General features: G+C 72.8%; 37 protein-coding genes and 1 pseudogene (1 of these 38 running past the window's edge). 11 read left to right on the top strand and 27 right to left on the bottom strand.

The window, feature by feature from the left end; genetic code table 11:
* A protein-coding gene (dacB, locus tag ACFVS6_RS33580; RefSeq protein ID WP_389709939.1) for a D-alanyl-D-alanine carboxypeptidase/D-alanyl-D-alanine-endopeptidase crosses the window boundary here: on the bottom strand, nucleotides 1-1,083 show its 5' portion. Its footprint begins 357 nt before the window's first position; the window shows 1,083 of its 1,440 coding nt (coding positions 1-1,083); its start codon is at nucleotides 1,081-1,083; the stop codon falls past the left edge of the window.
* A 164-nt stretch (nucleotides 1,084-1,247) separates the two neighbouring features.
* Here dacB and ACFVS6_RS33575 point away from each other — a divergent pair, with 164 nt between their 5' ends.
* Nucleotides 1,248-1,742 carry an inorganic diphosphatase gene (locus ACFVS6_RS33575; protein WP_008742522.1) on the top strand — a complete coding sequence of 165 codons (495 nt, stop codon included), beginning with the start codon at nucleotides 1,248-1,250 and terminating at the stop codon, nucleotides 1,740-1,742.
* 411 nt (nucleotides 1,743-2,153) lie between these two features.
* Nucleotides 2,154-3,800 carry a threonine/serine exporter ThrE family protein gene (locus tag ACFVS6_RS33570; protein ID WP_389709937.1) on the top strand — a complete coding sequence of 549 codons (1,647 nt, stop codon included), beginning with the start codon at nucleotides 2,154-2,156 and terminating at the stop codon, nucleotides 3,798-3,800.
* Between the two features lie 142 nt (nucleotides 3,801-3,942).
* On the opposite strand, the pseudogene ACFVS6_RS33565 reads toward ACFVS6_RS33570, so the two are convergent.
* The 9 genes and pseudogenes from ACFVS6_RS33565 to ACFVS6_RS33525 all read right to left on the bottom strand — a co-directional run.
* A pseudogene (locus tag ACFVS6_RS33565) lies at nucleotides 3,943-4,611 on the bottom strand (DedA family protein); the annotation flags it as partial.
* Nucleotides 4,612-4,774: 163 nt separating this feature from the next.
* Nucleotides 4,775-5,533, bottom strand: coding sequence for a MerR family transcriptional regulator (locus tag ACFVS6_RS33560; protein WP_389709935.1), 759 nt, complete (start codon nucleotides 5,531-5,533; stop codon nucleotides 4,775-4,777).
* Between the two features lie 84 nt (nucleotides 5,534-5,617).
* Nucleotides 5,618-6,406 (bottom strand): ABC transporter permease, encoded by a 789-nt coding sequence (locus ACFVS6_RS33555; RefSeq protein WP_389709934.1) that lies wholly within the window; start codon nucleotides 6,404-6,406, stop codon nucleotides 5,618-5,620.
* On the bottom strand, nucleotides 6,403-7,401 hold the full coding sequence (locus tag ACFVS6_RS33550) for an ATP-binding cassette domain-containing protein (protein WP_389709932.1): 999 nt from the start codon (nucleotides 7,399-7,401) through the stop codon (nucleotides 6,403-6,405). The genes ACFVS6_RS33555 and ACFVS6_RS33550 overlap by 4 nt, the downstream gene beginning before the upstream one ends.
* 70 nt (nucleotides 7,402-7,471) lie before the next feature.
* Nucleotides 7,472-8,113 carry a PadR family transcriptional regulator gene (locus tag ACFVS6_RS33545; RefSeq protein WP_389709930.1) on the bottom strand — a complete coding sequence of 214 codons (642 nt, stop codon included), beginning with the start codon at nucleotides 8,111-8,113 and terminating at the stop codon, nucleotides 7,472-7,474.
* A gap of 36 nt (nucleotides 8,114-8,149) precedes the next feature.
* The gene (locus ACFVS6_RS33540; RefSeq protein WP_389709928.1) at nucleotides 8,150-8,662 is read right to left on the bottom strand and encodes a DinB family protein; all 513 of its coding nucleotides are present in this window, start codon (nucleotides 8,660-8,662) and stop codon (nucleotides 8,150-8,152) included.
* 120 nt (nucleotides 8,663-8,782) lie between these two features.
* On the bottom strand, nucleotides 8,783-10,864 hold the full coding sequence (mrdA, locus tag ACFVS6_RS33535) for a penicillin-binding protein 2 (RefSeq protein WP_389709926.1): 2,082 nt from the start codon (nucleotides 10,862-10,864) through the stop codon (nucleotides 8,783-8,785).
* 63 nt (nucleotides 10,865-10,927) lie between these two features.
* On the bottom strand, nucleotides 10,928-12,385 hold the full coding sequence (locus ACFVS6_RS33530; protein ID WP_281210232.1) for an aldehyde dehydrogenase family protein: 1,458 nt from the start codon (nucleotides 12,383-12,385) through the stop codon (nucleotides 10,928-10,930).
* Nucleotides 12,386-12,474: 89 nt separating this feature from the next.
* Nucleotides 12,475-13,353 (bottom strand): helix-turn-helix domain-containing protein, encoded by an 879-nt coding sequence (locus tag ACFVS6_RS33525; RefSeq protein ID WP_389709924.1) that lies wholly within the window; start codon nucleotides 13,351-13,353, stop codon nucleotides 12,475-12,477.
* Nucleotides 13,354-13,714: 361 nt separating this feature from the next.
* Here ACFVS6_RS33525 and ACFVS6_RS33520 point away from each other — a divergent pair, with 361 nt between their 5' ends.
* Nucleotides 13,715-14,200, top strand: a complete 486-nt coding sequence (locus ACFVS6_RS33520; protein ID WP_385581923.1) for an ATP-binding protein — start codon at nucleotides 13,715-13,717, stop codon at nucleotides 14,198-14,200.
* Between the two features lie 133 nt (nucleotides 14,201-14,333).
* Here ACFVS6_RS33520 and ACFVS6_RS33515 read toward each other — a convergent pair whose 3' ends face one another.
* Both ACFVS6_RS33515 and ACFVS6_RS33510 read right to left on the bottom strand, forming a co-directional pair.
* Nucleotides 14,334-14,579, bottom strand: a complete 246-nt coding sequence (locus ACFVS6_RS33515) for a DUF397 domain-containing protein (protein WP_281210229.1) — start codon at nucleotides 14,577-14,579, stop codon at nucleotides 14,334-14,336.
* Between the two features lie 107 nt (nucleotides 14,580-14,686).
* Nucleotides 14,687-16,732 carry an FUSC family protein gene (locus ACFVS6_RS33510; RefSeq protein ID WP_389709922.1) on the bottom strand — a complete coding sequence of 682 codons (2,046 nt, stop codon included), beginning with the start codon at nucleotides 16,730-16,732 and terminating at the stop codon, nucleotides 14,687-14,689.
* 165 nt (nucleotides 16,733-16,897) lie between these two features.
* Here ACFVS6_RS33510 and tatA point away from each other — a divergent pair, with 165 nt between their 5' ends.
* Nucleotides 16,898-17,080 carry a Sec-independent protein translocase subunit TatA gene (gene tatA, locus ACFVS6_RS33505; protein ID WP_389709920.1) on the top strand — a complete coding sequence of 61 codons (183 nt, stop codon included), beginning with the start codon at nucleotides 16,898-16,900 and terminating at the stop codon, nucleotides 17,078-17,080.
* Between the two features lie 10 nt (nucleotides 17,081-17,090).
* Here tatA and ACFVS6_RS33500 read toward each other — a convergent pair whose 3' ends face one another.
* Together ACFVS6_RS33500 and ACFVS6_RS33495 are read right to left on the bottom strand one after the other, a co-directional pair.
* Nucleotides 17,091-18,332, bottom strand: coding sequence for a DUF2786 domain-containing protein (locus ACFVS6_RS33500; protein WP_389709918.1), 1,242 nt, complete (start codon nucleotides 18,330-18,332; stop codon nucleotides 17,091-17,093).
* A gap of 4 nt (nucleotides 18,333-18,336) precedes the next feature.
* The gene (locus ACFVS6_RS33495) at nucleotides 18,337-18,747 is read right to left on the bottom strand and encodes a winged helix-turn-helix transcriptional regulator (protein ID WP_389709916.1); all 411 of its coding nucleotides are present in this window, start codon (nucleotides 18,745-18,747) and stop codon (nucleotides 18,337-18,339) included.
* Nucleotides 18,748-18,829: 82 nt separating this feature from the next.
* Here ACFVS6_RS33495 and ACFVS6_RS33490 point away from each other — a divergent pair, with 82 nt between their 5' ends.
* Both ACFVS6_RS33490 and ACFVS6_RS33485 read left to right on the top strand, forming a co-directional pair.
* Nucleotides 18,830-19,639 carry an NAD(P)H-binding protein gene (locus tag ACFVS6_RS33490; protein ID WP_389709914.1) on the top strand — a complete coding sequence of 270 codons (810 nt, stop codon included), beginning with the start codon at nucleotides 18,830-18,832 and terminating at the stop codon, nucleotides 19,637-19,639.
* Between the two features lie 266 nt (nucleotides 19,640-19,905).
* Nucleotides 19,906-21,513: a bifunctional 3'-5' exonuclease/DNA polymerase gene (locus ACFVS6_RS33485; protein ID WP_389709960.1), complete on the top strand. Its 1,608-nt coding sequence runs from the start codon at nucleotides 19,906-19,908 to the stop codon at nucleotides 21,511-21,513.
* A 33-nt stretch (nucleotides 21,514-21,546) separates the two neighbouring features.
* On the opposite strand, the gene ACFVS6_RS33480 is transcribed toward ACFVS6_RS33485, so the two are convergent.
* The 5 genes from ACFVS6_RS33480 to ACFVS6_RS33460 all read right to left on the bottom strand — a co-directional run bounded on the left by ACFVS6_RS33480 (nucleotide 21,547) and on the right by ACFVS6_RS33460 (nucleotide 26,411).
* Nucleotides 21,547-22,791 carry a hypothetical protein gene (locus ACFVS6_RS33480; RefSeq protein ID WP_389709913.1) on the bottom strand — a complete coding sequence of 415 codons (1,245 nt, stop codon included), beginning with the start codon at nucleotides 22,789-22,791 and terminating at the stop codon, nucleotides 21,547-21,549.
* A gap of 75 nt (nucleotides 22,792-22,866) precedes the next feature.
* Complete coding sequence (locus ACFVS6_RS33475) at nucleotides 22,867-23,385, bottom strand: SigE family RNA polymerase sigma factor (RefSeq protein WP_389709911.1); 519 nt, start codon at nucleotides 23,383-23,385, stop codon at nucleotides 22,867-22,869.
* 63 nt (nucleotides 23,386-23,448) lie between these two features.
* Nucleotides 23,449-23,952: a GNAT family N-acetyltransferase gene (locus tag ACFVS6_RS33470; protein WP_389709909.1), complete on the bottom strand. Its 504-nt coding sequence runs from the start codon at nucleotides 23,950-23,952 to the stop codon at nucleotides 23,449-23,451.
* A 79-nt stretch (nucleotides 23,953-24,031) separates the two neighbouring features.
* On the bottom strand, nucleotides 24,032-25,255 hold the full coding sequence (locus tag ACFVS6_RS33465; protein WP_389709907.1) for a serine hydrolase domain-containing protein: 1,224 nt from the start codon (nucleotides 25,253-25,255) through the stop codon (nucleotides 24,032-24,034).
* 115 nt (nucleotides 25,256-25,370) lie between these two features.
* Nucleotides 25,371-26,411 carry a class I SAM-dependent methyltransferase gene (locus ACFVS6_RS33460; protein ID WP_389709905.1) on the bottom strand — a complete coding sequence of 347 codons (1,041 nt, stop codon included), beginning with the start codon at nucleotides 26,409-26,411 and terminating at the stop codon, nucleotides 25,371-25,373.
* A gap of 411 nt (nucleotides 26,412-26,822) precedes the next feature.
* On the opposite strand from ACFVS6_RS33460, the gene ACFVS6_RS33455 reads away from it, so the two are divergent.
* Nucleotides 26,823-29,273 carry an HAD-IC family P-type ATPase gene (locus tag ACFVS6_RS33455; RefSeq protein WP_389709903.1) on the top strand — a complete coding sequence of 817 codons (2,451 nt, stop codon included), beginning with the start codon at nucleotides 26,823-26,825 and terminating at the stop codon, nucleotides 29,271-29,273.
* Between the two features lie 332 nt (nucleotides 29,274-29,605).
* Nucleotides 29,606-31,501, top strand: a complete 1,896-nt coding sequence (locus ACFVS6_RS33450; protein ID WP_389709901.1) for a BTAD domain-containing putative transcriptional regulator — start codon at nucleotides 29,606-29,608, stop codon at nucleotides 31,499-31,501.
* A gap of 108 nt (nucleotides 31,502-31,609) precedes the next feature.
* On the opposite strand, the gene ACFVS6_RS33445 is transcribed toward ACFVS6_RS33450, so the two are convergent.
* The 5 genes from ACFVS6_RS33445 to ACFVS6_RS33425 form a co-directional block, all read right to left on the bottom strand.
* Nucleotides 31,610-31,825 carry an MbtH family protein gene (locus ACFVS6_RS33445; RefSeq protein WP_281208670.1) on the bottom strand — a complete coding sequence of 72 codons (216 nt, stop codon included), beginning with the start codon at nucleotides 31,823-31,825 and terminating at the stop codon, nucleotides 31,610-31,612.
* Nucleotides 31,826-31,959: 134 nt separating this feature from the next.
* Nucleotides 31,960-33,201 (bottom strand): alpha/beta hydrolase family protein, encoded by a 1,242-nt coding sequence (locus ACFVS6_RS33440; protein WP_389709899.1) that lies wholly within the window; start codon nucleotides 33,199-33,201, stop codon nucleotides 31,960-31,962.
* A gap of 216 nt (nucleotides 33,202-33,417) precedes the next feature.
* The gene (locus ACFVS6_RS33435; RefSeq protein ID WP_389709897.1) at nucleotides 33,418-34,326 is read right to left on the bottom strand and encodes a prephenate dehydrogenase; all 909 of its coding nucleotides are present in this window, start codon (nucleotides 34,324-34,326) and stop codon (nucleotides 33,418-33,420) included.
* Nucleotides 34,327-34,530: 204 nt separating this feature from the next.
* Nucleotides 34,531-35,331: an ABC transporter gene (locus ACFVS6_RS33430; RefSeq protein WP_389709895.1), complete on the bottom strand. Its 801-nt coding sequence runs from the start codon at nucleotides 35,329-35,331 to the stop codon at nucleotides 34,531-34,533.
* Between the two features lie 5 nt (nucleotides 35,332-35,336).
* The gene (locus ACFVS6_RS33425; protein ID WP_389709893.1) at nucleotides 35,337-36,281 is read right to left on the bottom strand and encodes an ABC transporter ATP-binding protein; all 945 of its coding nucleotides are present in this window, start codon (nucleotides 36,279-36,281) and stop codon (nucleotides 35,337-35,339) included.
* A 134-nt stretch (nucleotides 36,282-36,415) separates the two neighbouring features.
* Between ACFVS6_RS33425 and ACFVS6_RS33420 the strand changes: the two genes are divergently transcribed.
* Together ACFVS6_RS33420 and ACFVS6_RS33415 are read left to right on the top strand one after the other, a co-directional pair.
* Complete coding sequence (locus ACFVS6_RS33420; RefSeq protein ID WP_389709891.1) at nucleotides 36,416-38,101, top strand: sensor histidine kinase; 1,686 nt, start codon at nucleotides 36,416-36,418, stop codon at nucleotides 38,099-38,101.
* Between the two features lie 23 nt (nucleotides 38,102-38,124).
* Nucleotides 38,125-38,790 (top strand): response regulator, encoded by a 666-nt coding sequence (locus tag ACFVS6_RS33415; protein ID WP_389709889.1) that lies wholly within the window; start codon nucleotides 38,125-38,127, stop codon nucleotides 38,788-38,790.
* A 22-nt stretch (nucleotides 38,791-38,812) separates the two neighbouring features.
* Here the strand turns inward: ACFVS6_RS33415 and ACFVS6_RS33410 are convergent, their stop codons facing one another.
* Genes ACFVS6_RS33410 through hppD form a run of 3 tightly spaced genes read right to left on the bottom strand, consistent with a single transcriptional unit; the run spans nucleotide 38,813 to nucleotide 42,431 of the window.
* Complete coding sequence (locus ACFVS6_RS33410; protein ID WP_389709887.1) at nucleotides 38,813-40,168, bottom strand: PLP-dependent aminotransferase family protein; 1,356 nt, start codon at nucleotides 40,166-40,168, stop codon at nucleotides 38,813-38,815.
* Nucleotides 40,165-41,349, bottom strand: coding sequence for an alpha-hydroxy acid oxidase (locus tag ACFVS6_RS33405; RefSeq protein ID WP_389709885.1), 1,185 nt, complete (start codon nucleotides 41,347-41,349; stop codon nucleotides 40,165-40,167). The genes ACFVS6_RS33410 and ACFVS6_RS33405 overlap by 4 nt, the downstream gene beginning before the upstream one ends.
* Nucleotides 41,346-42,431, bottom strand: a complete 1,086-nt coding sequence (hppD, locus tag ACFVS6_RS33400; RefSeq protein WP_389709883.1) for a 4-hydroxyphenylpyruvate dioxygenase — start codon at nucleotides 42,429-42,431, stop codon at nucleotides 41,346-41,348. Before hppD ends, ACFVS6_RS33405 begins: the two co-directional genes overlap by 4 nt.
* A 302-nt stretch (nucleotides 42,432-42,733) precedes the next feature.
* On the opposite strand from hppD, the gene ACFVS6_RS33395 reads away from it, so the two are divergent.
* Nucleotides 42,734-57,671: amino acid adenylation domain-containing protein (locus ACFVS6_RS33395; RefSeq protein WP_389709881.1), on the top strand; the 14,938-nt coding region annotated here is incomplete at its 3' end.

Below are 57,671 nucleotides of genomic sequence, written 5' to 3'. Positions count from 1 at the left end.
GCGGTAGCCGTTCACGTCGAGGCCGAGGGAGGCCAGCTTGTCGGTGACGGCCTTCTCGGCGCCCTCGAAGCTCGCGGGCGCGCCGGCGGCGACGGCGGTCTGGCGGGCGAGGGCTTCGGCGATGTCGTTGTCGCTGTGGGTCAGCATCCGCTCGACGAGGCCGGCGACCGGGGTGGAGTGGGTGGCGGCCAACGGTTGGGCGCCGGCGGGGGCGTTGGCCCGGGCAGGTTCGCCGGTGACCTTGATGCCGCGTTCGCGCAGCAGGCCGGCGAAGGCGCGGGCGGTGTCCCCGGAGGGGTCGTCGGCGCGTTCGACGGGGCCGGAGACCGAGTCGTCGGGGCGGCCCTCGTCGGCGGTGAGGGCGGTGACGGGGGCGATGTTGTCGTTGCGGCCGATCGGGTGGCGGACGGCGCCGGGGTAGAGGAAGTCGTCGTAGCCGAGGGTGACGGTGTCGGTGCCGGCGGCCTTGAGGGCCTGCGCGGTGTCCGCGGCGAGGGCGACGAGGCTGCCGCCGGATCCGGCGGGGCTCTTCTTCTTCGCGGTGAGCGAGGGGTCCCCGCCGCCGACGAGGACGATCTGCCCGGGTCCGGCTCCGGGGGTCACCGCGGTCCGGATCCGGTGCTCGGGGCCGAGGGCGGCCAGCGCGGCCACCGCGGTGGCGATCTTGACGGTGGAGGCCGGGGTCATGGCCTCGCCCGGCGCGGATTCGTAGAGGACCCGGCCCGTCGCGGTGTCGATCACCGAGGCGCTGCGCACGGTGCCGAGCGCGCGATCGGCGAGCAGCGGTCCGAGCACCCCGGCGAGCGCCTCGGAGCCGCCGGGGGCGGCTGCCGGCCGGTCGCCGGCCGGGGCGGACGGGCCGATGCCGGGGAGCACGCCGGGGGCGCTGGCCGCGGGCTCGGGCAGGGCCGCCCCCGTGACGTGATCTGCGCCACCCGCGCGGCTCCAGGAGGCGGCCCTGTCCCGCTCGGCCTTACGCTGACCGGAGTCCCACGGCCCGGCGCTTGCCACCGTCACCGCCGAGAGGGCGAGGCCGGCCACGGCCGACCCCGCGATGAGCTGCCACGTCTTGACCAATGGCACCTCGGACCAGCCCCTTTCGCGATCACACATATGCGTGAGGGACACTTAACCACTGCGTCTTGCCGCGAGCATGGCACCCCACCCCGTAGGGCTGGGCGGGACGCGCGCGCGGTTGAATCAAATGCAGTCCCGTAGCAATGAAGCTGATCATGGAGGAGCAGGACGTGGAGTTCGACGTCACCATCGAGATCCCCAAGGGTTCGCGGAACAAGTACGAGGTGGACCACGAGACCGGCCGGATCCGTCTGGACCGTCGCCTCTTCACCTCGACCAGCTACCCGGCCGACTACGGCTTCGTCGAGAACACCCTCGGCGAGGACGGCGACCCGCTGGACGCCCTGGTCATCCTGGACGAGCCGACCTTCCCGGGCTGCCTGATCAAGTGCCGCGCGATCGGCATGTTCCGCATGACGGACGAGGCGGGCGGCGACGACAAGCTGCTGTGCGTGCCGGCCTCGGACCCGCGTGTCGAGCACCTGCGCGACATCCACCACGTCTCCGAGTTCGACCGCCTGGAGATCCAGCACTTCTTCGAGGTCTACAAGGACCTGGAGCCCGGCAAGTCCGTCGAGGGCGCGAACTGGGTCGGCCGCACCGAGGCCGAGGCCGAGATCGAGGCCTCGTACAAGCGCCTGGAGGCGCAGGGCGGCCACCACTGAGCTCCGCTCGGTGATCCGTGTCGGCGCCTTGCGCCGACCGGCTGACTCGACCGCGGGCGGTACCCCTCGTGGGGGTGCCGCCCGTTCGTCGTGTCCGGGGCGGGGGCCACGTCCCCGTTCGGCGGATCGGGGCGGGGGGCGTGCCCGCGCCGGGCCGTCGCGGCGCCACCGGACGACCGCCGGAGCCGTACCGGGGACACGGCGGAGGATCGCGAAGAGGCGGCCGGAGGGGCGACGGAGGGGCGACGGGCGGGCGACGGAGGATGAGCCGGGAACGGGCGGGTACGGGCGGGGGATCGGGCGGCGGCCGAAGGCCGCTCCCGGCGAGCGATCGGCGGATGGCCGTCCGCTTTCGCCGGGGAGGAAACGATTCCGCATACTTGTGTCCGAGCCGACAGGACGGGAGGACGCGTGGCGGAGGCCGAAGGATCCGGGGTCGAGGACCGGAAGCCGAAGTCGGACGAGGCGCGCAGCGCCTTCACCCCGCCGCGCGGCATCGCGGCGGAGTCCCCGGAGGACGACCAACCGACGTCGGAGTTCACCGTCCCCGACGGTCTGGCCGCGCTGCCCGTGGAGCCCGAGGGTTCCGCCTTCGCCGCCCCGGCCACCTACAGCGCCCAGCACTCCCCGCCCGCGTACACGCCCGGCATGGCCGCCGGTTTCCCCGGCTCGCGGATGAAGGAATCGCCCTGGCAGGACCGCATGCGCGTCATGCTGCGCATGCCGGTGGACGTCCGGCCGGTGGCCGAACCGGTGCAGAAGAGCGACAGCGGGCCCGCGGTGGGCCGCGTGCTCGACCTCACGCTGCGCATCGGCGAACTGCTCCTGGCGGGCGGTGAGGGCGCCGAGGACGTCGAGGCGGCCATGTTCGCCGTCGCCCGCTCCTACGGCCTCGACCGCTGCGAGCCCACGGTCACCTTCACCCTGCTGTCCATCACCCACCAGCCGTCCCTGGTCGACGACCCCGTCTCGGCGAACCGCACGGTGCGCCGGCGCGGCACGGACTACACGCGGCTCGCGGCGGTCTTCCGGCTGGTGGACGACATCAGCGCGCACGAGGTGGAGGTCTCCCTTGAGGAGGCCTACCGCCGGCTCGCCGAGATCCGCCGCAACCGCCACCCGTACCCGGGCTGGGTGCTCACGGCAGCTGCCGGACTGCTCGCCGGGGCCGCCTCGACGCTGGTCGGCGGTGGGGTCACGGTGTTCTTCTGCGCCGTGCTCGGCGCCGTCCTCGGTGACCGGCTGGCCTGGTTCTGCGCCGGGCGCGGGCTGCCGGAGTTCTACCAGTTCGTGGTCGCGGCCATGCCCCCGGCCGCGATCGGGGTGGCGCTGAAGATCGCCGAGATCGACGTCCGCGCGTCCGCGGTGATCACCGGTGGGCTGTTCGCGCTGCTGCCGGGGCGGGCCCTGGTGGCGGCGGTGCAGGACGGCCTGACCGGCTTCTACATCACCGCCTCGGCCCGGCTGCTGGAGGTCATGTACCTCTTCATCGGGATCATCGTGGGCGTGCTCGTCGTCCTCTACGTCGGCCTGCAGTTCGGCGCCGAGCCGAACCCGGACGAGGTGCTCCAGATCCCCTCCCGGCCGATCGTCCAGATCCTGGCCTCGATGGTCCTGGTGTTCACCTTCGCCATCCTGCTCCAGCAGGAACGCTCCACCGTGCTGATCGTGACGCTGAACGGCGGGGTCGCCTGGGTGACCTACGGGGCGCTGCAGGCGGCCGAGCTGCCCCCGGTGCCGTCCACGGCCATCGCGGCCGGCCTGGTCGGCCTCTTCGGGCAGCTCTTCTCCCGCTACCGGTTCGCCTCGGCCCTGCCGTACGTCACCGCCGCCATCGGGCCGCTGCTGCCGGGCTCCGCGACGTACTTCGGACTGCTGTCGATCGCCGAGAACCGGCTCGACGCGGGACTGGCCTCGCTCACCAACGCCGCCGCCATCGCCCTCGCCATCGCGGTCGGGGTCAACCTGGGGTCGGAGACCTCCCGCCTGTTCATGCGGATCCCGGGGGCGGAGAGCGCCGCGAAGCGCCGGGCGGCCAAGCGCACGCGCGGCTTCTGACGGCCGGCCCGCCGCCCCGGGACGCCGGGAGGAGGCTGGGCGGGCCCCTGCGGGCACGCGAACGCCCCGGGGACTCCTGGTCCCCGGGGCGTCGTACGGGCGTCCGTACGGGCGGTCAGCGCTTGGCGTGCCGGCCGCGCGGCTGCGGGTCCTCGGGGGCGCCGAGGCCCTGGGCGGGGCCGGCCGCGGCCGACTTCGCCTTGTTCTTCCGGGCCTTCAGCACCTCGAAGATCACCGGGATGATCGAGACGAGCACGATGCCGATGAAGATCGGCTCGATGTTCGTCTTGATGACCTCGAACTGGCCGAGCTTGTAGCCGAGGCAGGTGACGCCCGCGCCCCACAGCACGCCGCCGATGATGTTGTAGGTCAGGAAGGTGCGGTACTTCATGGCACCGGCGCCCGCGACCATCGGCGCGAAGGTGCGGATGATCGGCACGAAGCGGGCGAGCACGATGGCCTTGGGGCCGTGCTTCTCCATGAAGTCGTGCGCGGCGTCGAGGTTCTCGCGCTTGAAGAGCCTGGAGTTCGGCCGGTTGAAGAGCTTCGGCCCGAAGTGCTTGCCGATCAGGTAGCCCACCTGGTCACCGATGACGGCGGCGAGCACGATCAGGGTGCAGACCATCCACAGCGGCTGGCTGATGTTGCCGCTCGCCACGAACAGGCCCGCCGTGAAGAGCAGGGAGTCGCCGGGCAGGAACGCGAACAGTCCCGATTCGGCGAAGACGATGATCAGGATTCCGATCAGGCCGAACTCCCCGATCAGATAGTCCGGGGACAGCCACTCAGGGCCGAGCGCAAGCGTGTACACGAGTTCCGGGCTCTCCTGGATCGAGGGGAATCAGCGGGGATGCGGGGCATGACGGGTGGTTCCAATTATGAACGCACACCGCCCCCGCCAGGTTCCAGGTACCTGCGGGGGCCGTGCGCGCACTGTGCGGGAGCCTTCCGGTGAACTCCCGGCGCGCTCCCGGCTACGCCTTCCGGATCGCGTTCGCGAGGATCGCGTCCCGGACGAAAACGGCCAGACCCGGACGGACGGCTTCGTAGTACGCGGTGAACCTCTCGTCCGCGACGTACATCTCACCGAGGCAGGTGTGGATCTCGTACGTGCAGAAGTAGTAGGCGCCGTTGATCCAGCTCCGGTGGTCCTCGGCGAGGTCCATGGCCGGCTCGGACCCGGCGTCCGCGCCGGAGTCGAGCAGGGCGGCGAACCGGTCGTTGATGTCGGCGGCCGCCGCCTGGATCCGCTGCCAGTCCTCCTTCGTGTAGGACGCGGTGCGGCGGGTCGACTCCCGGTAGGCGTCGGTGCCGCCCCAACGGCGCTCCGCCTCCTCGGCGTGCTCGTCGGGGTCGAAGTCCCCGAAGACCTCGAACTTCTCCTCGGGCGTGAGGTTGATGCCCATCTTCTTCGCCTCCATGGCGTGCTCAACGGCCTTGGCCATCTGCTGGAGCCGGGCGATCCGGTCGGACAGCAGGGAGTGCTGCCGGCGCAGGTGCTCCTCCGGGTCCGAATCCGGGTCGTCCAGCAGGACCGCGACCTCGTCGAGCGGGAAACCGAGCTCCCGGTAGAACAGGATCCGCTGCAGCCGGTCGAGGTCGGCGTCGTCGTACCGCCGGTGCCCCGCCCCGCTGCGGCTGCTCGGGGAGAGCAGCCCGACCTCGTCGTAGTGGTGCAGCGTGCGCACCGTCACTCCGGCGAACCCGGCGACCTGACCCACTGACCAGCCCATCGCTTCCCGCTCCTTCCGATCGGTTGGGTACGCCCTTCACTGTGGGACCTCACGCCGCGTGAGGTGCAAGTCCGCCGCGCGGGCCTACTTGCTGAGCCCCCGGAAGCGCGCCACCGCCAGGGGGAAGAACACCGCGAGCAGCAGCAGCGGCCAGCAGACGGCGAGCAGCGCGGCGTGCTCGGCGGCCCACGACGCGGAGGACGCCGCGCCCGCCGGGTTCCCGAACAGGTCGCGCACCGCGGTGGCCGTCGCCGACATCGGGTTCCATTCCACCACCGCGCCCAACCAGCCGGGCATCGACGCCGGGGTGGCGAACGCGTTGGACAGGAAGCCCACCGGCCACACCAGGATCTGCACGGCCTGCACCAGCTCCGGCCGGCCCGCCACCATGCCCAGGAAGATCCCGATCCACAGCATCGCGAAGCGCAGCAGCAGGAGCAGCGCGAAGGCGGTCAGCGCGGCCGCCGCCGAGCCGTGCCAACGCCAACCGAGCAGCAGGCCGACGCCCGCCAGGACGGCCAGCCCCAGCGCCGACTGGAGCATGTCGGCGGCGCTGCGGCCCACGAGCACCGCCGACGAGGACATCGGCATCGCGCGGAACCGGTCGATGACCCCCTTGCCGAGGTCCTGGGTGACGGCCGTCATCGTCGCCTCCAGGCCGAAGGCCATGGTGAGGGCGAACATGCCGGGCACCAGGAACTCGACGTACTCGCCGTCGATGCCGCGCCCGCCGCCGACGAGGAAGCCGAACATCAGCAGCATCATCACCGGGAAGGCCAGCCCGACGATCACCTGCACCGGCTGTCGCGCCCAGTGGGCGAGTTCGCGGCGGGTCATCGTCCAGGAGTCCGTGACCACCCATGGCGTGCTCATACGGTCGCCTCCGCCTTCTCGTCGGTTCCGGCGGCGTCGTCGGCGCCGGCCCGTGCGCCCCCCGTGACGCCCGCGGCGCCCGTCAGTCGGAGGAAGACCTCGTCCAGGGTGGGGCGGCGCACCGAGAGGTCCGCCGCCTCGATGCCCGCCTCCTCCAGGGCGCGCAGGGTCCGGGTGAGTCCGGCCATCCGGTCCCGCACGGGGAAGCTCAGGGTCAGGGCGTCCCGGTCCACGGACGGATCCGGGTGCGGTACGCGCTGCGCCGCGCGGGCCAGGTCGGCCGCATCCCGCAGGACGACGACGATCCGGTCCGCCCCGACGCGGGCCTTCAGCTCGTCGGCGGTGCCCTCGGCGGCCACCCGCCCCGCGTCGACGAGCGAGATGCGGTCGGCCAGCCGGTCGGCCTCCTCCAGGTACTGGGTGGTCAGCAGGACGGTCGTACCGCCGCCGACCAGGGAGCGGACCGCCTCCCACACCTCGGCGCGGCCGCGCGGGTCGAGTCCGGTGGTCGGCTCGTCCAGGAACAGCACCTGCGGGTCGGTGATCAGGGACGCGGCGAGGTCCAGGCGGCGGCGCATGCCGCCGCTGTACTGCGCGACCGGCTTGCGGCCGGTGTCGGCGAGGTCGAAGCGGGCGAGCAGTTCGTCGGCCCGCACGCCGGCCCGTCGGGAGCCCAGGTGGTGGAGCCGGCCGAACATCTCCAGGTTCTGCCGGCCGTCCAACTGCTCGTCGAGCGCGGCGTGCTGGCCGAGCAGCCCGATGCGGGCGCGGACGGCCGCCGCGTCCTCGCGGACGTCGTGTCCCGCCACCCGCACGACGCCCTCGTCGTGGCGCAGCAGGGTGCTCATGACCCGGACCGCCGTGGTCTTGCCGGCGCCGTTGGGGCCGAGGACGGCGTGGACCGTCCCGGCCGGCACCTCCAGGTCGAGCCCGTCGAGGGCCCGCTTCTCCCCGTACCGCTTGTGCGCTCCTTCGACGGAGATCGCCAAGACCACTCCTCATTAGTCAAATTTGATTAGCTGGATCGGCAAAGCTATGCCCGTCACGCGGATTAGTCAAACTTGATTAGCCCTGTTGTTCCGGAGTCTTCTGCTCCGCATAGGGGTTCTCCTGGCCGTCCGCCAGGACGCCCACGAACGGGTCGCCGCCCTCGCCCGCGAAGGAGTACGCCCCCTCCTCGATCCGGGCGATCAGCCCCCGGGTCCACTCCGCCTCGGCGTCGGACGAGTGGACCCACATGTGCATGATCTCGCCGATGTGCCCGAGTTGGCCTGGCCCGCCCTCCGGCGTGTAGTAGTCGGTCACCGCCGACCGCCAGCCCGCCAGCTTCGCCAGCCGCTCGCGCAACAGCGCCAGCACCTCGTCCCGCGGCAGGTCGACCATGAAGCCGATCGCCGCCGACAGCACGTCCGTCTTCTGGTCGTGGGCCGCCAGGGCCTCGCGCAGCAGCCGGAAGTACTCCTCGCGGCCCGCGTCCGTCACCTCGTACTCGGTCCGCGGCGGCCCACCGGCCGCGCTCGGCGCCACCTCGTGCGCGAGCAGGACGCCCTGCTTCGCCATCTGCTTGAGCGCGTGGTAGATCGAGCCGGGCTTGGTGTTGGACCACTCGTGGGCGCCCCAGTACTCCAGGTCGTTGCGCACCTGGTAGCCGTGCGCCCGGCCGTGCTGGCGGACCGCACCGAGGACGAGGAGCCGAATCGCTGACATCGGGCCAGGCTACTCATCCCCCGGGCGCGCGCCGCCTCAGCCCATGGCCTTGGTCCCGTCCAGGGACTCGCGGATGATGTCCGCGTGGCCGGCGTGCCGGGCGAACTCCTCGACCAGGTGCAGCAGCATCCACCGCATCGAGACCTTGCCGTTCTCCGGGAACCACGGGGCCGGCGGCAGCGGGAACGTGTCGTCCAGGCTCGGCACGGTCGCGATGAAGGCCTCCGTCTCCTGCCGGACGCCGTCCCAGAAGGCCAGCACCTGCGGCATCGATTCGCCCTCGACCAGACGGAAGCCGTCGCTCCAGGACTGCTCGTCGGACGCCTCCTCGGCCTGGCGCCGCTGCGCCATCCTCAGCCAGCCGAGCTCGCACACGGCGACGTGCTTGAGCAACCCGGACAGCGAGAGCTCACTGACGGTCGGGCGGCTCGCCGCCTGCTCCTCGGTCAGGCCCCGCGCCGTCTCGCGGAGCCCCTCGCGCTGGGCCTCGACGAACGCGAGGAGCGTCCCGCGCTCGTCACCGGGGACCTCTGTGGACACCTGAGCCATGGCCGACCGCCTACTTCCGTGGGTTCTTCTCCTGCTGACGAGAACCACGCTACGGAGCCTTGCGGTCAGCTTCTGTCCTCAACTCGCGGCCGGTGACTCGCGGCCGGTCGCGTTCGCGCGTCACTGCCCCTGCTCGTCCTGCCGGATCACGGGCAGGGCGGTGGCGGGCTGCGGGAGCAGGGCCTTGGAGAGGTCCTGCTTGCCCGTCGGGTCGAGCCCGTACATGGCCTCGTAGATCTTGCGGACCGCCGGGCCCGAGGCGCCGGAGCCGGTGCCGCCCTGGGAGATCGTCATGACGATCGAGTAGTCCGCCGTGTACGAGGCGAACCACGAGGTGGTCTGCTTGCCCTGGACCTCCGCGGTACCCGTCTTGGCGTGCATCGGGATCTGCTTCTGCGGCCAGCCGCCGAAGCGCCAGGCGGCGCTGCCGTTGGTGGCCACCCCGGCGAGGGCCTCGTCGATGTCGTTGCGGGTCCGGGCGTCCATCGGGAGCTTGCCCTGCTCCTTCGGCGCGATCTCCCGCACCGACCGGCCGTCGGCACTGATGACCGCCTTGCCGACGCTCGGCTGGTGGATCGTGCCGCCGTTGGCGATGGCCGCGTAGACCGAGGCCATCTGGACCGGGGTGACGAGCGTGTCGCCCTGCCCGATCGAGTAGTTGATGGCGTCGCCCTCGCGCAGTTGGTTGCCCTGGCGGCAGTTCTCGTAGGCGATCTTCTCGGCGAAGGTGCCGTTCTTCTTGCCGTCCCGGCACCAGGCGTCCTTGTTCGCCTCGAAGAAGTCCTGCTTCCACTTGCGGTCGGGGATCCGGCCGGGCACCTCGTTGGGCAGGTCGATGCCGGTGCGCTTGCCCAGGCCGAACTCGTGGGCGGTCTTGAGGAACCAGTCGTTCGGGTCCTTCTTCGGCCTGATGCCGCCGTCCTTCTTCCACTCCTGGTCGGCGATGGCGTAGTAGACGGTGTCGCAGGAGACTTCCAGGGCCCGCCCGATGGTGATGTCGCCGTGGCCCTGCGACTCGAAGTTCGTGAAGGTCTGGTTGCCGACCGTGTACGCGCTGGGGCAGGGGTAGCGCCGGTTGAAGGGGTACCCCGCGTTGACCGCGGCGGCCGAGGTGACCACCTTGAAGATGGAGCCGGGCGCCGCCTGCGCCTGGATGGCCCGGTTCAGCAGCGGGTAGTTGGACTCCTTCGCGGTGAGCCCCGCGTAGTCCTTCGCGGAGATTCCGCCCACCCAGGCGTTGGGGTCGTACGTCGGGTTCGAGGCCATCGCCACGACCCGTCCGGTCCTGGTCTCCATCACCACGACGGCACCCGAGTCGGCCTCGTAGTTGCGGTGGGTGTTCCTGTCGTACCCCTTGCGCGCCTCGATCATCGCGGCGTTCAGCTCCCGCTCGGCGACCGCCTGCACGCGGGAGTCGATGGAGGTCACGATGTTCGAGCCGGGCTGCGCGGGGTCGGTCTCGCCCTGTCCGAGGATCCGGCCCAGGTTGTCCACCTCGTAGCGGGTTACGCCGGCCTTGCCGCGCAGCTCCTTGTCGTAGGTGCGCTCCAGGCCGGAGCGCCCCACCTGGTCGGAGCGCAGGTACGGCGAGTCCGACTTCTTCGCCTTGACGATCTCCTCGTCGGTCACCGGCGACAGGTAGCCCAGCACCTGAGAGGTGTTGGCCTGGTCGGGAGCCGCGTAGCGGCGCAGGGCCGTGGCCTCGGCGGTGATGCCCGGGAAGTCCTCGGGGTGCTCGCGGATCTGGAGGGCCTGCTCGGTGGTGGCCTCGTCACTGATCGGGATCGGCTGGTACGGGGACCCGTTCCAGCAGGGCTGCTTCGTCTTGGAGTCGCAGAGCCGGACCTTGTCGAGGACCTCCTGCGGGTCCATGCCCAGGATCCCCGCGAGACGGGTCAGGACGCCCTTGCCCTTGTCCTTCATGGCCAGCAGCTCGGTGCGACCGGCCGAGACCACGAGGTGCGTGGCGTTGTCGGCGAGCGGAACACCGCGCGAGTCCAGGATCGACCCGCGCACGGCGGGCTGGATGACCTGCTGGACGTGGTTGTTCTTGGCCTCGTCCGTGTACTCCTGGCCGTTGCGCACCTGTAGGTACCAGAGCCGTCCACCGAGCGTGAGGAGCAGCGAGAAGACGACCACCTGGATGACGACGAGCCGGTTCTGGACCCGAGGGGTCCGGCCGGTCTCCGGAATGTTGCTCAACCCTGATCTCCCCCGGACGCGAGCCGTACGCCCGGCCGAGTCTAGGGGGCCGCGACCGGCGACCTAGAACGGGAACCGGGTACGACCGTGCTGGACCGAGATCCACTTCTGGGTCGTGAAGGCCTCCACGGTGGCCTCCCCGCCCAGTCGGCCCAAGCCCGAGTCCTTCTCCCCGCCGAACGCGGTGAGGGGCTCGTCGCCGATCGTCGAGTCGTTGACGTGGATCATCCCGGTCTCGATGCGGCCGGCGAACCGGACCCCGCGCTCCACGTTCCGGGTGTGCACGGCCCCGCTGAGCCCGTACGGCGTGGCGTTGGCCAGGCGGACCGCCTCGTCCTCGCCGTCGAAGACGACCAGCAGCGCGACGGGGCCGAAGATCTCCTGGGTGAGCAGCGGGGAATCCTCCGGGAGCCCGGCCAGTACGGTCGGCTCGACCAGGTTGCCGCGCGTAGACCCCCGTACGAGTGCCCGCGCACCGGATTCCACGGCCCGGTCCACGAGCGCGGTCAGGGCGTCGGCCTGGAAGGAGTTGATGAGCGGACCGATGTGGGTGTCGGCCTCGCGCGGGTCGCCGGTCTTCAGGGCGCGCACCCGGGCGGTGAACTTCTCGGTGAACTCCTCGGCCACGGAGGCGTCGACGAGGATCCGGTTGGCGGCCATGCAGACCTGGCCCTGGAAGACGAAGCGACTGAAGACGGCCGCGTCCACCGCGTAGTCGAGGTCGGCGTCGTCGAGGACGACCAGGGCGCTGTTGCCGCTGAGTTCGAGGACCGTCCGCTTGAAGTGCCGGGCGGCGACGGCTCCGACGTGCCGGCCGGTGCGGTCGGACCCGGCGAAGGAGATCACCTTGGGGACGGGGTGGGTGAGGATCGCGTCGCCTATTTCGGCGATGTCCGTGACCAGGACGTTCAGCAGGCCGGCGGGCAGGCCCGCCTCCTCGAAGATCTTGGCGATGATCCCGCCGCCGGACACCGGGGCGTTCTGGTTGGGCTTGATGACCACCGCGTTGCCCAGGGCCAGCGCCGGGGCGACCGACTTGAGGGTCACCAGGAGCGGGAAGTTGAACGGGCTGATCACGGCGACGACCCCGACGGGCAGGCGCTGGACCCGGTTCTCCTTGCCCTGCACCAGCGAGGGCAGCACGCGGGCCTCGGGGCGGACGGCGAGTTGGACCGCCTCGCGCAGGAACTCCATCGCGAGGTGGACCTCGTACTCGGCCTTGGGACGGGTCCCGCCGAGCTCGTCGATCATCGCCTCGACGAATTCCTTCTGGCGCTCCTCCGTGATGCGCAGCGCGCGTTCCAGGACCGCGCGTCTCGCGTACGGGCTGGTGGCCGCCCATTCCTTCTGCGCCCGCTCGGCCGCGCGGTAGGCCCGGTCGACCTGCTCGACCGTGGCCACCGTGATGGCGGCGAGCTTCTCCCCGTTGTACGGGTTGACGTCGATGATGTCCCACGAACCGGTGCCGGCCAGCCATTCGCCGTCTATGTACTGGTGAGCAAGGTCGGTGAATATGGACATGCCATCCCTTACTGCGAGCGCGCACCCTTGCGCTGCACCGGAGACCGGTCGGTCGTCATACACTGATCAGACGTCATAGTACGTGCGGATCAAGACAGTTGGAGCAGTCCTCGCAGGAGATCGCGGGTCCTGTCGGGATCGGGGCAGTCGGCCTGGAGCCGCCGCATCGCCCTCGCGTACTGTGCCACTTCCTCTTCTTTGTCCAGGTAGAGGGCACTGGTGAGCTGTTCCAGATAGACGATGTCCTGGAGGTCCGACTCGGGGAAGCGCAGCAGGGTGAAGGCCCCGCTCTCGCCCGCGTGGCCGCCGAAGGAGAACGGCATCACCTGGAGCTGCACGTTCGGCCGCTGACTGATTTCGATCAGGTGTTCCAATTGGCCGCGCATCACGTCGCGGTCGCCGTACGGGCGGCGCAGCGCGGCCTCGTCGAGCACGGCGTGGAAGATCGGGGCGTTCTCGGAGACCAGGACCTTCTGCCGCTCCAGGCGCAGCGCGACGCGGCGGTCGATCTCGGCGGCGCTCGCGCCGGGCATGCCCCGACTGACGACGGCATGGGCGTACGCCTCGGTCTGCAAGAGACCGTGGACGAACTGGACTTCGTAGATGCGGATGAGCGAGGCGGCGCCCTCCAGGCCGATGTACGTCTGGAACCACCCGGGGAGCACGTCGCCGTAGCTGTGCCACCAGCCGGTGGCGTTGGCCTCGCGGACCAACCCCAGCAGGGACTCGCGCTCGGCGTCGTCCGTCACTCCGTAGAGCGTGAGGAGGTCTTCGACGTCCCTGGCCTTGAAGCTCACCCTTCCCAACTCCAAGCGGCTGATCTTCGATTCGGATGCGCGGATCGAGTAGCCGGCCGCCTCACGGGTGATGCCGCGGGATTCTCGGAGTCGCCTGAGCTGAGAGCCCAGGAGGATGCGTCGCACCACAGAACCGCTGGCTTCTGCGGTCACTGGTCCTGCCCTCCCCATCGCGATGGTGTGCGCCTGGCGTGCGCGTGCTCGGCGGGGCCCCCGTACCCCGGTGCCGCAGTCTGCCACCAAAACGCATCGGCCCGTACTCGTTCTGTAACGGAATCCGGCGTCCCGGAAAAGAAGTCCGTAAGTATGCGTAGGAAGAAATGAGCAAGAACCGTCACGGGAAGGGACGGAGCGGGCGCGTGCACGTGCATCTGCCCTTGCATCCGGCTTCGGCATTCGGAACGATGGTGCCGCGCACCTGCGTGCACTTCGCGCCGGCGCGCTGGACCCACCCCGCAGTTCTCCATGGACAGAGCCGCCGCTTCGTCCGCGAATCCCGGGAGTGCCTCGCATGGGGACGAATGGATCGACCATGCTCGAGCCGTTACGGCAGGGGCTGCCCCCGGTCGACCCCACGGCTGTCTCCGGATCCGCGTCATGCGGTCTGCCCGCCCGCTTCGACGCGGTGCGCGGCGCGCGTTCGTTCACCCGGTCCACGCTGTCCCAATGGGGCCTCGACGACCGCTTCGACGACGTCTCCCTCGTCGTCTCCGAACTCGTCACCAACGCACTGCGGCACGCGCTGCCCGACGACGCACGGCCTTCCGGCGAGCCGGAGCCCGCGGTACGGCTGCACCTGATGCGGTGGAGCACCCGCCTGGTGTGCGCGGTGCGCGATCCCAGCGAGGACCGGCCCGGCGGGTCGTTCGTGCCGGAGCGGACCGACGAGAACTGCGACCTGGAGTCGGGGCGGGGGCTTTTCCTGGTGGACGCGTACAGCGACAGCTGGGGCTGGCACCCGCTCGCGGGCCGGCTGACCGGCAAGGTCGTCTGGGCGCTGTTCCTGCTCCAGGACTGACGCGCGCGGTTCGGCGGAACCCGCGCGCACGGGGTGCGGAATCGGGACACTCACGGGGCCACTGGCCGGGGTTGATCGTTTGGATCAGTCCCGGCCAGTGCACGTGCATGGCGTGAATCGATGCGCTGTTCCGTCAGCCGATCAAATGATCGAACTCGCCGTCCTTGACGCCCAGGAGCAGGGCCTCTATCTCGGCAGGCGTGTACACGAGCGCCGGCCCGTCCGGGAAGCGCGAATTGCGCATGGCGACGTCGCCGCCGGGCAGTCTGGCGAACTCCACGCAAGAACCCTGCGAGTTGCTGTGTCGGCTCTTCTGCCAGGTCAGCTCATACATGGAAGCGAGTTCTGCAGCTGCCATCCCGTTGTACGCGTGGTCCACAGGAAGCCCCCGATAGTGCAGATGTCAACTCCACCGGATCATAGCTGTGTTCATAAGCGCATGCATGGGCAGATGCACGTGCACGCGCGGTGCCGAATCGATCACTGTCAGGGGCGAAGAGCCTCCGCGACCTCGTCCAGCGAGTCCAGCAACTGCTCGGCGGCCCCCCGCAGAACACCCGATTCCGGGGCATTCCAGTCGGCCAACAGGATCCGGACGCCGTCCCACTCGGGGACCCGCCGCTCCCGGACCGCCCGCGCCCCGGCCTCGGTCGCCGCGCGCAGCGCCTCGGCGAGCTCGGCGGCGCCGGGAACGGGGGCGTGGGCGCGGTCCGGGAGGTGCGCCTCCAGCAGCATGGCGTTGCGTCCGAGGGCGGCCACCGCGTCCCCCGCCCCGTCGGCGGCCGCCCGGGACAGCCCCCGGTGGCGCACCGGCTCCCCCTCGGCCCGGTCGAGCGCCTCCTGCCAGGCGATCCGGGCGTCGCGGGTTTCCAGCAGGGCCTCCCGGACGTCGGCGCGCCGGGCCCCGGCCGGGTCCGCGTACTGCCCGAGCACGGCGGCCGCGTACCGCCCGACGGCCGCGAGCCAGTCGGCGAGCCGGGTCCGCAGCCGCGGCGTCTCCCAGGCCGGGTAGAGGGCGTACCCGACCATGGCGAGGATCCCGCCCACCAGGGTCAGGGCGATCCGGTCGGGCACGGTCTGGTCCCAGCGGACGCCGCCCATCCCCAGCAGGAAGACGACGTAGGCGGAGACGAAGGTCTGGGCGACGGCGTACCCGGTGCGCATCAGGACGTACATCAGGCCCGCGCTGACCACCGCGAGGAAACCCGACAGGTACATCCCCGGCTGCGCCACCTGCACGATCGCGGTGGCCACGCCGACCCCGACCAGGGTGCCGCCGAACCGGGCCACGGCCCGGGACCAGGTCTGGGAGAAGTCCGGCCGCATCACCATCACCGAGGCCATCGGCGCCCAGTAGCCGTGCCCGAACGGCAGCGCGCCCCCGATGAGGTACCCGGCGCAGGCCACGACCGTCACCCGCACGGCGTGCCGCAGCACGGGCGATCCCGGGCGCAGCTCGGCCCGTACGGCCTTCAGCACGTGGGGCACCATCCGCGGCAGCGTGGGCCGGAGCATCGCCTCGCCGGGGTCGGCGGTGCGCCCGGAACCCGGTTCGGCCGTCTCCAGTACGTCGTCCAGCAGCGCGGCGAGCCTGCGGGCGGCCCGCAGCGGCGCCCCTTCGAGCAGTTCCGGCAGGTCGGGGGCCTTGAGCACGGCCAGTTCGGGCGCGGGCGGCCGTACGGGCTCGCCCTGCCTGATGGCCCGCGCGGCGCGGTCCAGTACGACCGCGGCGGCGGCGAGCAGCTCCCGCACCCGGTCCCGGGCCGGGCCCTCGGCGGGCGCCCCGACGGCCGGATCGGCCAGCGAGGCCAGTACGGGGCGGATCCGCTCGGCGAGCCCGCGCGCCCCGTGCAGCTCGGCGGGGCGCCGGCGGGCCTGGCGGACGGTGACGGTGGCCGCGGCCCGCGCCTTCATCAGGGGCTGCGGGTCGAAGGGGGCCACCGGGTCGTGGCGCAGTCGGCGGGCGTAGTCGGCCTCGGCGGCGAGCGCGTCGGCCAGCGCGTCTCGGTGGGCGCCCCAGCGGCGCACCGGGAAGAGCACGATCAGCAGCGCCTGGACCACCCCGCCCGCTGCGATCATCGCCGCGTGCCCGGCCGCCTGCGGGACCGAGGTGGGCAGGGTGACGGTGACCAGCATGATCGCGACGTTGCCGGAGGCGATGATCCCCGCGGTGGGCCCGGCGGCCCACAGCAGGCCCGCCACGAAGGCCCAGAGCGCGAGCAGCAGGAGGAACAGGCCGGTCTGCGAGGCGCCGACCAGATAGCCGACGAACGTGGAGACGGCCAGGGTCAGCCCCGAGGCGAGGGCCAGGGCCGGGCGGGGGCGCCAGCTCTGCTGGAAGGTGGCGATGGCGGCCATGAAGGCGCCGAACGCGGAACTGGCGGCGGCGCCGGGCCCGAGGAGGGTGAGGCCCGCGCCGATGACGATCGCGAGTCCCACGGCCGCCCGCAGCGCGACGAGGGGCTCCAGCGGGGTCCGGGTGACCGTCATGCCCGAGCGCGCGGTGTCCTTCAGGGCCCGGAGCCAGCTCATGGCACCGACATTAACCTCGATCGAACCCCGATCGACGTTTCGCCGGTTTTCAGGACTTCTTCAGATTTGTCAGGGGCCGGCCGGGCCGGTTCCATGGGGCCGATGTCCGGAAGGACTTCCGGATCATCCGAAAGGCTTCCGGATCATCCGAAAGGTGGAACGCCCATGCTCCGCAACGCCGTCGAGCCCTGGCACCTCATCGTCGTCCTGGTGGTGTGCCTGCTGGTGTTCGGCTCGAAGAAGCTTCCCGACATGGCCCGGTCGCTGGGCCGGTCGGTCCGCATCCTGAAGGCGGAGACGCGCGAGCTGCGGTCGCAGGACACCCCCGGTACCGGCGGGGGCGGGTGACCGGGGTTCGTCAGCGCCTGGGCAGGGGGCGCCGGCGGCCGCCCACGTGCGCGGCGTCGGCCGCCGCCGTGCCGTCCTCCCAGCCCGCGTGGTCGGTGGCGCCGCGCAGCCGGGTCGTCGTGGTCCGGGGGAACATCTCGTCGGCCCGTGAGGTGACGGCGACGTCGCGGGCCACCAGCGCGGGCAGGTACGCCGGGGCCTCCCCGGCCGCGTGTTCACCGGCCGCCTCGGCGGTCGCGTGCTCGGCGCTCTCGGCGAGCCGGCGACCGAGCCGGCTGGCGTAGGCGAGCAGGAACGACTGCCGGAAGGTCTTGGTCCGCTTGCGGCCGCCGGCGCGCTGCGCGGCCTCGGCCCGGGTCATCGCCGCCGTGCCCTGCACCAACAGCGAGGTGTGGAGCAGTTCCACGGCCTCCAGGTCGCTCTCGAAGCCGACCACCGTGGAGAACTCGAAGGCACTGTTCCACACCGCCCGGCAGCGGTTGGCGCCGGCCACCGCGTCGAGCAGCACCGCCTTGGCCTCCTCGTACGGCGGCTCGACCCCGATCCGGCAGGCACCCGGGACCTGCGACGGGGCCCCGCCGCGCACGGCCAGCAGCGCCTCGTCCACCGTGTGGCGGGCCATCAGTTCCTGGGCCTTGGCGCTGAGCGCCTCCGCCTCCTCGGGGTAGGTCGTCGCCTCGGCCTTCGCGAGCAGGGCCCGGATCCGGCCCAGCATGCGCGGCTCGATGTGCGCGTGCGCCGCGAGCGCGTCGACCGGATCGCCCGGCAGCGGGCCCACCGGTTCGATCGAGGGCAGCCGGATCAGCAGCCGGAAGACCTCCAGGAAGGCCGTGGCCAGCGTGAACCGGTCCGCCTTCGCGCGCCGCGCGAGCTGTTCGGCGTACCCGGCGTCGCCGTCGCGGTCGCCCTCCGGGCCGGCGCCGGGCCGCGCCCACCACACCTCGGCGTCGGTCCAGCGCTCCGGGAGCCGCGCGTAGCGGCGTGCCTCGGCGGCGATCAGGTCGGAGGTGATCCCCAGGTGGAGGTCCTCCAGGTCGCGCCGCACCAACCGCAGCACGTCCGCCGGCCGCCAGCCCCGCTCCCAGGCCCGTCGTACGTACGCCTCCCCGCGCGCCAGCAGTTCCCGCCCGGTCCCGCCCCAGCCACCGGGGGCGGCGGCGAGCAGCGAGGCCCCCGTGTCCAGGCCCGCGTCGTCCTGGGCGTGGAGGGCGGCGGCAAAGGCACGGTCGACGGTCTCGGCGAACTCACTCACCCCCTCAGCTTGGCATGTCCGCCGTGGCGTCCCACTCCCGGCGGGCGGCCTCGATGTCCGGACGGTGCGCGAGCGACCAGTCCGCGAGCCCCTTCACCAGGTGGGTGAGGCTGTGCCCGAGGGCGGTCAGCTCGTACTCGACCTGCGGGGGCACCGTCGGATGGACGGTGCGCGTCAGCAGCCCGTCCCGCTCCAGCCGCCGCAGGGTGAGGGTGAGCATCCGCTGGGACACCCCGTCCACCGCGCGCTGGAGCTCCTTGAACCGGTGCGTCCCGGAAGCCAACCGGACCACGACGAGGACCGACCACTTGTCGCCGAGCCGGTCGAGGACGTCCCGGATGCCGCAGTCGTCGTCGCAGCTCACGACGGGTCCGTCGGCGGCCGGGGTGGTTATCGCGGTGTGCCCTGGTGACATGAATGTGCCTCCTTACGCTCCGTGCGGCCTTCCGCACACGATGTCGGTCCAACCAACCACCCCACGGACGAAGGACTTCCCCATGCTCTTGGTCACCGGCGCCTCCGGCGGACTCGGCTCCCTGATCGCGAGCCGCCTCGCGGGCCGGCCGGACGTCCGCCTCGGCACCCGCGTCCCGGCCGGACCGGGCCGGGTCCGCGTGGACTTCGACGACCCGACGACCCTCGACTTCTCCGGGGTCTCGACGCTGCTGCTCGTCTCCGCCGGGTACGGGGAGGACGACCGGGTCATCGCCCGGCACGAAGCGGCGATCGGCGCGGCCGAGCGGGCCGGGGTCCGCCACCTCGTGTACACCAGCCTCACCGGCGCCGGCGACCACCTGCCGTACGCGCTCGCGCACCGCTGGACCGAACGCCGTCTGCGGGAGTCCCCGCTGGCGCCGACCGTCCTGCGCAACGGGCTGTACGCCGAGCTGCTCGCCGCCCTCGCGGCCCCCGACCCGCACGGGCTGGTCACCGCGCCGCTGGGCACGGGCCGGGTCACGGCCGTCGCCCGGGAGGACCTCGCGGACGTCGCGGTCCGGGTGGCGCTCGCCCCCGACGCGCACGCGGGCCGGACGTACGAGCTGGTCGGCGAACGGCCGCTCGGCGGAGCCGATCTGGCGGCGGCGGTGGGGGCGCGGTACGCCCCGGGCACCCTGGAGGAGGCCCGGACCGCCCTCGCGGGGTCCGGCGCGGCCGACTTCCAGGTGCCGATGGTCGTCGGTACGTACTCCGCCGCCGCGGCGGGCTTCCTGGACGCGCCGGACACCGGCACCCTGCGCGCCCTCCTGCCCGGGCCGCCCCGCTCCGCCCTGGCGGTGTACGCGGCGGCCGTCGGCCGGGCGCGCTGACGGGGCCCGGCCGGTCGGCGGCCGTCGCGGTGGCGGTGCGCGAGCGCGTACGACAGGTGATCGCGGCGGCGGTGGGACGGTGGCCGGGGTGGCGGGGGCGGTGGTTCCGGGGGTCGTGGTTCCGGGGGCCGTGGTTCCGGGTCCGTGGTCGTGGCGGGGGCGGGGTGTCGGACCCCGGTGGGAGACTCGCACCCGTGAGCGACCAAGCCGGCCGGTGGGCCCTCGCCGAGTCCGAGCACGGTGACGGCTGGTGGCACGCCGCGCCCGTGCCCCCCGCGGTCGGGGACCGGATCAGCGTCCGCGACCCCGCGGAGGCGATCCGGGCCGCGCCCGCGGGCACCCGCTGGGTGTGGCGTTCCACGGCCGCCGTGTACCCCCGCCTGCTCGCCGCCGGCGTACGCGTCGAGCGGTGCTACGACATCGAGGACGCCGAGCTGCTGCTCCTCGGGCACGAGGGCCGGTCCGGCGAACCCCGTTCGGCGGCCGCCGCCCTGGCCCGCCTCACCGGCGGCCCCGTACCGCCCGATCCGCCGCAGCGGGCCGCGGAGCCGGGCACCCAGGACTCCCTCTTCGAGCCGCGGCCCGCCGTCCCGGTGCCCCTCGACGCCCTGCTCGCGGTCCACGCCGACCAGGAGCGGCGCCTCGCCGCCACCGCCCACCCCGACCGGATGCGGCTGCTCGTCGCGGCCGAGTCCGCCGCCTTCCTCATCGCCGCCGAGATGCACCGCGCGGGCCTGCCCTGGCGGACCGACGTGCACCGCGCCCTGCTGACCGAGTTGCTCGGCGAGCGCTACGCCGGGCGCGGCGAGCCCCGCAGGCTGGCCGAACTCGCCGACGAGGTGTCTTCCGCGTTCGGGCGCCGGGTGCGCCCGGACCTCCCCGCCGACGTGATCAAGGCGTTCGCCGAGGCCGGGATCAAGCTGAAGTCCACCCGCCGCTGGGAGATCCAGGAGCTGGACCACCCGGCCGTGGAGCCCCTGATCGCGTACAAGAAGCTGTACCGGATCTACACCGCGCACGGCTGGTCCTGGCTCGCCGACTGGGTCCACGACGGCCGGTTCCGACCCGAGTTCGTGCCCGGCGGCACCCTCACCGGCCGCTGGGTGACCAACGGCGGCGGGGCGCTGCAGATCCCCAAGGTGATCCGTCGGGCCGTCGTCGCCGACCCCGGCTGGCGGCTCGTCGTCGCCGACGCCGACCAGATGGAGCCGCGGGTCCTCGCCGCGATCTCCCGCGACCCCGCCTTCATGGAGGTGGCCGGGCGCCCCGAGGACCTCTACACGGCCATCTCCCGCCAGGGCTTCTCCGGCGACCGGGACATGGCCAAGCTGGCCGTGCTCGGCGCCGTCTACGGCCAGACCTCCGGCGACGGCCTGAAGAACCTGGCCGCGCTGCGCCGCCGCTTCCCCCGCGCCGTGGCCTACGTCGACGACGCCGCCCGCGCCGGGGAGGAGGGGCGGCTCGTACGGACCTGGCTGGGCCGCACCTGCCCGCCGCCCTTCGCGCCCGCCGAGGACGACGGCGAGGCCGGGGTGCCGCAGGACCGCGAGGACGGCTGGACCCCGAGCTACGCCTCCACCAACACCCGGGCCCGCGGCCGGTTCACCCGTAACTTCGTGGTGCAGGGCAGCGCCGCCGACTGGGCGCTGCTGCTGCTCGCGGCGCTGCGCCAGGCCACCGTCGGGATGCGGGCCGAGCTGGTGTTCTTCCAGCACGACGAGGTGATCGTGCACTGCCCCGCCGAGGAGGCCGGGGCGGTCGCGGAGGCGATCCGCGCCGCCGGTGACCGGGCGGGCCGGATCGCCTTCGGCGACACCCCGGTCCGGTTCCCGTTCACCACGGCCGTCGTGGAGTGCTACGCCGACGCGAAGTAGGGGTGTGCGAGGGGATCCCGGCCGGCGGGCCCGTCAGCGCTTCCAGGCGGCCTTCCACGCGTCGTCCAGGACGATCTCCTTGAGCTGGGCCAGGGTGAGCGCGGGCGTCGGGCGGCTCGGGGTCCCGGTCTGCTTGGGCGCGTTGTACCCGGAGACCGTCAGGCGCTTCCCGTCGGGGCGCAGGGTGTCCACCGTCCAGCGGACCACCCCCGAGCCGTTCTTCTCGGCGGGCTGCTGCGTCACCTTCATCCGGATTCCGCCCGGCTGGGTGACGGCGTCCTCGGGGAAGCTCCCGCTGTCCTTCATCTGCTCGATGACGAGCTCCACCATCGACCTGCCCTTGCCGTCGTCGAGGACCGCGAAGCCGTAGCCGCCCTCGCCGCCCCGGTCGACGACGGGGATCCCGTGCTTGCGCAGGAGCAGGCCCAGGGCGTCCTTGGCGACCACCTCGGCCGGCTTCGAGTCCCCGGGCTTGTGCTCCGGGGGAGCCGCCGGAAGGTCGTTCAGGGCCGGCCGCCACTTCTCGGAGAGCACGAGGGCCTTCATCCGGGCCATCGTCAGCACCGGGTCGGGCCGGGTGACCGCGGAGTCCTTCTCGGTGGGCGCGTTGACCTCGGTCGCGTCGACGAGGAACCCCTCGGGGGTGGCCAGGGTGGCCCGCCAGTCCTTGGCGTCCTTGCGCTCGTCGTCGTAGACGTACGACTGGATGAGCAGCAGCCGGGAGCCGTCGGCGAGTTTCTCCTCCACGCAGGAGTCGACGTACTTGACGGCCTTGCGGTCGGGGCAGGTCGTCATCTCGGTGGCCATCCCGCCGACCGGGTCGATACGGGTCAGGGTCACGCCGATGCCGCCCTTGCCCTTGCCGTCGTCCAGCACGCCCCCGACGTGCGGGCCGGGCTCGTCCCCGGTACCGCGGGCCACGCCGTCCGTCAGGACGGCCGGTGCCGTGAGCTCCCGCAGGACCGCGATCAGTTGGTCGGCGCTGACGGCCCCGGTGCCGATCCGCGACGGTGCGCCGCCGACGGGTGCGGTCGTCGGCAACCGCGGGGCCGCGGCCACCTCGCCGCCGGTGCCGAGGTCGAAGAGGCCGGTGGTCCAGGCGCCTGCCGTCCCGACGAGGGCCAGGGCCAGCGTCGATCCGCCGACGACGGCGGCCCGGCGGCGGGCCACCAGGCGCCGGCCGCGCCGCTCACCGGCGTCCACCAGGGCTCGGGAGTCCGGGGTGAATCCGGCGCCCGCGCTGCGGAGGGCTTCGCCGAGCTCATCTTCGAAGGGCATGGGGAATGAAACCTTCCGCTCTTGGGTGGGGGTGGGCGACGGTACGGACAGGGCGACGGGGACGGGGGACCGCGGTCAGTGACTCGCGAATTCCGCGAGGCTGCCGCCCAGTTGGTCCCGCAGTCGGGCGAGCGCCCGGGACGAGCGGGTCCGCACGGCCGCCGAGCTGACGCTCATCGCGTCGGCGGTCTCCTCGACGCTCCGGTCCTCCCAGTACCGCAGCACCAACACCGCCCGGTCCTTGGGCGCGAGCCGACCGAGCGCCTCCAGCAACGTCAGGCGGAGCACCGGATCACCGGCGCCGCCGGCCTGGTGTCCGCCCGGCTCGGGGAAGTCACCGACGGGACGCTCCCCCGCCGAGCGGCGCCGCTGATGGGTGAGGAAGGCCCGGACCAGCACCGTCTGGGCGTAGGCCGCCGGGTTGTCGATGCGGGAGATCCGCCCCCACAGCAGGTACATCCGCCCCAGGGTCTCCTGCACCAGGTCCTCGGCGAGATGGGTGTCCCCGCTCGCCAGCAGACAGGCCGATCGGTACAGATGCCCCGACCGGCCCGCCGCGAACTCACGGAACCCGTCTCTTCGACCCTGCCGCATGCACTCCCCCTCGCGTCCGTCTCACCCCATTGACGCGACGGCGTCGGAGGAATGTTTCACCGGTCAGCCCAGATCGTGGAAGTAGACGTGGAACTCCTCGCGGACGAACCCCTCGGACTCGTACAGCCCTTGCGCGACGAGGTTGTCGTACGCCGTCTCCAACTGCACCCCGGCCACCCCGGCCTCCCGCGCCCGGCGCACCACGTCGCGCAGCAGCGCCCGACCCGCGCCGGTGCGGCGACCGGCGGGGGCCACGTACAGGTCGTTGAGGATCCACGCGGTGCTCAGGGTGAGCGAGGAGAAGGCCCGGTAGACCTGTGCGAAGCCGACCGTGCCGACCCCGGGGACCTCGGCCAGCAGCACGAGGGACTCGTCCTTCGCGATCCGCTCCGCGAGGAACGCCCGCGGGCCGGCGGGGTCCTCCACCTTCACCTCGTAGAAGTCGAGGTAGCCGCGGAAGAGTTCCGCGGCCACGTCGAGGTCCGCCTCCCCCGCGACGCGCAGCACCACCGCCGCGCCGTCCGCGCCCTGCCCGCCGCCGGGTCCCGCCGCTGCCTGCTCCCGCATGAAAACTCCCTGGTCCGCACGTGCCGAGGCCCCATTGTGCGGGGGCGGGCCCCCGGGGCCGCGCACCGGCCCCGGGCCGTCAGTGCGCGGTGACGGGCTGGGCGGGCAGCCTGAAGAGGTGCTCCGGGGTCACGATCCTCGTGATCGCCTCGCCGAACAGCGAACTGGGCTCGCTGCCCCGGTACGGGATGTCCGTGTTGAGCAGCACCACCAAGGTGGCCTGCGACTGCGGCAGGTACACGGTCAGCGATTCGTAGCCGGGCAGCGAGCCGTTGTGCCCGATCCAGCCGTCGACGTTGAAGATGCCCAGGCCGTAGCCCGTGTCGGGGAGGTTGCCCGCCGGCGTCACCTTCAGCCGCTGGGCCTGGGTGGCTGGGGTGAGCAGGGTGCCGGTGGCCAAGGTCTTCGCCCAACTCCTCAGGTCACCCAGGTCGGAGATCATCGCGCCGGCCGCCCACCCCCACGAGGGGTTCCAGTCGGTGGCGTCGGCCGTCTTCCCCGAGGCCGTCTGGTCGGTGTAGCCGTGGGCGTGCGGCTCCGGGAACTCCGCGCCGACCGGGAAGAGCGTCCGCTTCAGCCCGGCCTCGGCCACGACGCCCTTGTTGACGTACTCCGCGAGCGGGCGCCCGGTCACCTTCTCGATCACCAGCCCGAGCAGGATCAGGTTGGTGTTGCAGTACTGGAACCGCGCGCCGGGCTGGAACACCACCGGATGCCGGAACGAGTACCCGAGCAGCTCCTGCGGGGTGAACTCGCGCCGGGGGTCGCTGGTCAGGGCCTTGAAGAAGGCCTCGTCCTCCGAGTAGTTGAACAGCCCGCTGCGCATCCCGGCGAGCTCGCGCAGGGTGATCCGGTCGCCATTGGGAACCCCGGCGACGTACTTGCCGATCGGGTCGTCGAGCTTCACCAGGCCCTGGTCGACCAGTTGCAGCAGGGCCGTCACCGTGAACGTCTTCGTCTCGCTGCCGATCCGCATGTTCAGGTCGGTGGTCATGGGCGCCCCGGTCGCCTTGTCCGCGATCCCGAAGGACCGTACGTACTCGCCCTTGCCCGGCGCCGACAGCGCCACCATCACCCCGGGCACCGCGGCCTCCGCGAGGACCTTCTTCACCGCCGCGTCCAACCGCGCCGCCAGGGCGGGCGTGAGCTGCGGGAAGTCGTCGACGGCCGGTGCGGCGGCGACGACCGGCGGCGCGGCGCCGTCCGAGGCGTGACCCACGCCGGCTCCGGCGCCCAGGGGCACCACCATCAGAGCCGCCGCGGACGCTCCCACCGCGGTCCTGCGCCACCGTCGTGTCCTCATGGCCGGCCTCCTGCCCGCACAACGCCAGGCCCCCCGGTCCCTCCACGCTAGCCCCGGCCCCCGGCACGGTGCGACCGGAGGCGGGCGGGCGTAGCGGCCGGGGCGGCTCCCGGGCTCAGCCCGCGGCGGGGGCGGCGCGTCCGACGCCGACGACCGCGCGGCGCGGAATGGTCAGGCGCCACAGGCCGGTGGCCTCCTCCCGGACCAGCTCGCTCCCGCCCGACGAACCGTCGGGGCCAGCCGGGTACCGGAAGATCGCCTTCGCGGTGTCGGTCACCCACCGGTAGGCCTCCTCCTCGGTGCGCCCCTCGAAGACCTTCACCAGCCCGTACATGTTCAGCAGGTAGCGGCCGATCTCGATCTCTGCGGCCTCCGGGGTGGCACCGACCGCGGTGTACGGGTCGTCGATCTCCACCACCTCGTACGTGTCGAAGCCCGCCTGCTCCAGGTAGCCCTCGATCTCGTCGCGGGTGAAGTGGGCGAACTTGTGCCCGGTCGCCGAGTACGGGTCGGTGACCTGCTCGAACCAGACGTCGACGGGCGAGCCGACGAGGAAGTCGTGCAGGATGAACGTCCCGCCGGGCCGCAGCACGCGGAAGGCCTCGGAGGTCAACTCCTGGCGGGCCGAGGGGTCCACGTGGTGCGAGCCGTACGCCAGGAGCACCGCGTCGACCGACGCGTCCCGCAGCAACGGACGCTCGGCGCGCTGGAGCAGCGCGGGCATTCCGGCGGCCCAGGCCGACTCCACCATGTGCTCGGAGGCGTCGCAGGTCAGGATGTTGAAGTCGCCGATGCCCAGTTCCTCGCACACCTTCCGGACGAGGCCGTCGCCACCGAGGAGGTCGACGAGCACCGGACGCTCCGTGCCGGGCGCGGGCCGCGTGGGGCCCGCCAGCGCCAGCAGGTTGCGGATGCCCGTGGCGCGGGCCCGCGGGTTCAGCGTCTGGGCCTGGACGTACTCGGTGCCCCGGCTCTTCTCCGTGTCGGCCCCGAAGTCGTCGTGCCGGACGGGCCCTTCGCGCAGCTCGGCCTCGAAGGCGGCGAGCCGCCCGGGGTCGGTCACGGCGTGCAGGTCCGGGTGCAGCCGGTCCAGTTCGTCGACCTGACCGCGGAGGTCGTTCCCGCGCACGAGGTACCCGCTCGTCGTGGTCTGCATGGGGTGGGGCTCCTCCGCGTCGCGGTGCATGGGATGGTCGGGTGGGATCCGCCGACGACGCTAGGAGCGGGCTCTTTCCCTCGGGTATCCATCCGTTTTCCGCGGCCCGCGGCCGCGCGGGGCCTCCGGCCGGGTTCGCTCCGGCGTCCGGCGCCGCATCGGGTGCCGCTCCAGCCGGACTCCGGTCGCGCACAGGCCGGGCAGGCCCACAATCGGCCCTTGCTGGTGTACGGCACCGGCAAGCCGGCCGTCGCGGCCCCGCCGGACCCTGCCACGAGCGGCGTCCGACCCTGTCGAAAGTCAATTCAGAAGGACGTCCTTCGTGCCTGGTGACCACCGGGGAGGACCTCCTACCGTCGGGGTGCACGGCGAACGGCACCGCGGAGTGACGAGCACGGAGGGCACCGGAGGATGAAGAGACGGTTGGAAGGGCTCGAAGGAGCCGGCTCCGAAGCCACCGGTGTCGGCGGCGCCGTCGGTGCCGCCGTTCCCGCCCAGGGCGTGCCGCGCACCGGGGAGATCGTCGGGCTGACGACGGCCGAGGTGGCCGAGCGGGTCGCCGACGGCCGGGTCAACGACGTGCCGGCCCAGTCGAGCCGCAGCATCGGCGAGATCGTGCGGGCCAACCTGTTCACCCGGATCAACGCGATCATCGGGGTGCTGTTCGGCATCGTCATGGTCGTCGGCCCGGTCCAGGACGGCCTGTTCGGCGGGGTCATCCTCGCCAACACGATGATCGGCATCATCCAGGAGGTGCGCGCCAAGCGGACCCTGGACCAGCTCGCCATCGTCGGCGAGAGCCGCCCACGGGTCCGGCGGGACGGCAAACGCGTCACGATCGGCTCCTCCGAGGTCGTCATCGACGACACGATCGAGCTGGGGCAGGGCGACAAGGTCGTCGTCGACGGCACGGTCATCGCGGCCGACGGCCTGGAGATCGACGAGTCGCTCCTGACGGGCGAGGCCGACCCGGTCCTCAAGCTGCCCGGCGACACGGTGATGTCCGGCAGCTTCGTCGTCGCCGGCACCGGCGCCTTCACCGCCACCCGGGTCGGACGTGAGGCCTACGCCTCGCAACTCGCCGACGAGGCGAGGCGGTTCACCCTGGTCAACTCGGAACTGCGCAACGGGATCGACCGGATCCTGAAGTTCGTCACCTTCGCGATCGTCCCCGCGGGCATCGCACTGATCATCACCCAGCTGATGGTGAACGACGACGACGTGCCCGAGGCGATCCGTCGCATGGTGGGCGGTCTGGTGCCCATGGTGCCGGAGGGCCTGGTCCTGCTGACCTCGCTGGCCTTCGCGGTGGGCGTCGTACGACTGGGCAAGCGCAAGGCGCTGGTCCAGGAGCTGCCCGCCATCGAGGGGCTCGCCCGGGTGGACGTGGTGTGCCTGGACAAGACCGGGACGCTCACCGAGACGGCCATGGACGTCGACCGGGTGATCCGGCTGGAGCCGGGCCTGCCCGTCGAGGAGGTGCTGGGCGCGCTGGGCGCGGCCGACGAGCGGCCGAACGCCAGCATGCAGGCCATCGTCGACTCGCACCCGGCGCCCGAGGGCTGGGAGCGGCGCGCGAACGCCCCGTTCTCCTCGGCCCGCCGCTGGAGCGGCGCGACCTTCCTCCGACCTTCGGGCGAGGAGGACTCCTGGCTCCTCGGAGCCCCCGACACGATGCTTCCCGCCGGGCACCCGGTGCTCGCCACGGCCGACTCCCACGGCTCGCTGGGCCTGCGCGTGCTCCTGCTGGCCCGGTCCTCGCGCCCGCTCGGCGCGCTGCAGGACGATCCGTCGGCGGTCCCCGGGAGCGCTGTGCCCTGCGCGCTCGTGGTGATCAGGCAGCGCATCCGCGAGGAGGCGCCCGCCACGCTGCGGTACTTCGCCGAGCAGGGCGTCGCGGTCAAGGTGATCTCGGGTGACAACGCGCTGTCCGTCGGGGCCGTAGCCCGGAGCCTGAACCTGCCCGGCGCCGACGACCCGGTGGACGCCCGCGACCTCCCCGACGACCCGAAGGCCCTCGCCGACGCCGTCGAGAAGCACTCGGTCTTCGGCCGGGTCGGCCCGCAGCAGAAGCGGGACATGGTGCTGGCCCTCCAGTCGCGCGGCCACACCGTGGCGATGACCGGCGACGGCGTCAACGACGTGCTCGCGCTCAAGGACGCCGACATCGGCGTGGCCATGGGCGCCGGCAGTCCCGCGACCCGGGCCGTGGCCCAGATCGTGCTGCTCGACAACAGCTTCGCGTCGCTGCCCTCGGTGGTCGCGGAGGGACGTCGGGTCATCGGCAACATCGAGCGCGTCACCAACCTGTTCCTCACCAAGACGATGTACTCGGTGCTGATGGCCCTGGTCGTCGTCATCGCCCAGGTGCCGTACCCGTTCCTGCCCCGGCACATCACCCTCATCGGGTCGCTGACCATCGGGATCCCGGCCTTCTTCCTGGCGCTGGCCCCCAACTCCGAGCGGGCACGACCGCACTTCGTGGGCCGGGTCCTGTGGTTCGCCGTGCCGGCGGGGGCGTTGGCGGCCCTCGCGACGTCCGTGTCCTACATGTACGCGCGGTCGGTGTACGCGGACGACCTGGACGCGGAGACCTCGGCGGCGACGCTGACGCTGTTCCTGACGGCCCTGTGGGCGCTGGCCATCGTGGCCCGTCCGTACACCTGGTGGCGCGTCCTGCTGGTGCTGACCATGGCGACGTCGTTCGCGGTCGTGCTGGTGGTCCCGTACCTCCAGGAGTTCTTCCAACTGGAGCTGATCGGCACCTCCGCACCGGGAGCGGCGGTGGCCGCGGCCGCGGTCGCCGGCCTGGTGCTCGAATTCGTGTGGGCTCGTAGTCGTCGCCGTCTTATCGACGGTTGAGCCCACCGGGCGGCAATCCCCCGTTCCGCCCACGCGAAAGGGACGTCCGGCACCCGCCGGGCGTCCCTTTCGCCCTTTTCATCTCGACAACCGGAATAAAGCGCCGACAACGCGGGATAATTCCACCGCGCGATCGGAAAACAACTCCGGCCCCATCGAGAGTCAAGCGGTGAGGGCACGACAGTTCCGTATCCTTACCGAAGGTAGGGGTGACACCCCACAACCTCGCCACCGCCGAAGCGGAACATCGATCATCCGGGCATATTCCGCCGCAGCGATTTCCCAGGAACAAGATTCACACGCGTGTCATCAATGACGGGGGTCACGACACCATGGCAGCAGAGCAGGAAATAGCAGATTTCGAGCAAAGTAGACGGCCGGCCCGAAACGCCTCCGGGCCGGTACCCGATGCCGTACTGGAGTTCAGGACCCTCGGTCCCCTCGAAGTGCGGCTGGACGGACGGAGCCTCCCGCTCGGCGGACCGCGACAGCGGGCCGTGCTCTCGGTGCTCCTGCTCTCGCCCAACCGGGTCGTGTCCTTCGACTCGCTGATCGAGAAGGTCTGGGACGGACGGCCTCCCAGCACCGCCCGCACCCAGGTCGCCATCTGCATCGCCGCTCTGCGCAAGGCCTTCCGGGCCGCGGGCTGCGAACGGGAGACCATCGTCACCGCCCCGCCCGGATACATGCTGAGCCTGAGCGGGCACACGCTCGACTCCCTGCGGTTCGAGCAACTCGTCCACCGGTCCGCCGGTTGGGCGGCCGAATCGCGGCACACCGAGGCGGAGGGGGCGCTGCGGGAGGCCCTGTCCCTCTGGCGCGGGCCGGCCCTCGGCGGGGTGTACGCGCAATTCGTCGAGAGCGAGGCGACCCGGCTCGACGAGCAACGCCTGCTGGCCGTGGAGCAGCACATGGCGCTGCGCCTCCAGTTGGGCGAACACCACGCCTTACTGGGAGAACTCCGCGTACTGGTGAGTACGAATCCGCTGCGCGACCGCCTGCGTTTCTACCTGATGCTCGCCCAATACCGGGCGGGACGCCGCGCCGAGGCCCTGAACACCTTCCGCGAGGGCACCCGTCATTCCATCGAGGAGATCGGCCTGGAACTGAGCGTGGAGCTGCAGATGCTCCACGACTCCATCCTGCGCGACGAACTGCCCCGGCCCGCCGTCCCCGGTTTCCCGGCCGCTCCCGCGAAGCCGGAACAACCGCCGGCCTCCCGACTGCCCGGGGAGGACCCGCTCTTCACCGGGCACGAGCGCGAGCGTTCCGTCATGGACGACGTGCTGCTGACCGCCGCGGCCCGCGGCGGCGCGCCGATCGCCCACCTCACCGGAAGCCCCGGCATCGGCAAGTCCGGCCTCGCCGTCCACTGGGCGCGCCGGTCCGCCGACCGGTTCCCCGACGGCCTCCTCTTCGCGGACCTGCGCCAGGGCACCCCGGCCGTGCTGCACGGCTTCCTGCGGCAGTTGGGCGCGACGGGCCCGCTGCCGTCGGACGTCGAGGAGGCGGCCCGGCTGTACCGGGCCCGGCTGGACGGCAAGCGGGTGCTCGTGCTCCTCGACCACGCCACCTCCTACGCGCAGGTGCGTCCCCTGCTGCCCGGCGTCGGCGGGAGCTGCACGCTGATCACGGGGCGCGCGAGCCTGGACGAGCTGTTGCAGGCGCACAGCGCCCTGGTGCTGCGGATCGGGCCGCTGTCGCCCGGGGAGTCCCGGCAACTGCTCTCCGCGGTGCTGCGCGACCGTCGGGCCGAGGAGTCCCCGGAGGCCGCGGGGCGACTGGGCGAACTCTGCGGCCACATGCCGCTCGCGCTGCGCGCGGCCGCGGCCAAACTGCTGACCAAGCAGCACTGGCACGTCAGCGACCTCGTACGGCGCCTGGAGAAGTCCGCGGACTGCCTGGACGAGCTGAGCATCGGGGAGGACTCCCTGCGGGCCCGGCTCGACGACAGCGTGGCGGAGCTCCAGCCCGAGGCGGCGTGCGCCTACCAGCGGCTGAGCGGTCTGGACGGCGGCGAGTTCACCGTGCCGCAGGCCGCGTCGGTGCTGTCCACTGGACCGGCGGACGCCGAGGACCTGATCGAGATCCTGGTGGACGCACAGCTCCTGGAGCCGGTGGGGCGCACCCCCTGGGGCGGGATGTCCTACCGCTGGCAGGAGTTGATCCGGCTGCACGCGGTCCACTCCCGCGCCGCGGCCCCGCGGACCGCGGACCTGGTGTTCTGACCCCCCGCCCGGCCGACGGGCGGGGGCGCCCCCGGCACCGTACGGGTGCGGCCCCTCCCTGACGGAGGGGCCGCACCCGGGTGTCGCCGGCCGCGCGGGCCGACCCGGTCAGCCCTCCGCGCTCATCGCGTCGACGAGGCTCTTGGGACGCATGTCGGTCCAGTTCTTCTCCACGTAGTCCAGGCAGGACTGCCGGTCGGACTCACCGAAGGCGGCCGTCCATCCGGCCGGCACGTCGACGAACGACGGCCACAGAGAGTGCTGTCCCTCGTCGTTGACCAGCACCAGGTAGCGGCCGTCGGCGTCTTCGAACGGATTGGTCACGTCGGATTCCTTCCGGGAACGTCGGATGGCGGTTGCGCCGGCACCACCCTGGCCGGACGGCCGGGTGGCCAGATGGCCAGCGTCACGACCCTAGGCAGTCAGCGTTTCCGTCGGTTATCCGTCCGGCTTCGCACTCACCGGCCGTGCCCGCGCAGTTGCGGGTGCCGGGCCCGCACGGCGTCGAGCAGGGCGTCGGCGCGGGGGCGGGACCCGTCGCGCAGGTGCCCGTCGAGGAAGGCCGCGACCAGCTCACGGGTGAGGCGGACGGCCCGCGCCGCGGGCAGCGCGGGGGCCGCCGGCCCGCCCCCGGCGGCAGCCGGGACCGTCGCCCCGGTCAGCGCCGCGTAGTCGGTGAACGACGTGTGCACCGCCCCGGCGGCCGAGAACCACGCGCGGGGCCCGGTGAGCCGGCGCCAGGCCGCGTCCCAGCTGGGATCGGCCCCCGGCAGGCCGTGCCGGTCCGCTCCCAGCAGCAGGAACGGTCGCTCCAGCGGGCCCGCGTCCGACGGTTGGAAGGTGCCGTCCATGTTCACCCCGGCGACGAAGGCCGGGTCCCGGCGCATCGCCTCGAAGGCGGCGGCGCCGCCGATGGAGTGCCCCACGACCGCGACCCGCGCGGGATCCAGCCGCGGCAGGCCCGCCTCGCCCCCGCGGCCCACATCGACCCCGCCGCCCGCCTCGACCCCGCCGCCCGCTCCGGTGAGCCGCCGCCGGACGTACGAGAGGTCCGCCGCCCGGGTCGCGGCGACCTCGGCCCCCCGCACGGCGGGCCGGCAGGCCGAGCAGCCCGTCACCCGGCCGTCGGGGTAGGTGATGGCCGCCGACTCGTACGCGTGGTCCACCGCGGCCACCGCGTAGCCCCGGCTCGCCAGGTCCTCGGCGAGCGCCGTCAGCGAGGTGCGGGGCAACGAGAAGCCGGGCGACAGCAGGACCAGGGGCAGCCCGCTCCCGGCCACGGGCAGCGCCGGCGGCCCGGTACGGGCGTGCGTCCGGGTCCGGCTCAGCAGGTCCTCGGGGACCCCCGTGACCCGGTGCTGCCGCAGGATCATCGCGGACTCCCGCGCCGTGACGTAGGCCGCGCGCGGCGCCTCGGAGGGCAGCGCCGGGTACCACACGGAGAGCATCAGCTCCCGGGCCCGGCCCGGCTCCCAGGGGTCCTCGCGGGAGGTGTCGCGCAGTGCCAGGGTCCGCAGCCCCACGGGCAGGCCGCCGGTCGGGGCCGGCAGGCGCGGTCCGACGGTACGGGTGGGTCCCGGCGGCCCGGCGGCGGCGCCCGCCCGGGCGGTGTCGGCGGCCGGCGCGAGGGCCAGTACGGCGGCGCACAGCGTGGCGAGGGCATAGGAGCGCGGGGAATGCACGAACCCGGTCGACGGCATCGGCGTTCATCTCCTTGAGATATCCGAACACCGTCAGGCTATGAGCCGAAAAAGGAAACGGAAGCTCCGCTCCGGCATTTCATCATTCCGGGCGAGGGGAAATCGGACAGCTTTCCCTCCTGTCGACCGCCGAGCCTTTCGCCACTGGTTCTCCGGCGTTCCCCCTCTACGTTCGGCAGGGTCGGAGCGGTCACACCCGGATAAAACGGAATGCGTTCACGTTCCGCCGGCCGTCCGCACGAGGGGCCCCTCCGGGGCATTCCCCTCCTCGCGGACCCCGAGGTCCTCGGGTATGCGCGCGCGGCCGGCCGCTCCGAAGCGGAGGAGCTCGGGAATCCGTACGGGCCGCAGGCCGTCGGTGGACCGTTCCACCGCCCGCAGCTCCTGCGCCAGCAACCGCACCTCGGCGGCCCAGACGTCCAACTGGTCCGCAACGGGGCCGGCGTTGGCGGTGAGGATGTCCGTCCAGGTCTCCGGATTGCCGCCCGTGCCGCGGGTGATGTCCCGCAGGTCCTGGCCGGCCAGCCGGATGGCCGCCTCGTCCACGTCGAGCAGCCTGGCCGCGGCCAGGCTGGCGATGAGGTGCGGGGCGTGGGAGACGAGCGCGAGGACCCGGTCGTGGGTCTCGGGGTCGAGCAGGACGGACACCGCCCCGCACAGGGCCACCAGTTCCAGCGCGTGGTTGAGCGCGAGGTTGTCGGTGAGTTCGTTCGGGGTGAGCACCCAGCGGCGCCCCTCGAAGAGGTCGGCGCGGGCCGCCCAGGGCCCCGCCCATCCGCCACCGACCATGGGGTGGCCGCCGACGACGGCCGGCAGGTCACAGCCGAGGTCCTCGATCTCCCGGTGCAGCCGCACCTTGACGCCGGAGACGTCCGTGTAGAAGCGAGCCGTGCCCCGCCGTTGGTGCTCCGCCAAGGCGGCCGCGATCCGGGTGGGCGGCACCGCGATGACCGCGAGGTCCGCGGGCTCCCGGAGCGGCTGCGCCAGCCCCGCGCCCAACGCCTCCGCGGCGCGCGCCGCCGCCGGGTCCTCGTCGATCAGGTACGTGGTCACGCCCTGCTTGCGCAGGGCGAGGCCGACCGAGGCTCCGATGAGGCCGGTGCCCACGATCGCCACGGTGCGCATGCGGGCGTCCTCCCATCCGTCGGTTCTGACCGTCGACCACTGTCCCGGAGCCGGATATGGGGCTCGTATCGCCCCGCTATCGACAGCGACCCGACGGTCCCCGAGGCCCCCGCCGCCGGCCGGCCCGGGCCGGGCGCACGGGAAAGGGGCCGCACGCCCCTTGGCGTGCGGCCCCCGCAGGGCCGTGGTCCCGCTCCCGGCGCCTCAGGCGTCGCGCCTACGGAGCACCGCGTGGCCGGCGACGGCCGCGGCGAGGGCCCACACGAGCAGGACCAGGACGGCCGTCCCGCTCCCGTACGGCCGGGTGTCCTGCGTCATCAGGACGGTGCCGGCGACGCTCGGCATGTACTCGCTGGCCGTCTCCAGCCACTTCGCGCCGACGACGGTCATCAGCTGCGGCAGGGCCAGCAGGACCATGATGAGCGTGGTGATCGTGCCGGCCGCGCTGCGCAGGACCGTCCCGATGCCGATGGACATCACCGCGAGCGCACCCAGGTAGACGGACGCCCCGAGGGCCGTCGCGAACAGGTCGCCGCCGGTGTAGGCGCCGTCCTCACCCATGAGGGCGGCGGTGGTCAGCGACGCCAGCACGCTGAACACGAACCCGGCGACCGCCACGACCGCGACGACGACACCCGTCTTGGCGAGCAGCATCCGGCCGCGGGCCGGCACGCTCTGCAGCGTGGTGCGGATCGAACCGCTGGCGTACTCGCTGGTCAGCGCCAGCGTCGCCAGCACGACCACGGTGAGCTGGGAGATCAGGAAGGCCTGCGCGGCGGCGTGCGGGGCCGGGGAGGCCACGTCGACGCCCTTGGCAGCGCTGGCCGAGGCCGACATCCCGACCATCGCCGCGAAGCCCACGGTCAGGATCAGGCCGACGGCGAGGTTCCACCAGGTCGCCCGGACGCTGGAGAGCTTGGTCCACTCGAAGGCGAGGGCGCCGCGCAGACCACCGCCCTTGACGGGTCCGACCAGCCGGGGCGCGGGTGCGGTTGCTGTCGTCATGTCGATCACACCTTCTGGGCGTCGGCGGCGAGGGAAACGGAAGGGGTGGTGTACTCCACGCTCGAAGCGGTGAGTTCCATGTAGGCCTGCTCCAGGCTGGCCTTGCGCGGGCTCAGTTCGTGCACCGGCACCTGGTTCGCGAAGGCGAGGTCGCCGATCTGCTCCAGGCTGCCGCCGACGACGATCAACTCGCCGTACCGCGCGCCGTCCTCCGGCTCGACGCTCATCCCGAAGCGGACCAGTTCGCGTCGCAGCACGTCGGGCTGTGTGGTGCGGACCTTCACCGCGTTCAGCGAACTGCCCGCGATGACCTCCTCGATGGGGGCGTCGGCGATGACCTTGCCCCGGCCGATGACCACGAGGTGGTCGGCGGTCTCCTGCATCTCGCTCATCAGGTGGCTGGAGACGAAGACCGTGCGGCCCTCCGCGGCCAGCGAACGCATCAACTCCCGGACCCAGCGCACCCCGTCGGGGTCGAGGCCGTTGACCGGCTCGTCGAACAGCAGCACCTTCGGATCGCCCAGCAGCGCCGCCGCGATGCCGAGCCGCTGGCCCATGCCGAGCGAGAAGGAGCCGATCCGCTTCTTGGCGACCTCGGTGAGTCCGACGGTCTCCAGCACCTGGTTCACCCGCGAGGCCGGGATCCCGTTGCTCCGGGCCATGCCGAGCAGGTGGTGGTAGGCGGAGCGGCCGGGGTGTCCGGCGCGGGCGTCGAGCAGGGCGCCGACCTCCCGCAGGGGGTGGCGCAGGGACCCGTACGGCTTGCCGTCGATCAGCGCCCGGCCCGTCGTCGGCGCGTCCAGGCCGACGATCATCCGCATGGTCGTCGACTTGCCCGCGCCGTTCGGGCCGAGGAACCCGGTCACCTTGCCCGGGTTGATCTCGAAGGAAAGGTCGGACACGGCCGTCTTGTCGCCGTACCGCTTCGTGAGTCGGTCCAAAGTGATCATGGCCTGCTGGCTCCTTCCGAGGGCATACCCAGACACTAGGAATTCCGCGGACCCCGGACATCTGGCGATCGGCAACGAACACACTCGACTTTCGACAGGTCTTGGCGGCGCCGACCCTCTTGTAGCTTGCTGGCATGCAGCGATGGCGTGCCGTTCGGCGGCGTACGGAGCGGTTGGTGGCGCGGTTGTCCGGGAGCCCCGGAGCCCGCCCGTTCGGCGGGCGCGGCACCCTGGTGCTGCTCGCCGTGCTCTTGGCGCCCGCGGTGCTGGAGGCCGGCCGGCTCACGTCCGCCCCGGGGCCCTGGCTCGCGGCCCTGCTGATGATCACCGCCGCGGTCGCGGTGGAACGCACCGTCCCGCTGCTGTCCCTGCTGCTCGCGGCCTCGCTGTGCGGGCTCTACCCCTGGCTGGGCAGCAGCGTGTGGACCGCCGTGGCGGCCCTCGTCCTCAGTTTCCTCGCCGGGAGCAGGCTGACCGCGCCCGCCCGGGCGCACGCCGTGTTCGCCCTGGTGGCCCTCACCGGGCTGGCCGTGACGGCCGGGTTCGCGGAGATGAAGGACTGGCTGAGCCTGTTGATGGTGGGCTTCGCCACCTCCGTCCTGCCGTGGTGGGTGGGTTACTGGTGGAGCCGGCGCGCCGCGCTCATGCACGCCGGCTGGGAGCGGGCGGAGCGACTGGAATGGAAGCAGCGCTGGATCGCCGAGCAGGCCCGGCTCAAGGAACGCTCGCGGATCGCCGAGGACATCCATGATTCTCTCGGCCACGAACTGAGCGTCATGGCCCTGCTGTCCGGGGCCCTCGAACTGGCCCGGGGGGTCCCCGAGGAGCACCGGGCGACGATCACGCAGTTGCGCGAGCGGTGCACGCGCGCCTCCGAGCAGCTGCACGAGGTGATCGGGCTGCTCCGCGACGAGGGCAGCCCCTCCCCGCTGAGCCCGTCCGACGAGTCGGTCGCCGATCTGGTGCGCCGCTTCGAACGGTCCGGGATGGCGGTGCGGTTCGTCGAGGAGGGCGAGGACGCCCCGCCGCTCGCGCTGCTCGCCGACCGGGCGGCGTACCGGGTGGTGCAGGAGGCCCTGACGAACGCGACGAAGCACGCGCCGGGCGCGGCCATCACCGTACGGGTCACCCACCGCCCCCGCGAGAGCGTCGTGTGGGTATTCAACAAGCTGGCGGACGGGCCGGCCGACGCCCCTGCCGTGGGCAGCGGCTCGGGGCTGATCGGGCTGGACGAACGGGTCCGGCTGGCCGGTGGCTCGCTGCGGACCGGCCCCGGATCGGGCGGCTTCGAGGTGCTGGCGCGGCTGCCCCGGAACCCGTCGGCGGCGCCGGACGAGGACGACGGGGCGGGCGGGGGCCGACCGGCCGGGACGCCCCGGGGCGCGGGCGGGTTCGAGGAGACCGAGCCCTACCCGCACCCGGAGGCGGCGCCGCCGGGCCGCAGCCACTCGGGGGCGGCGCTCGGCCGGGCCCGGACCCGGCTGCGGCGCGACGTGCGACGGGCCGGGCGGATCCCCGTGCTGATCGGTGCGGGCCTGGTCGCCCTGTTGGCCGGGCTCTACGTCTTCACGTCGGCGCTCACCTCGCTCGACCCCGGGGACTACGCGCGGATCCGGCCGGGCCAGCCGCGCGCCGAGCTGGCGGCGGTCCTGCCGGAGCGCCGGATCAGCAAACCGCCCCCGGTCGTCCTCGAACCGCCGGTGCCGGCGGGGACGTCCTGCGAGTACTACCGGACGGGCGGGAACGTCCTCCAACTCACCAACCGCATGTACCGGTTGTGCTTCAAGGATGATCTGCTGGTGGCCAAGGACAGTCTGTGACAACGAAGCCCGAGGAGCGGACGATGCGCGTACTTCTCGCCGACGACGAAATGATCATCCGGGCGGGGGTCCGTTCCATCCTGACCACCGACCCGGACATCGAGGTGGTGGCCGAGGCCTCCGACGGCCGCGAGGCCGTCGAACTTGCCCGCAAGCACCGGCCCGACGTCGCCCTGCTCGACATCCGGATGCCCGAGATGGACGGGCTGACCGCCGCCGGGGAGCTCCGCGCCACCAACCCGGAGACCGGGGTGATCATGCTGACCACCTTCGGGGAGGACAAGTACATCGAGCGGGCGCTCGACGCGGGGGTGGCCGGGTTCCTGCTGAAGGCCTCCGACCCGCGGGACCTGATCGCCGGGGTCCGGGCCGTCGCGGGCGGCGGCTCCTGCCTGTCGCCGCTCGTGGCCCGCCGGCTGATGACCGACCTGCGCCGGGCGCCCGCGCAGCGCGGCGAGGACCAGGGCGGTCGCACCGAGCTGCTGACGCAGCGCGAGCGCGAGGTCCTCGGGATGCTGGGCGCCGGTCTGTCGAACGCGCAGATCGCCGAGCGCCTCCACCTGGTCGAGGGCACCATCAAGACGTACGTGAGCGCGATCCTGGCCCAGTTGGGGGTGCGCAACCGGGTGCAGGCGGCGATCATCGCCTACAAGGCGGGCCTGGTGGAGGACGGCGGCGACCCCCGGTAGGCCGCCGCGCGCCCCCGCCGGCTCAACCGGCCGGGGATGCGGTGTCCCTGATGAAGCGGGCCAGCCTGCGGGCTCCCTCGACCGCCTCGGCGGTGGTCAGGTAGCTGCACGAGAGCCTGATGCGACGGTCCCCGGCCCCGTCGAGGTGGAAGTGGCGCATCGGGGTCCAGATCACCCCGTACTCCTGCGCCGACCGGCGCAGCGCCGCCTCGTCCGCCGGGAACGGCACGTCGAGGGTCAGGAAGAACCCGCCGCGGGGGTCGTTCCAGCCGACGCCCGCCGACTGCGGCGCGCCCGGCGGAAGTTCCTCCGCCAGGGTGTCCCGCACCAGGGACATGGTGCGCCGGTAGTGGCGGGCCGTCGCCTCGTTGGCGCGCCGCAGCCCGCCCCCGCCGCGCAGCAGCAGGCCGGCGACGGCGGCCTGGCTCAGGCTGGAGGTGTTGACCGTCACCATGCTCTTGATCTTGGCCAGTTCGGCGGCCAGCAGCGTGGGCGGGCCGCCGTCGGCGCTCTCGACGCGCTGGTCGGCGACGACGAACCCGACGCGGGCGCCGGGGAAGGCGGTCTTGGCGAAGGAGCCCAGGTAGAGCACCCGCCGGTCGGTGTCGAGGGACTTCAGCGTGGGGTGGCGGACCGTGCTGAACACTCCGTACGGGTTGTCCTCCAGGATGAGGAGGTCGGCCCGCGCCGCCGCGTCGAGCAGTTCCGTGCGCTTGTCGCGGCTCATGCTGACGCCCGAGGGGTTGGAGCAGTCGGGCACCACGTACAGGGCCCTGGCCCGGCGGCCGCCGGCCTCGATCTCCCGGACCGCGCGGTCGAGGCCCTCCGGGCTCACGCCGTCGTCGCCGCCGGGGACGGCCACGACCGGTATCCCGAGCATGCTGGCCGCGCCGGTGATCCCGACGTAGCAGGGGCTGTCGACGAGGAGCACGTCGCGGGGGTCCCGGAACAGCGTGCGCAGGGCCAGCACGATGGCTTCCTGGCAGCCGACGGTGACGACCACGGCGGCCGGGTCCACGATCAGGTCCTCGTCGACCTCCAGCATGCGGGCGACCAGGTCGCGGATCTGCCCCGCCGTCTCCCCGTACTGGTAGAGCGCGGTGCGGATCCGTTCCTCCGAGTGGCCGAGGCCCCGCAGGTGGTCGAGGTAGGTGTCGATGAGGCCGGGGATCCCCGCGACGTCGAAGTCCCCCTCGTACGGGCGGCCGGGCGCGAAGGAGATCGCTTCCGGGTAGCGGGAGGTGACCTCGTTGAGGAAGTTCATGGTGTCGAGCGTCGGGTCGGACAGGCTGGCGTGCAGTGCCGTTCGGCGCAGGACCCGTCCGGGGTCCCCGTCGAGGACCCGGCCGGGGTCCGCGGGCTGCGCGGTGGTCGTCATCCGGGGCTCCTGTCCGGTGCGGGCCGGCCGGGTCCGGGCAGGACGACGGTGGCCGCGTCGATCGTGGCGGTCGTGGCGTGGCCGGTGAGGACCATGGTGTCGGCGAACTCCTCGGCCAGCAGGGTGAGCATCCGGTGGACGCCGTCGGTCCCCCCGGCGGCGAGCGCGTACAGCGCGGGCCGGCCGACGAGGACGGCGCGCGCGCCGAGGGCGAGGGCGGCCAGTACGTCGGTCCCGCCGCGGACGCCGCCGTCCAGCAGGACCGGGCAGCGGCCCCGGACCGCGGCCACCACCTCGGGCAGCGCGTCGAGGGTGGCGGGTGCGCCGTCGAGCTGGCGGCCGCCGTGGTTGGAGACGATGATCCCGGCGACGCCCGCGGCGACGGCCGCTTCGGCGTCGGAGGCGGTGAGGACGCCCTTCGCGAGGACGGGCAGGCCGCTCTCGTCCCGCAGCCGGGCCACCGCGCCCCAGTCCAGCGAGCGGTCGAAGGCCAGTCGGCTGTGCGCGCCCGGGGTGGCCGCGCCCGCGGCGGCGGAACCGTCCAGGTTCACCGGGCGGATGTGGGCGGGGACCTCGAAGCCGTTGCGCAGGTCGCGCAGCCGGCGGCCGGTGAAGGGGGTGTCGACGGTGAGGACGAGCGCCCGGTAGCCGGCGGCGGCGGCGCGGCGGGCGAGCCCGAGGGTGAGGCCGGGTTCGCGGAACCAGTACAGCTGGAGCCACAGCGGGGCCGTGGCCTCCTCGGCGACCCGTTCCAGGAGCTGCCCGGCGAACGTGCTGACGACGAGCGGCACCCCGAGCCGGCCGGTGGCGCGGGCGGTGCCGCACTCCCCGTCCGGATGGGCGAGCCCGTGGTAGGCGACGGGGGCGATCCCGACGGGAACGGCCCAGCGGGAGCCGAGCACCTCCACCGAGGTGTCCGGCTCCTCGATGCCGGGCAGGGCCCGGGGGCGCAGGCGCACGGCGTCGAAGACGGCCTGGTTCGCTGCCAGGGTGCGCTCCCGACCCGCCCCACCGGCGATGAAGTCCCATATGTCGGGCGGCAGTTGGGTGCGCGCCCGGTCGGCGAAGTCCGCCGGGGTCAGGGCCTGGGCGCCGGGCCGGGTCGGCGGGAGGGGGCGGGGCGCCGCCCGCCCGGGCCCGGCCGGCCCGGGCGGGGTGCGGGGGTGGGCCGCGGCCGTCATCGGCCGGCCACTTCCCGCTCCCGCTCCACTGCCTCGTACAGCGCCTTGATGTTGGAACTGCCGAAGCCGCGGGCCCCGTTGCGCTGGATGTACTCGTAGAAGAGCGTGCCGCGCGGATACGGCGAGCGGGTGAAGATCTGCAACAGGTATCCCCATTCGTCGCGGTCCGCGAGGACGCTCGTCCCGCGCAGTTCGGCGATCCGGTCCGCGAGGCCGCCGACCCGGCGGGCGAGCAGGTCGTAGTAGGCGGCCGGGGTCTTCAGGAATTCCACGCCCCGCCCGCCGAGGGTGCGGACCGAATCGACGATGTCGTCCACGAGGAAGGCCAGGTGCTGGACGCCGGCGCCGTTGTGCGCGGCCAGGAACCGGTCTATCTGGCCGGGCAGTCGGGAGTCGTCGGGCTCGATGAGGGTGAAGGTCACCCCGCCGTCCGCGTTGCGCACCACGATGGAGTCCATCGCCTGCTCGCCGACCTGGATGTACTCCGACGAGTAGTACGGCATCCCGAACGCGGCCTCGTAGAACGCGGCCGTCCTGCGCAGGGTGCCGGCCTCCAGGCACACGGCGACGTGGTCGAGGACGGGCCGGGCCCCGGAGCCGACGGCGTCGGTGACGTCGGCGGCCGGCAGCAGGGCCCAGTCCCGGTCGGGCGGCAGGTGCCCGGCGGGGCCCCCGGACGCGGGCAGCAGGGTGTGCCGGAGGTCCCCGAAGCCGGAGACCACGGCGTACTCGCCGCCCTGGCCGCGGACCCGGGAGGGCTCGGGCCGGTGGTGGACGGCCGCGCCGGCGAGCACGGCACGGTCGAAGGTCTCCGTCACGTCGGCGCAGGTGAAGGCCAGGTCGGCGATGGAGTCGCCGTGCAGTTCCACGTACGCGGCGACCGGGCCGTCCGGCCGCAGGGCCTGGGTGACGACGAGGGTGACCGAGCCGGCGCGCAGCACGGTGGACCTTCGGTCCCGCGTCCCGGTGGCCGGACCGGCCACGGCCACCGGCGCGAAGCCGAGGCTGTCGATGAGGAAGCCGGCGGCTTCGCGGTCGTCGGAAACGTACAGCTCGGCGTAGGCGATGGCACTCGGCGGCATGGCGGCTCCAAGAACGGGTGAATGCCCGGGAGAGCCCGGGGGAAAGGGCTCCGACATTCTCTGCCAGCAAAATTGGACGTGAATTCGAGTAACAGTCTACAAATCGGCCATATACCCTTGCTATCCGCCGGATATCCAAATCCTCAAGACCCCTTGATAAGCCCAAACAATCGGTTGACCTGCACGTCAGAGGGTTGTTAGCGTCCAAGTTCCCATTAATCGAATGATGCTCCAGCGGCATTTCCTAGATTGCATCGCACCACGCAATGGCCGGGTGCTCCGGCGGACGAATGTGAGGGACAGTGTCTGAGTTCGCTGCCGTTCGGCACGGTCTGACCAGCGCACAGCACGAGGTGTGGCTCGCCCAGCAACTGGATCCGCGGAGCACCCACTACAAGACCGGGTCCAGCCTGGAGATCAGCGGGCCGATCGACCACGCCGTGCTGAGCGCCGCCCTCCGGCACACCATGGCCGGGACGGAGACGTTGTGCTCCCGCTTCCTCGTCGACGAGGACGGCCCCCACCGGGTGCACTGCCCGATCGCCCCGCCGGACCGGGCCGACGAGGACGCCCCGACGGCCGCCGACGGGAGCCCCCTCACCCCGGTGCGGCTGGCCCACTTCGACCTCACCGGACACCGGGACCCCGAGGGCGAGGCGCTGCGCCTGATGGAGGCCGACCGGGCGACGCCCGTGGCCCTGGACCGGCCCGGCCTGAGCAGCCACGCCCTGTTCACGCTCGGCCCGGACCGGCACATGTACTACCTGGGCGTCCACCACATCGTCCTCGACGGCACCAGCATGTCCCTCTTCTACGAGCGGCTCGCCGCCGTGTACGCGGCCCTGCTGGACGGCGGCGCCGTACCGCCGGCCTCCTTCGGCGACATGGACCGGCTCGTCACCGGCGAGGAGACCTACCGCGCCTCAGCCCGGTACGAGAAGGACCGCGCCCACTGGACCGGCCTGTTCGCCGACCGTCCCGACCCGGTCTCCCTCACCGGCCGCAGCAGCCGCCTCGCCCTCGCCGGCACCCGGGTCGGGCTGCGCCTGGCCCCGGAGCGGACCCGGATCCTCGACGAGGTCGCCGCGGCGAACGACTCCTCCTGGGCGCGGGTCGTCATCGCCGGCGTCGCCGCCTTCCTGCACCGCATGACGGGCGCCGAGGACATCGTCGTGTCCGTGCCCGTGACCGGCCGCCACGGCGCCAACGCCCGCACCACGCCCGGCATGGTCTCCAACCAGTTGCCGCTGCGGCTCACCGTCCGCCCCGGCACCACCTTCACCGAGCTGATCTCCGAGGTCTCCACCGCCCTGGGCGCCCTGATGGCCCACAGCCGCTACCGGGGCGAGGACCTCAACCGCGAGCTCGGCCTGTCCGGCGGCGCCGGCGTGCTCGGCCCGACCGTCAACGTCCTGCCCTACACCCGGCCCGTGGACTTCGCCGGTTCGCCCGGCGTGATGCGCAGCCTCGGCTCGGGACCGACCACCGACCTCAACTTCGTGCTGACGGGCACCCCCGAGTCGGGGATCCGCGTCGACTTCGAGGGGAACCCGCAGCTCTACGACGCCGAGGAGCTCCGCTCGCTCCAGGAACGCTTCGTGGGCCTGTTGGAGGACCTGACGGCGGATCCGGCCGCCGCGGTCGGCCGGGCCGTCCTGCTCGGCGACGAGGAGCGCCGGCGCGTCCTGTCCGACTGGAACGACACCGCGCACGAGGTCCCCGCGGCCACCCTGGCGGACCTGCTGGCCGCGCAGGCCGCCCGCACGCCGGCGGCGCGGGCCCTCGTCTTCGAGGGCACCACCCACACCTACGCCGAGCTCGACGCCCGCGCCGAGCGGCTGGCCCGCGCCCTGACGGCCCGCGGGGCCGGGCCGGAGAAGTTCGTCGCCGTGGCCCTGCCCCGGTCCGCCGAGCTCGTCGTCGCACTGCTCGGCGTACTGAAGGCGGGAGCCGCGTACGTCCCCGTCGACCCGGGATACCCGGCCGACCGCATCGCGCACATCCTCGGGGACGCCGGCGCCATGCTGGTGCTGACCTCGCGGGACACCGAGGGACGACTGCCCGACGACGGCACCCCCCGCCTGCTGCTCGACGCCCCCGGGGCGGCCGACGACGTGCGGGCCGTGGCCGCGGACACCGCCCCGGCCGCCCGCCCGGCCCTCGACCCCCGGCACCCCGCCTACGTCATCTACACCTCGGGATCCACCGGCCGCCCCAAGGGCGTGGTGGTCTCGCACGAAGCCATCGTGAACCGGCTCGCCTGGATGCAGGACACCTACCGCCTCGACGCCTCCGACCGCGTCCTGCAGAAGACCCCGTCCGGCTTCGACGTGTCCGTGTGGGAGTTCTTCTGGCCGCTGATCGAGGGCGCGACCCTGGTCGTCGCCCGGCCCGAGGGCCACATGGACCCCGCCTACCTGGCCGACGTCGTCGCCCGCGAAGGCATCACCACCCTGCACTTCGTGCCCTCGATGCTCGACGTGTTCCTGGGCGAGCCGGCCGCCGCCGCGTCCCTCACCGGCGTCCGCCGCGTCTTCTGCAGCGGCGAGGCCCTCTCCCCCGAACTCGCCGCCCGTTTCCTGGCCCTGACCGACACCCCCCTGCACAACCTGTACGGGCCGACGGAAGCCGCCGTCGACGTCACGTACTGGCCGTGCGCCGCCACCGACGGCCAGGTCCCCATCGGCCTGCCCGTCTGGAACACCCGGATGTACGTCCTGGACGCCGCGCTGCGTCCCGTACCGCCCGGCGTGCCCGGCGAGCTGTACATCGCCGGCGTCCAGCTCGCCCGCGGCTACCTGGGCCGACCCGCCCTCAGCGCCGAACGCTTCACCGCCGACCCGTACGGCCCCACCGGCACCCGCATGTACCGCACCGGCGACCTCGCCCGATGGAACCGGCGCGGACACCTGGAGTACCTCGGCCGCGCCGACCACCAGGTCAAACTCCGCGGCTTCCGCATCGAACTCGGCGAGATCGAGTCCGTCCTGCTGGCCCTGCCCGGCATCGGCCGGGCCGCGGTGCTCCTGCGCGAGGACCAGCCGGGCGACCAACGCCTCGTCGCCTACCTCGTGCCGGCCGCCGGCGGCCGCCCCGACCCCGACGCGCTCACCGGACCGCTGCGCGAACGGCTCCCCGACCACATGGTCCCCGCCGCCTTCGTCGTCCTGGACGCCCTGCCCGTCACGCCCAACGGCAAGCTGGACCGCAAGGCCCTGCCCGCCCCCTCGTACACGAGCCGCACGCGGCGCCGCGCCCCGCGCACCCCGCGCGAGGAGATCCTCCGCACCCTGTTCGCGGAGGTCCTCGGCGTCGACGAACCCGGCATCGACGACAGCTTCTTCGAGCTCGGCGGGCACTCCCTGCTCGCCACCCGCCTGATCAGCCGCGTCCGCACGGCGCTCGGCACCGAGCTGACGATCCAGCAGGTCTTCGAATCCCCGACCGTCGCCGCGCTCGCCGCCCTCACCGGCGCCGGCCGGGCCCGTACCGCGGTCACCGCCCGGCCGCGGCCCGAACGGCTTCCGCTGTCCTTCGCCCAGCAACGCCTCTGGTTCCTCCACCAGTACGAGGGCCCCTCCGCGCTCTACAACATTCCGGCCGCGCTGCGCCTGACCGGACCCGTGGACGAAACGGCCCTCGCCGCCGCGATCGGGGACGTCGTCGCCCGGCACGAAAGCCTGCGGACCGTCTTCGCCGAGGACGAGCACGGCCCCCACCAGGTCGTCCTCACCCCCGAGCGGGCGGCGCCCCGCCTGGAGATCACCACCTGCGACGCCGAACGCATCGACGCGGAACTGGCCGTCGCTGCCCGCCACCCCTTCGACCTGGCCCGCGAAACACCGCTGCGCGCCACGCTGTTCACGCTCGCCCCGCAGGAACACGTCCTGCTGCTGGTGCTCCACCACATCGCCGGCGACGGCTGGTCACTGGCCCCGCTCGCCCGGGACCTGGGCACCGCCTACGCCGCCCACCTCGCCGGGACGACCGCACCCGACCGGGCGCCACTGCCCGTCCAGTACGCCGACCACGCACTGTGGCAGCACGAACTCCTCGGCGCCGCCGACGACGCGGACGCCGAGGGCAACCGGCAGCTCGCCCACTGGCGGACGACCCTGGCCGGACTGCCCGAACGCCTCGAACTCCCCACCGACCGACCCCACCCGGCCCGCCGCACCAACGCCGGCGCCCGCCTCGACCTGTCCGTCCCGGCCCACCTTCACCGCTCGCTGGCCGCCCTCGCCACCGAGACCCGCACCAGCGTGTTCATGGTGCTCCAGGCCGCCCTCGCCGGCCTGCTGACACGGCTCGGCGCGGGCGAGGACGTCCCGATCGGCTCGACGATCGCGGGGCGCACCGACGCCGGGGTGGAAGACCTCGTCGGCTTCTTCGTCAACACCCTCGTCCTGCGCACCGACACCTCGGGCGACCCCACGTTCCGCGAACTGCTCGGCCGGGTCCGCGACACCGACCTCGCCGCCTTCGACCACCAGGACGTGCCCTTCGAGCGGCTCGTCGAGGCCCTCAACCCGGACCGCGGGGCACCCCACCACCCGCTGTTCCAGGTGATGCTGACCTTCGACACCACCCAGCAGGACGCCCTCGGCGAGCTGGGCAGGCTGCCGGGGCTGCGGGCCGAGCTGGTGCCCCTGCACACCGGGCTGTCCAAGTTCGACCTGGCGTTCGCCTTCGACGAGGGTCGGGACGCCGACGGTGCGGCCGCCGGACTGCGCCTGGCCGTCGAGTACAGCACCGAGCTCTTCGACGCGGACACGGCCCGCGCCCTCTCGGAGCGGCTGCTGCGGCTCCTCGCCGCCGTCGCCGCGAACCCGACGGCGCGCCTCGCGGACATCGACGTGCTGGCCCCGGGCGAGGAACACCGGCTGCTGGTCGACGCCAACCGGCCCGACCCGACGACGACGCCCGCCGGGGACGCGGACGCCACCCTGCCCGAACTCTTCGAGCGGCAGGCCGCCCGCTTCCCGAACCGCACCGCCCTCACCTTCGAGGACACCTCCCTCACGTACGCGGAGCTCAACGCCCGCGCCAACCGGCTCGCCCGGCTGCTGACCGCGCGCGGCATCGGCCCGGACTCCCTGGTCGCGCTGGCACTGCCCCGCTCCGCAGAGCTGGTGACCGCGCTGCTCGCCGTGGTCAAGGCCGGCGCCGCCTACGTGCCCCTCGACCCCGACTACCCGGCCGACCGCCTCGCCTACGTACTGTCCGACGCCGCCCCCGCCGTCCTCCTCACCGACCCGGACACCGCGACCCGCCTGCCCGCCCACGACGTGCCCCGCATCGTCGTCGCCGGTCCGGACCCCACCGGGGACGCGGCCGACGCGGCCGAAGCCGCCGACCTCCGCGACGGCGACCTCCGCCAGGAGGAACGGACCCGACGGCTGGACCCGCGCGACACCGCGTACGTCATCTACACCTCGGGCTCCACCGGCCGCCCCAAGGGCGTGGCCGTCCCGCACCACAACGTCGTGCGTCTCTTCTCCGCGACCGACCACTGGTTCGCCTTCGACGAGCAACAGGTGTGGACCCTCTTCCACTCCTACGCCTTCGACTTCTCCGTCTGGGAACTGTGGGGAGCGCTCCTCCACGGCGGCCGGCTCGTCGTCGTCCCGCACTCCGTCACCCGCGACCCCGTCGCGTTCCTCGGACTCCTGGAACGCGAACGCGTCACCGTGCTCAACCAGACCCCGTCGGCGTTCCACCAACTGGCCGCCGCGGAACGCGAGCACACCCCCGACCTGTCGCTGCGCACGATCGTGTTCGGCGGCGAGGCCCTGGACCTGTCCCGACTGCGCGACTGGTACGAGCGGCACCCGCAGGACGCCCCGGCCCTCGTCAACATGTACGGGATCACCGAGACCACCGTCCACGTGTCCCACTTCCCGGTGGACCGGGCCACGGCCGAGGCCGCCACCGCCAGCACCATCGGCGTCAACATCCCCGACCTGCGCGTCTACGTCCTCGACGGACGACTGCGGCCCGCCGCGGCCGGCGTCACCGGCGAGATGTACGTGGCGGGCGCCGGCCTGGCCCGCGGCTACCTCGGCCGGCCCGGCCTCACCTCGGACCGCTTCCCCGCCGACCCGTACGCCACCCTGTTCGGCGAGCGGGGCACCCGGATGTACCGCACCGGCGACCTGGCCAGGCGCCGCGCCGACGGCGGACTCGACTACCTGGGCCGCGCCGACCACCAGGTGAAGATCCGCGGCTTCCGCATCGAACTCGGCGAGATCGAGGCCGTGCTGGCAGCGCACCCCGACGTCACCGACGTCACCGTGCGGCTGCGCGAGGACGTCCCCGGCGACCTGCGGCTCGCCGCCTACGTGGTGACACGGGACGGCGGCCCGTCCTCCCGGGCCCTGCACGACCACGCCGCCGCCCAGCTCCCCGAGCACATGGTGCCCTCCGCGTTCGTCACCCTCGACGCCCTCCCGCTGACCCCCAACGGCAAGCTCGACACCGAGGCCCTGCCCGCGCCCGCCCACGAGGCGCGCACGGCCGGACGGGCCCCGCGCGGCCCCCGCGAGGAGATCCTCGCGTCCCTCTTCGCGGAGGTCCTGGCCGTACCCCGGATCACCATCGACGACAGCTTCTTCGACCTCGGCGGCCACTCCCTGCTCGCGACCCGGCTCGCCGGCCGGATCCGTACGGCCCTCGGCGTGGAACTGTCCGTCCGGCAGCTGTTCGAGACGCCGACCGTCGCCGGGGTCGCCGCGACCCTGGACGACGCGGAGCGTGCCCGCACCCCGCTGACCGCCGGTCCGCGCCCCGACCGCCTGCCGCTGTCCTCGTCCCAGCAGCGGCTGTGGTTCCTGCACCGGCTCGAAGGCCCCTCCCCCACCTACAACATCACCGGCGCGCTGCGACTGACCGGCCCCCTCGACCCCGAGGCGCTGCGCGGCGCCTTCCAGGCCGTCATCGTCCGCCACGAAAGCCTGCGCACCGTCTTCACCGAGGACGCCCTCGGCGCCCGACAGACCGTCCTCGCGCCCGAAACGGTCCACTTCGAACTGCCCGTCCGCGACACCACCGAGGGACGGCTCGACGCGGACCTGACGCACGCCGGCCGGCACTCCTTCGACCTGACCCGCGACGTCCCCGTCCGCGCCGAACTGTTCCGACTCGCCCCGGCCGAACACACCCTGCTGCTGTCGGTCCACCACATCGCGGGCGACGGCTGGTCGTTGGGCCCGCTCGTACGCGACCTGGCGACCGCCTACACCGCGCTCGCCGGGGGCCGCGCCCCCGAGTGGACGCCGCTGCCCGTCCAGTACGCCGACTACGCGCTGTGGCAGGCCGACCGGCTCGGTGACGCCGACGACCCCACCGCTGTGGCGGGCCGCCAACTCGCCCACTGGAAGCAGGCCCTCGCCGGCGCTCCCGACCTGCTGGAGCTCCCCACCGACCGGCCCCGCCCCGCCGTCGCCTCGCACCGGGGCGGCCGGGTCCCGGTGACCGTCCCGGCCGGCCTGCACGGACGGCTCGCCTCACTGGCCCGCGAGTCCCGGACCAGCGTGTTCATGGTCCTCCAGGCGGCTCTGGCCACCCTGCTGAACCGGATGGGCGCCGGCGACGACATCCCGATCGGCACCCCCGTCGCGGGCCGCTCCGACGACGCCCTCGACGAGGCCGTCGGCTTCTTCGTCAACACCCTGGTCCTGCGCACCGACACCTCCGGCGACCCGACGTTCCGGCAGCTGCTGGACCGCGTGCGCGAAACCGACCTGACGGCCTACGCCCACCAGGACCTGCCCTTCGAGCGCCTGGTCGACGTCCTCGGCCCGAACCGGTCGCTGTCCCACAACCCCCTGTTCCAGGTCCTCCTGAGCCTGGACACCACCCAGCAGAACGCGCTCGCGGCCATGTCCGCCGCCGGTTTCGCCGTGACCCCGATCCCCGTCGAGAGCGGCGTTGCGAAGGTCGACCTGGCCTTCGAACTCGCCGAGCACCGCGAGGCCGACGGCTCCCCCGCCGGCCTCGCCGGAGCCGCCGAGTTCAGCACCGACCTCTTCGACGAGGACACCGTCCGCTCCCTCGTCGCCCGCTTCCTGCGCCTGCTCGACACGCTCGCCCACGACCCGGACCTGCGGATCACGCAGCCGTCCGTGCTCGACGCCGCCGAACTGCGCCGCGTACTCGTCGAGTGGAACGACACCCCCCGCCCGGCGGACCCCAGGACCTTCGCCGAGTACGTCGAACGGCACGCCGCCGAGGCCCCGGACCGGCCGGCCGTCGAATCCGAGGACGGCACCCTGACGTACGCCGAACTCAACGCGCGCGCCAACCGGCTGGCCCGCCACCTCGTCGAACGGGGCGTGCGCGCCGAACAGTTCGTCGCGCTGGCCCTGCCCCGTTCGGCCGACCTGGTCACCGCCACCCTCGCCGCCTTCAAGGCGGGCGCCGCCTACGTGCCGATCGACCCCGCCTACCCGGCGGAACGCATCGCGTACCTGGTCGAGGACGCCGCCCCGGCCCTGATCGTCACCACCGGGGCCGTCGCGGGCGCACTGCCCGACACGAGCGTCCCGCTGCTCCTCCTGGACGACGCCGCCACCGGCGCGGAACTCGCCGCGCTGCCCCCGCACGACGTCACCGACACGGAACGGCACGGCCCGCGCCTCTCCGGCCACCCCGCGTACATGATCTACACCTCCGGCACCACCGGCCGGCCCAAGGGCGTCGTCGTCACCCATTCCGGACTCCCCGGACTCCTCGACATCTTCACCGGCGACTGCGCCACCGGCCCCGGCAGCAAGGTCCTCCAACACCTCTCCCCGAGCTTCGACGCGGCCTTCTGGGAACTGTCGATGGGCCTCCTCACCGGGGCGACCCTGGTCGTCGCACCGGCCGGCCTCACCCCGGGACCGGAGCTGGCCGCCCTGGCGAACCGCTTCGGCGCCACCCACCTCAGCCTGACCCCCGCCGTCCTCAAACTGCTGCCCGGGGACGCGCTGCCCACCGTCACGACCCTCGTCGTGGGCGCCGAGACGAGCCCGCCGGAGCTGGTGGAACGCTGGTCCGCCGGCCGTACGCTGCTCAACTCGTACGGGCCGACGGAAACCACCGTCTGCTCCACCATGAGCCACCCCCTGTCCGGCCCCGTCACCCCGCCCATCGGCGCCCCCATCGCCAACAGCTCCGTCTACGTCCTCGACGCCGCCCTGCGTCCGGTGCCCCCCGGCGTCCCCGGCGAGCTCTACGCGGCCGGCTCCCACCTGGCCCGCGGCTACCACGGCCGGCCCGCGCTCACCGCGGAACGCTTCGTGTCCGACCCGTACGGCGCACCCGGCACCCGCATGTACCGCACGGGCGACCTGGTGCGCTGGCTGCCCGGTGGCGAGCTGGAGTACCTGGGCCGCGTCGACACCCAGGTCAAGATCCGCGGACTGCGGATCGAGCCCGCCGAGATCGAGTCCGTCCTCGTCGAACGCCCCGAACTGGCCCGGGCGGCCGTCATCGTCCGCGAGGACAACCCGGGCGACCGGCGGCTCGTGGCGTACGTCGTACCCGAGCCCGGCCACGCCCCGGACGTCCGCCGACTGCGCGCCGACCTGCGCGGCATCCTGCCCGACCACATGATCCCCACGGCGTTCGTCCCCCTCGACGCCCTGCCCCTGACGATCAACGGCAAGCTCGACCGCAAGGCGCTGCCCGCCCCCGACTACAGCGGGCAGACCTCGGGCCGCACCCCGCGCACCCCGCGCGAACGACAGCTGTGCGCACTGTTCTCCGAGGTCCTGGGCCAGGGCCCCGTCGGCATCGACGACGGGTTCTTCGACCTCGGCGGCGACAGCATCCTCTCCATCCAGCTCGTCGGCCGGGCCCGCGCGGCCGGTCTCGTCCTGTCGGTGCGCGACGTCTTCGAGCACCAGACACCCGCACTGCTCGCCGAAGCGGCGACGGCCGCGGCCGGCCCGGAGGGCACCGAACCGCTCGCGGCGGTGGCAGGGGCGTCCCCCTACGGGGACGCCCCCACGACGCCGATGATGGGATGGTTCGCCGACCTCGGCTCCGACCGGGCCGCGTTCAACCAGTCGGCCGTCCTGCACGCGCCCGCCGCCCTGGACTTCGAGGCCCTGGGCCGCGCGCTGGGGACCGTGCTCGACCACCACGACGCCCTGCGGATGCGGGTCGCCGACGACTGGACCGTCACCGTGCCCGAGCCGGGTTCGGTGACCGCCTCCGACTGCCTGACCCGCTTCGACGCCACCGGTCTCGACGACGACGCGGTCCGCGCCGCCGTGACCGGTCGGGCCCGCGACGCCCGGTCCCGGCTCGACCCGACTGCCGGCCGGATGCTCCAGGCCGTCTGGATCGACCGGGGAACGGACCGGGACGGCCTCCTCGTCCTCGTCGCCAACCACCTCGTCATGGACGGGGTCACCTGGCGGATCGTGGTCCCCGACCTGGTCACCGCCTACGAGGGTGGCACCCTCACCCCGGTGGGCACCCCGTGGCGCCACTGGACCCGCTCCCTCTCCGACCTCGCCCTCGACGCGCGGACCGAGGCTCAGCTCGACCACTGGAGCACCGTCCTCGGCGGCACACCCCCCGCCCTGCGCGTGGACCGGATCCGCGACACCCACGCGGCCGCGGGGGAGGTCACCGCCGAACTCGACGCGGAGACCACCGAAGCCCTGCTGACCTGGGTGCCGGGCACCGTCAACGCCGGGATCAACGACGTCCTGCTGACCGCGTTCGCGGTCGCGGTCGCCGACTGGCGGCGCGGCCGGGGCGGCCGGGGCGGCGACCCCGACGCCCCGGTGGTGGTAGACCTGGAGAGCCACGGCAGGCACGAGGACGCCGTGCCCGGAGCCGACCTCAGCCGCACCGCGGGCTGGTTCACCTCCATGTACCCCGTCCTCCTGGACCCGACGACGCCCGGCACCGGTGGCGGCCCCGTCCGTGCGCGTACCCTGCCGTCGGCCCGGACGCCTGCCCTCGTACCGGCCCTGATCCCGGCCCTGAAGGCCGTCAAGGAACAGCTCCGTTCCATACCCGGCAACGGTCTCGGCTACGGCCTGCTGCGCCACCTGAACCCCACCGGCCGGGCCGTCCTCGCCGCCCTGCCGGTACCCGAGTTCGGCTTCAACTACCTGGGCCGGATCGGCCGGGGCGCCGGCGAGGCCGCCGCCTGGTCCGTCGCCGGGGCCGACGTCGCGGGGATCGACGGTGCCATGCCCCTGGCCCACCCGGTGGACCTCAACGCCTCGGCGCGCGAAACCCCGACCGGCACCCGGCTGTCGGCCACCTGGACCTACGCGGCGGCCCTGCTGCGGCCCGAGGACGTCCGTGAGCTGGCACAGGGCTGGTTCGCCGCCCTGAAGCGCCTCGTCGAGGAGGCCCGCCACCCGGACGCCGCCGGCCTCACCCCGTCCGACGTCACCCACCCGACGGTCACGCAGGCCGAGATCGAGCACCTGGAGTCCGTCGTCCCCGGGCTGCGGGACGTCCTGCCGCTCGCGCCCCTCCAGGAGGGCTTCCTCTTCCTCAACCTGTACGACGAGGACACCCGCGACGTGTACGTGGGTCAGATCTCCTTCGACCTGAGCGGCCCGTTCGACTCACCCCGCATGCGGGCGGCCGCCGAGACGCTGCTGCGGCGCCACGACAACCTGCGCGCCGGCTTCCATCAGGTCCCGTCGGGCGCCTGGGTGCAGGTCGTACCGGCCGACGTCGAACTCGACTGGCAGGAACTCGACCTGACCGGCATCGCCCCCGACGAACGGTCCCGCGCTTCGGACCGTGCCGCCGCCGAGGTCCTCGCCCGCCGCTTCGACCTGACGCGCCCGCCGCTGCTGCGGTTCACGGCCGTCCGGCTGGACGAGAACCGGGTCCGGCTGGTCATGACCAACCATCACATCCTCGTCGACGGCTGGTCCATGCCCCTGATCTGGCAGGAACTGATCGCGTTGTACGCGGGGGCCGATGGTGGCGCGGCTGCCCTGCCGCGGGTCCGTCCCTACCGGGACTACCTGACGTGGCTGGACGGCCGCGACCGGGAGGCGGCCCGCGAGGCATGGACGGGATCCCTGGCGGGTCTGGAGGAGCCGGGGCTGATCGCCCCGGGCGCCGGACCGGTGCAGTCCGCGCCGCAGAGCGTGACCTTCGGCCTGGACACCGAGACCAGTACCGCGCTCGCGGCATGGGCCCGCGCCCACGGCGTCACGATGAACACCGTCGTCCAGGGCGCCTGGGCATTGGCCCTGGCCCAGGCCACCGGCCGCGACGACGTCGTCTTCGGCGCCACCGTCTCCGGCCGACCGCCGGAGCTCACGGGCGTCGAATCGATGGTCGGCCTGTTCATCAACACCCTCCCGGTCCGCGCCCGCCTCGACCACACCGAACCCCTGACCGGCTTCTTCCGCCGACTCCAGGCCGAACAGGCCCGACTCCTGGACCACCAGTGGGCCGGACTCGCCGACATCCAACGCTGGGCCGGCCACACCGACCTCTTCGACACCGCCATGGTCTTCCAGAACTACCCCGTGAGCCCGGGAGCCACGAACACCCGACTCGACGGCGCCGGACTGCGCATGGACGGCTTCGACGCCGTCGAGAGCACCGACTTCGCCATGAACCTGGTCGCCCACACCAGGGACACCGCACTGCAACTGCACCTCGACTACCGGGCGGACGTATGCGAGGACCACCTGGCCCGGTCCCTCTCGCAGCGCGTCCTACGTGTCCTGAACGCCCTGACCACGAACGGCGACCAGCCGGTGGGCCGCCTCGACACCCTCGCCACCGCCGACCGCGAGCGGGTCCTGGTGGAATGGAACGGCGACGACACCCCCCACCCGGACACACCCCTGCACGAACTCTTCGCGGAACAGGCCGCCCGCACCCCGGACGCCGTAGCCGTCACGGACGAGCAGGGCAGCAGCCTCACCTACCGCGAACTCGACGGCCACGCCAACCAACTCGCCCGCCACCTCATCGCCCACGACATCCGGGCGGAACAGTTCGTGGCACTGGTCCTGCCCAAGACCACCGACGCGATCGTGAGCATGCTCGGCGTCCTCAAGGCCGGCGCCGCCTACCTGCCCGTCGACCCCGACTACCCGACCGACCGCATCACCCACATCCTCACCGACGCCACTCCGGCCCTCACCCTCACCGAACCCATCCCGAGGGACGTACTGGCGACGTACTCAAAGGACCCGCTCACGGATGAGGCACGTCGGTCCCCGTGGTCACCGCTCCACGCGGCCTACATGATCTACACCTCGGGCTCCACCGGCCGCCCCAAGGGCGTGATCATCGAACACCACGCCCTCGCCACCTACCTCCACCGAGCCCGCACCGCCTACCCCGCCACCGGCGGAGCGACTCTGTTGCACTCACCGCTGGCCTTCGACCTCACCATCACCGCCCTCTGGACGCCGCTGACCAACGGCGGAACCGTCCACCTCACCACCCTCGAAACCAGCACCCATCAGCCGACCCTCATCAAGGCGACCCCGAGCCACCTCGCCATCCTCAACACCCTGCCCGAGACGACATCACCGACGGACACCCTGATCCTCGGCGGCGAAGCCCTCCACACGGACCACCTCACCACCTGGCGAACGACCCACCCCCACACCCAGGTCATCAACGCCTACGGACCCACCGAGAACACCGTCAACGCCACCGAATACCGCATCCCGGCCGACGCACTCCCCGATGGACCCATCCCCATCGGCCGGCCGTTCACCAACACCCGGGCCTACGTCCTCGACAGCGCCCTACGCCCCGTCGCCCCCGGCACGAACGGCGAGCTCTACCTCGCCGGCCACCAACTCGCCCGCGGCTACCACCAACGCAGCGCCCTGACATCCGAACGATTCACCGCCAACCCCTACGGCCCTCCCGGCAGCCGCATGTACCGCACCGGCGACATCGCCCGCTGGAACCACAACGGCCAACTCCTCTTCACCGGCCGAGCCGACCACCAGATCAAACTCCGCGGACACCGCATCGAACTCGGCGAAATCGAATCCGCAATCGCGACCCAGCCGGGCGTACTCCAGACAGCCGTCATCCTCCGCGAGGACCAGCCCGGCGACCAACGACTCATCGCCTACCTCGTCCCCGACCCCACCTTCTGGAACGAGAGCATCGCCCAGGCCGGGCTCGCAGCCCGTCTGCCCGAGTACATGCTCCCCTCGGCCCTCGTCACCCTCGAAGCCCTGCCCCTCACCCCGAACGGCAAGCTCGACCGCAAGGCGCTGCCCGCACCCACCTACACGGGATCCGCCGCCGGCCGCGCACCCCGCAGCCCCCGCGAAGAGATCCTCGTATCCCTCTACGCCGAAGTGCTCGCCGTCCCCCACCTCACCATCGACGACAGCTTCTTCGACCTCGGCGGCCACTCACTCCTAGCCACCCGACTCGTCAGCCGCATCCGCACCACCCTCGGCACCGAACTCCCCATCCGGCAGCTCTTCGAGACCCCCACCATCGCCGGCCTCACCACCGCCCTCGACCAGGCGGTCGAGGCCCGCACCCCCCTCACCGCCCGGCCGCGTCCGGAACGCGTTCCGCTGTCCTACGCCCAGCAGCGCCTCTGGTTCCTCCACCAACTCGAAGGTCCCAACGCGACCTACAACACGGCGGCCGCTCTCCGTCTCACCGGCCGTCTCGACACCGACGCCCTGCGCCTCGCCATCGGTGACGTCGTCGCCCGCCACGAGAGCCTGCGCACCACCTTCGCCGAGGACGAAGAACACGGGCCGCACCAGATCGTCGTTCCTGCGGACGTGGCCGAGACGTCGTTCACGGTTGTCCGGGTGAACGAGGACGAACTCGGCGGGAAGCTGACGGAGGCCGTGGGTCACTGCTTCGACCTCGGTAGCGAACTCCCGCTACGCACTGTCCTTTTCGAGGTCTCGGACGAGGAGCACGTGTTGCTCCTGCTCATCCACCACATCGCCAGCGACGCCTGGTCCCGCACCCCCCTCGCCCACGACCTCACCACCGCCTACACCACCCGCACCACCAATGGCTCAGCCCCCACCTGGGCACCGCTCCCCGTCCAATACGCCGACTACGCCCTCTGGCAACGCCAACTCCTCGGCAACGACACCAACCCCACCAGCACCGCAGCACGCCAACTCGCGCACTGGAAAAACACCCTCACCGAACTCCCCGAACAACTCGACCTCCCCACCGACCGACCCCGACCCCCCACCGCAAGCCAAGCCGGCGACCGCATCACCTTCACCATCCCCACCACCA

The organism is Streptomyces sp. NPDC057939 (assembly GCF_042887545.1).
Classification (GTDB): domain Bacteria; phylum Actinomycetota; class Actinomycetes; order Streptomycetales; family Streptomycetaceae; genus Streptomyces.
Note: the sequence above shows the minus strand (reverse complement) of the source record. Positions and strands in the feature narration are given on the sequence as shown.

Excerpts from the sequence above, each read along its gene's own strand:
- ACFVS6_RS33560 (WP_389709935.1), bottom strand. The coding sequence starts at position 5,533 with ATGGGCTGGTCAGTGGGTCAGGTCGCCGGGTTCGCCGGAGTGACGGTG.
- ACFVS6_RS33555 (WP_389709934.1), bottom strand. The coding sequence starts at position 6,406 with ATGAGCACGCCATGGGTGGTCACGGACTCCTGGACGATGACCCGCCGC.
- ACFVS6_RS33545 (WP_389709930.1), bottom strand. The coding sequence starts at position 8,113 with ATGTCAGCGATTCGGCTCCTCGTCCTCGGTGCGGTCCGCCAGCACGGC.
- ACFVS6_RS33540 (WP_389709928.1), bottom strand. The coding sequence starts at position 8,662 with ATGGCTCAGGTGTCCACAGAGGTCCCCGGTGACGAGCGCGGGACGCTC.
- ACFVS6_RS33530 (WP_281210232.1), bottom strand. The coding sequence starts at position 12,385 with ATGTCCATATTCACCGACCTTGCTCACCAGTACATAGACGGCGAATGG.
- ACFVS6_RS33525 (WP_389709924.1), bottom strand. The coding sequence starts at position 13,353 with ATGGGGAGGGCAGGACCAGTGACCGCAGAAGCCAGCGGTTCTGTGGTG.
- ACFVS6_RS33520 (WP_385581923.1), top strand. The coding sequence starts at position 13,715 with ATGCTCGAGCCGTTACGGCAGGGGCTGCCCCCGGTCGACCCCACGGCT.
- ACFVS6_RS33510 (WP_389709922.1), bottom strand. The coding sequence starts at position 16,732 with ATGAGCTGGCTCCGGGCCCTGAAGGACACCGCGCGCTCGGGCATGACG.
- tatA (WP_389709920.1), top strand. The coding sequence starts at position 16,898 with ATGCTCCGCAACGCCGTCGAGCCCTGGCACCTCATCGTCGTCCTGGTG.
- ACFVS6_RS33495 (WP_389709916.1), bottom strand. The coding sequence starts at position 18,747 with ATGTCACCAGGGCACACCGCGATAACCACCCCGGCCGCCGACGGACCC.
- ACFVS6_RS33490 (WP_389709914.1), top strand. The coding sequence starts at position 18,830 with ATGCTCTTGGTCACCGGCGCCTCCGGCGGACTCGGCTCCCTGATCGCG.
- ACFVS6_RS33480 (WP_389709913.1), bottom strand. The coding sequence starts at position 22,791 with ATGCCCTTCGAAGATGAGCTCGGCGAAGCCCTCCGCAGCGCGGGCGCC.
- ACFVS6_RS33475 (WP_389709911.1), bottom strand. The coding sequence starts at position 23,385 with ATGCGGCAGGGTCGAAGAGACGGGTTCCGTGAGTTCGCGGCGGGCCGG.
- ACFVS6_RS33470 (WP_389709909.1), bottom strand. The coding sequence starts at position 23,952 with ATGCGGGAGCAGGCAGCGGCGGGACCCGGCGGCGGGCAGGGCGCGGAC.
- ACFVS6_RS33465 (WP_389709907.1), bottom strand. The coding sequence starts at position 25,255 with ATGAGGACACGACGGTGGCGCAGGACCGCGGTGGGAGCGTCCGCGGCG.
- ACFVS6_RS33460 (WP_389709905.1), bottom strand. The coding sequence starts at position 26,411 with ATGCAGACCACGACGAGCGGGTACCTCGTGCGCGGGAACGACCTCCGC.
- ACFVS6_RS33455 (WP_389709903.1), top strand. The coding sequence starts at position 26,823 with ATGAAGAGACGGTTGGAAGGGCTCGAAGGAGCCGGCTCCGAAGCCACC.
- ACFVS6_RS33450 (WP_389709901.1), top strand. The coding sequence starts at position 29,606 with ATGGCAGCAGAGCAGGAAATAGCAGATTTCGAGCAAAGTAGACGGCCG.
- ACFVS6_RS33440 (WP_389709899.1), bottom strand. The coding sequence starts at position 33,201 with ATGCCGTCGACCGGGTTCGTGCATTCCCCGCGCTCCTATGCCCTCGCC.
- ACFVS6_RS33435 (WP_389709897.1), bottom strand. The coding sequence starts at position 34,326 with ATGCGCACCGTGGCGATCGTGGGCACCGGCCTCATCGGAGCCTCGGTC.
- ACFVS6_RS33430 (WP_389709895.1), bottom strand. The coding sequence starts at position 35,331 with ATGACGACAGCAACCGCACCCGCGCCCCGGCTGGTCGGACCCGTCAAG.
- ACFVS6_RS33425 (WP_389709893.1), bottom strand. The coding sequence starts at position 36,281 with ATGATCACTTTGGACCGACTCACGAAGCGGTACGGCGACAAGACGGCC.
- ACFVS6_RS33420 (WP_389709891.1), top strand. The coding sequence starts at position 36,416 with ATGCAGCGATGGCGTGCCGTTCGGCGGCGTACGGAGCGGTTGGTGGCG.
- ACFVS6_RS33415 (WP_389709889.1), top strand. The coding sequence starts at position 38,125 with ATGCGCGTACTTCTCGCCGACGACGAAATGATCATCCGGGCGGGGGTC.
- ACFVS6_RS33410 (WP_389709887.1), bottom strand. The coding sequence starts at position 40,168 with ATGACGACCACCGCGCAGCCCGCGGACCCCGGCCGGGTCCTCGACGGG.
- ACFVS6_RS33405 (WP_389709885.1), bottom strand. The coding sequence starts at position 41,349 with ATGACGGCCGCGGCCCACCCCCGCACCCCGCCCGGGCCGGCCGGGCCC.
- hppD (WP_389709883.1), bottom strand. The coding sequence starts at position 42,431 with ATGCCGCCGAGTGCCATCGCCTACGCCGAGCTGTACGTTTCCGACGAC.